Annotated in this window: 70 protein-coding genes, 1 rRNA gene and 2 other annotated features (1 of these 73 only partly in view); all 71 genes read right to left on the bottom strand. The window is 43.8% G+C overall.

The window, feature by feature from the left end:
- Positions 1–888, bottom strand: partial view of an Mrp/NBP35 family ATP-binding protein gene (locus tag LCL89_RS16325; RefSeq protein ID WP_224810927.1) — the 5' portion only. The gene continues 165 nt to the left of window position 1, outside the view; 888 of the gene's 1053 nt are visible here — the first part of the coding sequence; it begins with the start codon at positions 886–888; its stop codon lies beyond the left edge, outside the window.
- Between the two features lie 80 nt (positions 889–968).
- Positions 969–1697: an N-acetylmuramoyl-L-alanine amidase CwlD gene (cwlD, locus tag LCL89_RS16320; RefSeq protein WP_224810926.1), complete on the bottom strand. Its 729-nt coding sequence runs from the start codon at positions 1695–1697 to the stop codon at positions 969–971.
- Positions 1698–1888: 191 nt separating this feature from the next.
- Positions 1889–2281 (bottom strand): 30S ribosomal protein S9, encoded by a 393-nt coding sequence (rpsI, locus tag LCL89_RS16315; RefSeq protein WP_197318441.1) that lies wholly within the window; start codon positions 2279–2281, stop codon positions 1889–1891.
- Between the two features lie 19 nt (positions 2282–2300).
- Positions 2301–2738 (bottom strand): 50S ribosomal protein L13, encoded by a 438-nt coding sequence (rplM, locus tag LCL89_RS16310; RefSeq protein WP_197318440.1) that lies wholly within the window; start codon positions 2736–2738, stop codon positions 2301–2303.
- Positions 2739–2924: 186 nt separating this feature from the next.
- Positions 2925–3671: a tRNA pseudouridine(38-40) synthase TruA gene (truA, locus tag LCL89_RS16305; protein WP_224810925.1), complete on the bottom strand. Its 747-nt coding sequence runs from the start codon at positions 3669–3671 to the stop codon at positions 2925–2927.
- A gap of 15 nt (positions 3672–3686) precedes the next feature.
- Positions 3687–4484 carry an energy-coupling factor transporter transmembrane component T family protein gene (locus LCL89_RS16300; RefSeq protein ID WP_197318438.1) on the bottom strand — a complete coding sequence of 266 codons (798 nt, stop codon included), beginning with the start codon at positions 4482–4484 and terminating at the stop codon, positions 3687–3689.
- Complete coding sequence (locus tag LCL89_RS16295; protein ID WP_224810924.1) at positions 4477–5349, bottom strand: energy-coupling factor ABC transporter ATP-binding protein; 873 nt, start codon at positions 5347–5349, stop codon at positions 4477–4479. Before LCL89_RS16295 ends, LCL89_RS16300 begins: the two co-directional genes overlap by 8 nt.
- On the bottom strand, positions 5325–6164 hold the full coding sequence (locus LCL89_RS16290; protein ID WP_224810923.1) for an energy-coupling factor ABC transporter ATP-binding protein: 840 nt from the start codon (positions 6162–6164) through the stop codon (positions 5325–5327). Before LCL89_RS16290 ends, LCL89_RS16295 begins: the two co-directional genes overlap by 25 nt.
- Positions 6165–6416: 252 nt before the next feature.
- Positions 6417–6776, bottom strand: coding sequence for a 50S ribosomal protein L17 (rplQ, locus tag LCL89_RS16285; RefSeq protein ID WP_197318435.1), 360 nt, complete (start codon positions 6774–6776; stop codon positions 6417–6419).
- Positions 6777–6821: 45 nt separating this feature from the next.
- Entirely contained in the window at positions 6822–7766 is a 945-nt protein-coding gene (locus LCL89_RS16280; protein WP_197318434.1) for a DNA-directed RNA polymerase subunit alpha, read from the bottom strand.
- A gap of 155 nt (positions 7767–7921) precedes the next feature.
- Positions 7922–8317, bottom strand: coding sequence for a 30S ribosomal protein S11 (gene rpsK, locus LCL89_RS16275; protein WP_197318433.1), 396 nt, complete (start codon positions 8315–8317; stop codon positions 7922–7924).
- Between the two features lie 29 nt (positions 8318–8346).
- Entirely contained in the window at positions 8347–8712 is a 366-nt protein-coding gene (gene rpsM / locus LCL89_RS16270; protein WP_197318432.1) for a 30S ribosomal protein S13, read from the bottom strand.
- A gap of 23 nt (positions 8713–8735) precedes the next feature.
- Positions 8736–8849, bottom strand: a complete 114-nt coding sequence (gene rpmJ, locus LCL89_RS16265) for a 50S ribosomal protein L36 (protein WP_002509257.1) — start codon at positions 8847–8849, stop codon at positions 8736–8738.
- Between the two features lie 28 nt (positions 8850–8877).
- The gene (infA, locus tag LCL89_RS16260) at positions 8878–9096 is read right to left on the bottom strand and encodes a translation initiation factor IF-1 (RefSeq protein WP_027953399.1); all 219 of its coding nucleotides are present in this window, start codon (positions 9094–9096) and stop codon (positions 8878–8880) included.
- On the bottom strand, positions 9074–9409 hold the full coding sequence (locus tag LCL89_RS16255; protein ID WP_197318431.1) for a KOW domain-containing RNA-binding protein: 336 nt from the start codon (positions 9407–9409) through the stop codon (positions 9074–9076). The genes infA and LCL89_RS16255 overlap by 23 nt, the downstream gene beginning before the upstream one ends.
- A 16-nt stretch (positions 9410–9425) precedes the next feature.
- Positions 9426–10172 (bottom strand): type I methionyl aminopeptidase, encoded by a 747-nt coding sequence (gene map, locus LCL89_RS16250; RefSeq protein ID WP_197318430.1) that lies wholly within the window; start codon positions 10170–10172, stop codon positions 9426–9428.
- Entirely contained in the window at positions 10169–10822 is a 654-nt protein-coding gene (locus LCL89_RS16245) for an adenylate kinase (protein WP_224810922.1), read from the bottom strand. The genes map and LCL89_RS16245 overlap by 4 nt, the downstream gene beginning before the upstream one ends.
- A gap of 42 nt (positions 10823–10864) precedes the next feature.
- Complete coding sequence (gene secY / locus LCL89_RS16240) at positions 10865–12154, bottom strand: preprotein translocase subunit SecY (protein WP_197318428.1); 1290 nt, start codon at positions 12152–12154, stop codon at positions 10865–10867.
- Positions 12154–12594, bottom strand: a complete 441-nt coding sequence (gene rplO / locus LCL89_RS16235) for a 50S ribosomal protein L15 (RefSeq protein ID WP_197318427.1) — start codon at positions 12592–12594, stop codon at positions 12154–12156. The genes secY and rplO overlap by 1 nt, the downstream gene beginning before the upstream one ends.
- Before the next feature lie 30 nt (positions 12595–12624).
- On the bottom strand, positions 12625–12807 hold the full coding sequence (gene rpmD, locus LCL89_RS16230; protein WP_035543766.1) for a 50S ribosomal protein L30: 183 nt from the start codon (positions 12805–12807) through the stop codon (positions 12625–12627).
- An 18-nt stretch (positions 12808–12825) separates the two neighbouring features.
- Positions 12826–13323, bottom strand: coding sequence for a 30S ribosomal protein S5 (gene rpsE, locus LCL89_RS16225; RefSeq protein ID WP_197318426.1), 498 nt, complete (start codon positions 13321–13323; stop codon positions 12826–12828).
- 20 nt (positions 13324–13343) lie between these two features.
- Positions 13344–13706: a 50S ribosomal protein L18 gene (gene rplR / locus LCL89_RS16220; protein ID WP_197318425.1), complete on the bottom strand. Its 363-nt coding sequence runs from the start codon at positions 13704–13706 to the stop codon at positions 13344–13346.
- A 35-nt stretch (positions 13707–13741) separates the two neighbouring features.
- A complete protein-coding gene (gene rplF / locus LCL89_RS16215; RefSeq protein ID WP_197318424.1) occupies positions 13742–14278 on the bottom strand; it encodes a 50S ribosomal protein L6 in 537 nt (178 codons plus the stop codon).
- Positions 14279–14309: 31 nt separating this feature from the next.
- Positions 14310–14708, bottom strand: coding sequence for a 30S ribosomal protein S8 (gene rpsH / locus LCL89_RS16210; RefSeq protein ID WP_197318423.1), 399 nt, complete (start codon positions 14706–14708; stop codon positions 14310–14312).
- 30 nt (positions 14709–14738) lie between these two features.
- Positions 14739–14924 carry a type Z 30S ribosomal protein S14 gene (locus LCL89_RS16205; protein WP_008592548.1) on the bottom strand — a complete coding sequence of 62 codons (186 nt, stop codon included), beginning with the start codon at positions 14922–14924 and terminating at the stop codon, positions 14739–14741.
- 26 nt (positions 14925–14950) lie between these two features.
- Positions 14951–15490, bottom strand: a complete 540-nt coding sequence (rplE, locus tag LCL89_RS16200; protein ID WP_197318422.1) for a 50S ribosomal protein L5 — start codon at positions 15488–15490, stop codon at positions 14951–14953.
- Between the two features lie 26 nt (positions 15491–15516).
- Entirely contained in the window at positions 15517–15828 is a 312-nt protein-coding gene (rplX, locus tag LCL89_RS16195) for a 50S ribosomal protein L24 (protein ID WP_197318421.1), read from the bottom strand.
- A gap of 39 nt (positions 15829–15867) precedes the next feature.
- Complete coding sequence (gene rplN / locus LCL89_RS16190) at positions 15868–16236, bottom strand: 50S ribosomal protein L14 (RefSeq protein WP_035511677.1); 369 nt, start codon at positions 16234–16236, stop codon at positions 15868–15870.
- 42 nt (positions 16237–16278) lie between these two features.
- A complete protein-coding gene (gene rpsQ / locus LCL89_RS16185; protein WP_008636053.1) occupies positions 16279–16542 on the bottom strand; it encodes a 30S ribosomal protein S17 in 264 nt (87 codons plus the stop codon).
- A 24-nt stretch (positions 16543–16566) separates the two neighbouring features.
- Entirely contained in the window at positions 16567–16767 is a 201-nt protein-coding gene (gene rpmC, locus LCL89_RS16180; protein WP_027953415.1) for a 50S ribosomal protein L29, read from the bottom strand.
- A complete protein-coding gene (gene rplP, locus LCL89_RS16175; protein WP_027953416.1) occupies positions 16757–17191 on the bottom strand; it encodes a 50S ribosomal protein L16 in 435 nt (144 codons plus the stop codon). The genes rpmC and rplP overlap by 11 nt, the downstream gene beginning before the upstream one ends.
- Before the next feature lie 18 nt (positions 17192–17209).
- Positions 17210–17851 carry a 30S ribosomal protein S3 gene (rpsC, locus tag LCL89_RS16170; RefSeq protein WP_197318420.1) on the bottom strand — a complete coding sequence of 214 codons (642 nt, stop codon included), beginning with the start codon at positions 17849–17851 and terminating at the stop codon, positions 17210–17212.
- A gap of 3 nt (positions 17852–17854) precedes the next feature.
- A complete protein-coding gene (rplV, locus tag LCL89_RS16165; RefSeq protein ID WP_197318419.1) occupies positions 17855–18196 on the bottom strand; it encodes a 50S ribosomal protein L22 in 342 nt (113 codons plus the stop codon).
- A 19-nt stretch (positions 18197–18215) separates the two neighbouring features.
- Positions 18216–18494, bottom strand: coding sequence for a 30S ribosomal protein S19 (rpsS, locus tag LCL89_RS16160; protein ID WP_197318418.1), 279 nt, complete (start codon positions 18492–18494; stop codon positions 18216–18218).
- Positions 18495–18551: 57 nt separating this feature from the next.
- Complete coding sequence (gene rplB / locus LCL89_RS16155) at positions 18552–19385, bottom strand: 50S ribosomal protein L2 (RefSeq protein WP_224810921.1); 834 nt, start codon at positions 19383–19385, stop codon at positions 18552–18554.
- 34 nt (positions 19386–19419) lie between these two features.
- Positions 19420–19707, bottom strand: coding sequence for a 50S ribosomal protein L23 (gene rplW / locus LCL89_RS16150; protein WP_197318416.1), 288 nt, complete (start codon positions 19705–19707; stop codon positions 19420–19422).
- On the bottom strand, positions 19707–20330 hold the full coding sequence (rplD, locus tag LCL89_RS16145) for a 50S ribosomal protein L4 (RefSeq protein ID WP_197318415.1): 624 nt from the start codon (positions 20328–20330) through the stop codon (positions 19707–19709). The genes rplW and rplD overlap by 1 nt, the downstream gene beginning before the upstream one ends.
- A 22-nt stretch (positions 20331–20352) precedes the next feature.
- Entirely contained in the window at positions 20353–20988 is a 636-nt protein-coding gene (rplC, locus tag LCL89_RS16140; protein ID WP_197318414.1) for a 50S ribosomal protein L3, read from the bottom strand.
- Positions 20989–21019: 31 nt separating this feature from the next.
- Entirely contained in the window at positions 21020–21328 is a 309-nt protein-coding gene (rpsJ, locus tag LCL89_RS16135; RefSeq protein ID WP_035511694.1) for a 30S ribosomal protein S10, read from the bottom strand.
- 634 nt (positions 21329–21962) lie between these two features.
- On the bottom strand, positions 21963–23153 hold the full coding sequence (gene tuf / locus LCL89_RS16130; RefSeq protein WP_197318413.1) for an elongation factor Tu: 1191 nt from the start codon (positions 23151–23153) through the stop codon (positions 21963–21965).
- A gap of 125 nt (positions 23154–23278) precedes the next feature.
- Positions 23279–25357 (bottom strand): elongation factor G, encoded by a 2079-nt coding sequence (fusA, locus tag LCL89_RS16125; RefSeq protein WP_224810920.1) that lies wholly within the window; start codon positions 25355–25357, stop codon positions 23279–23281.
- A 42-nt stretch (positions 25358–25399) separates the two neighbouring features.
- Complete coding sequence (gene rpsG / locus LCL89_RS16120) at positions 25400–25870, bottom strand: 30S ribosomal protein S7 (RefSeq protein ID WP_197318411.1); 471 nt, start codon at positions 25868–25870, stop codon at positions 25400–25402.
- Positions 25871–25922: 52 nt separating this feature from the next.
- Positions 25923–26342 carry a 30S ribosomal protein S12 gene (gene rpsL / locus LCL89_RS16115; protein ID WP_197318410.1) on the bottom strand — a complete coding sequence of 140 codons (420 nt, stop codon included), beginning with the start codon at positions 26340–26342 and terminating at the stop codon, positions 25923–25925.
- Positions 26343–26439: 97 nt separating this feature from the next.
- Positions 26440–26691, bottom strand: a complete 252-nt coding sequence (locus LCL89_RS16110; protein WP_197318409.1) for a ribosomal L7Ae/L30e/S12e/Gadd45 family protein — start codon at positions 26689–26691, stop codon at positions 26440–26442.
- A 143-nt stretch (positions 26692–26834) separates the two neighbouring features.
- Positions 26835–30443 carry a DNA-directed RNA polymerase subunit beta' gene (rpoC, locus tag LCL89_RS16105; protein WP_224810919.1) on the bottom strand — a complete coding sequence of 1203 codons (3609 nt, stop codon included), beginning with the start codon at positions 30441–30443 and terminating at the stop codon, positions 26835–26837.
- A 74-nt stretch (positions 30444–30517) separates the two neighbouring features.
- Positions 30518–34045: a DNA-directed RNA polymerase subunit beta gene (gene rpoB / locus LCL89_RS16100; RefSeq protein ID WP_197318407.1), complete on the bottom strand. Its 3528-nt coding sequence runs from the start codon at positions 34043–34045 to the stop codon at positions 30518–30520.
- A gap of 316 nt (positions 34046–34361) precedes the next feature.
- Complete coding sequence (locus LCL89_RS16095) at positions 34362–34964, bottom strand: class I SAM-dependent methyltransferase (RefSeq protein WP_224810918.1); 603 nt, start codon at positions 34962–34964, stop codon at positions 34362–34364.
- An 80-nt stretch (positions 34965–35044) separates the two neighbouring features.
- Positions 35045–35410 carry a 50S ribosomal protein L7/L12 gene (rplL, locus tag LCL89_RS16090; RefSeq protein ID WP_197318405.1) on the bottom strand — a complete coding sequence of 122 codons (366 nt, stop codon included), beginning with the start codon at positions 35408–35410 and terminating at the stop codon, positions 35045–35047.
- Positions 35411–35462: 52 nt separating this feature from the next.
- Positions 35463–35963, bottom strand: a complete 501-nt coding sequence (gene rplJ / locus LCL89_RS16085; protein WP_224810917.1) for a 50S ribosomal protein L10 — start codon at positions 35961–35963, stop codon at positions 35463–35465.
- Between the two features lie 40 nt (positions 35964–36003).
- Positions 36004–36150, bottom strand: a sequence feature (ribosomal protein L10 leader region).
- Between the two features lie 52 nt (positions 36151–36202).
- A complete protein-coding gene (gene rplA / locus LCL89_RS16080) occupies positions 36203–36898 on the bottom strand; it encodes a 50S ribosomal protein L1 (protein ID WP_197318403.1) in 696 nt (231 codons plus the stop codon).
- Between the two features lie 116 nt (positions 36899–37014).
- The gene (gene rplK, locus LCL89_RS16075) at positions 37015–37440 is read right to left on the bottom strand and encodes a 50S ribosomal protein L11 (protein WP_197318402.1); all 426 of its coding nucleotides are present in this window, start codon (positions 37438–37440) and stop codon (positions 37015–37017) included.
- Between the two features lie 157 nt (positions 37441–37597).
- Positions 37598–38134 (bottom strand): transcription termination/antitermination protein NusG, encoded by a 537-nt coding sequence (nusG, locus tag LCL89_RS16070; protein WP_197318401.1) that lies wholly within the window; start codon positions 38132–38134, stop codon positions 37598–37600.
- A 116-nt stretch (positions 38135–38250) separates the two neighbouring features.
- Positions 38251–38427: a preprotein translocase subunit SecE gene (gene secE / locus LCL89_RS16065; RefSeq protein ID WP_197318400.1), complete on the bottom strand. Its 177-nt coding sequence runs from the start codon at positions 38425–38427 to the stop codon at positions 38251–38253.
- Positions 38428–38465: 38 nt separating this feature from the next.
- A complete protein-coding gene (rpmG, locus tag LCL89_RS16060) occupies positions 38466–38630 on the bottom strand; it encodes a 50S ribosomal protein L33 (protein WP_263620755.1) in 165 nt (54 codons plus the stop codon).
- 61 nt (positions 38631–38691) lie between these two features.
- Positions 38692–39348, bottom strand: a complete 657-nt coding sequence (sigH, locus tag LCL89_RS16055; protein WP_197318398.1) for an RNA polymerase sporulation sigma factor SigH — start codon at positions 39346–39348, stop codon at positions 38692–38694.
- An 81-nt stretch (positions 39349–39429) separates the two neighbouring features.
- A complete protein-coding gene (locus tag LCL89_RS16050) occupies positions 39430–39939 on the bottom strand; it encodes an NYN domain-containing protein (protein WP_197318397.1) in 510 nt (169 codons plus the stop codon).
- Positions 39940–39942: 3 nt separating this feature from the next.
- Entirely contained in the window at positions 39943–40686 is a 744-nt protein-coding gene (gene rlmB, locus LCL89_RS16045) for a 23S rRNA (guanosine(2251)-2'-O)-methyltransferase RlmB (protein ID WP_197318396.1), read from the bottom strand.
- A complete protein-coding gene (locus tag LCL89_RS16040) occupies positions 40676–41083 on the bottom strand; it encodes a Mini-ribonuclease 3 (RefSeq protein WP_197318395.1) in 408 nt (135 codons plus the stop codon). The genes rlmB and LCL89_RS16040 overlap by 11 nt, the downstream gene beginning before the upstream one ends.
- A gap of 3 nt (positions 41084–41086) precedes the next feature.
- Positions 41087–42487 carry a cysteine--tRNA ligase gene (gene cysS / locus LCL89_RS16035; protein ID WP_224810916.1) on the bottom strand — a complete coding sequence of 467 codons (1401 nt, stop codon included), beginning with the start codon at positions 42485–42487 and terminating at the stop codon, positions 41087–41089.
- On the bottom strand, positions 42477–43139 hold the full coding sequence (gene cysE, locus LCL89_RS16030) for a serine O-acetyltransferase (protein ID WP_224810915.1): 663 nt from the start codon (positions 43137–43139) through the stop codon (positions 42477–42479). Before cysE ends, cysS begins: the two co-directional genes overlap by 11 nt.
- Before the next feature lie 68 nt (positions 43140–43207).
- Positions 43208–43417 (bottom strand) — a binding site (T-box leader).
- 44 nt (positions 43418–43461) lie between these two features.
- Positions 43462–44931 (bottom strand): glutamate--tRNA ligase, encoded by a 1470-nt coding sequence (gene gltX / locus LCL89_RS16025; protein ID WP_197318392.1) that lies wholly within the window; start codon positions 44929–44931, stop codon positions 43462–43464.
- Positions 44932–44987: 56 nt separating this feature from the next.
- A complete protein-coding gene (locus LCL89_RS16020) occupies positions 44988–46175 on the bottom strand; it encodes a bifunctional 2-C-methyl-D-erythritol 4-phosphate cytidylyltransferase/2-C-methyl-D-erythritol 2,4-cyclodiphosphate synthase (protein WP_224810914.1) in 1188 nt (395 codons plus the stop codon).
- 118 nt (positions 46176–46293) lie between these two features.
- Complete coding sequence (locus LCL89_RS16015; RefSeq protein ID WP_224810913.1) at positions 46294–47391, bottom strand: PIN/TRAM domain-containing protein; 1098 nt, start codon at positions 47389–47391, stop codon at positions 46294–46296.
- A 151-nt stretch (positions 47392–47542) separates the two neighbouring features.
- On the bottom strand, positions 47543–48616 hold the full coding sequence (gene disA, locus LCL89_RS16010) for a DNA integrity scanning diadenylate cyclase DisA (RefSeq protein WP_197318389.1): 1074 nt from the start codon (positions 48614–48616) through the stop codon (positions 47543–47545).
- Positions 48617–49996: a DNA repair protein RadA gene (radA, locus tag LCL89_RS16005; RefSeq protein WP_197318388.1), complete on the bottom strand. Its 1380-nt coding sequence runs from the start codon at positions 49994–49996 to the stop codon at positions 48617–48619.
- Positions 49997–50179: 183 nt separating this feature from the next.
- Positions 50180–52639 (bottom strand): ATP-dependent protease ATP-binding subunit ClpC, encoded by a 2460-nt coding sequence (clpC, locus tag LCL89_RS16000; protein WP_224810912.1) that lies wholly within the window; start codon positions 52637–52639, stop codon positions 50180–50182.
- Between the two features lie 18 nt (positions 52640–52657).
- A complete protein-coding gene (locus LCL89_RS15995; protein ID WP_224810911.1) occupies positions 52658–53728 on the bottom strand; it encodes a protein arginine kinase in 1071 nt (356 codons plus the stop codon).
- Positions 53728–54273 carry a UvrB/UvrC motif-containing protein gene (locus tag LCL89_RS15990; protein ID WP_197318385.1) on the bottom strand — a complete coding sequence of 182 codons (546 nt, stop codon included), beginning with the start codon at positions 54271–54273 and terminating at the stop codon, positions 53728–53730. The genes LCL89_RS15995 and LCL89_RS15990 overlap by 1 nt, the downstream gene beginning before the upstream one ends.
- 21 nt (positions 54274–54294) lie before the next feature.
- On the bottom strand, positions 54295–54759 hold the full coding sequence (locus tag LCL89_RS15985) for a CtsR family transcriptional regulator (RefSeq protein ID WP_197318384.1): 465 nt from the start codon (positions 54757–54759) through the stop codon (positions 54295–54297).
- 166 nt (positions 54760–54925) lie between these two features.
- Complete coding sequence (locus tag LCL89_RS15980) at positions 54926–55618, bottom strand: MgtC/SapB family protein (protein ID WP_224810910.1); 693 nt, start codon at positions 55616–55618, stop codon at positions 54926–54928.
- A gap of 86 nt (positions 55619–55704) precedes the next feature.
- A 5S ribosomal RNA gene (gene rrf, locus LCL89_RS15975) occupies positions 55705–55818 on the bottom strand.
- Positions 55819–55821: the final 3 nt, after the last annotated feature.

The following is a 55821-nucleotide window of genomic DNA, read 5'->3' as shown; positions in this document are numbered from 1 at the left end:
GCCGCCGCGTCCAAAAACGAATTCCTTATTTCCTGTTTCTTTGCTTTCGAAATACGCCATATTTTCTACGACGCCAAGGATTTCATGATCGGTTTTCAACGCCATCTGCCCAGCCCTAGCTGCAACAAAAGCTGCGGTAGGGTGTGGAGTCGTAACGATGATTTCTTTAGAAGACGGAAGCATGGAATGAACATCCAATGCGACGTCACCCGTTCCTGGTGGTAAATCCAGGAGTAAGTAATCTAAGTCTCCCCACTCGACCTCTTTGAAGAAACTTGTCAGCATTTTACCAAGCATAGGTCCACGCCAAATGATCGGAGAGTTATCTTCTACAAAGAAGCCCATGGAAACCACTTTTACTCCAAACCGCTCAACTGGAATGATTTTTTCCCCGCGCACGACTGGGCGTTCTTCCACGCCCATCATGTCAGGAACACTGAAACCATAAATATCAGCATCGATAATGCCGACTTTTTTTCCTAAGCGGCTAAGTGCCACAGCAAGGTTGACGGTAACAGTTGATTTACCGACACCGCCTTTACCACTGGCGATAGATATGAATTTCGTCCCTGTGTTCCCATTCAACAAGGACGCTTCTTTTTGCTGATCGGCTGTAGATTGGAATTTTTGAAGCACATCATCAGGAAGCTGGTCAAAGCGAAGACCTACTGTCGCTGCCCCTCCACTTTTTAGCGCATTTACAATCGTTTGCTGTAGTTCCATCTGTTCTGCTGTATTTGTTTTACCTATCAGTAGTTTGACACTTACATGATTTTTTTCTTCTTTAATCTTTATCTCTTCAACCCCACCGGTTTCTTCGAGCGTTTTATGTAAAAACGGATCTTCGATTGGATGAAGAATTTCAAGTATTTGATCTTTTGTTAACAAACCGTTCCACCATCCTTAGAAATTTTTTCAGTATGCCTAGTATAACATACATGAAACGCTTTCTAAGCATTTTGCTTGTATCAGTTTGAATCTGCAGATGGATATTCCCGCTCCGTTACATATCGTAAGATTCCTTGATAAACCGAAGCTGCCATCTGTCTTTGATAATCCTCGGTTTTTAATAACTCCCTTTCATCAGGGTTCGATAAAAATCCTGCTTCAACCAAAGCGCCCGGAGCACCAGGGTGTTTGAGCATATAGATATTCGTTAAACCTAGAGCTTCACGGCTTGTGTTATTCAAATTGCTTTTAATTTCTGCCTGGATGAATTTTGCCAAGTGCTGACTTTCTGCATTTTGTGGGTTGAAAAATGTCTGGGCTCCCCTCCACTTCGAAGAAGGAATGGCATTCAAATGGATACTCAAATAAAAGTCAGCTTCTTTTTCTTCAATAAAGCGGACGCGGTTTCTTATGTCCTCTGATTTACGAGCGGACAAGCCTCCTGCGCTATCCGATGAAAGATCTTTATCTTCATACCTCGTCATATAAACCAGTGCTCCCGCTTCCTGGAGATAGTCACGCAAGTACTCACACATCTGCAGGGTGATTTCTTTTTCCTGCGTGCCATCCGCCCCTTCCGCTCCTCCATCCGGTCCTCCATGTCCCGGGTCGAGAACAATCACTTTTCCAGATAAAGGCGATGACCATACTGTCCATGCATCTTTCACTTCTTGGATCGGGTAGGAAACCAAACATACAAGAATGACGATGCCGATTAGAAATATCCATGTCTTCATTTGACGAATCATCCATCCCACACTCCCTTGTACTCCCTACACCCATTTATATGGGACAAGAATATAAAATATGAGACGAATTGGCAGATCTGAATATCAGTTTCCCCCACCCATAAGTGATTAAAAGGGATCAAAAGTTAGAAGAGCATATAAAAAAATCCCGACCAGAAAAGGTCGGGATCTTTGTAACGTTGAAGTAAAACTTAACGCTTGGAGAATTGTGGAGCACGACGTGCACCTTTAAGACCGTATTTCTTACGCTCTTTCATACGTGCGTCACGAGTTAGTAGACCTGCACGCTTAAGTGGTGTGCGGTATTCCGGATCTGCTTCTAGAAGCGCACGAGCGATTCCGTGACGGATTGCACCCGCTTGTCCAGTAAATCCTCCACCGTTTACGTTTACGTAAACATCATAGTTGCCTTCTGTTTCTGTTACAGCTAGAGGCTGCTTCAGAATCATGCGAAGAGTTTCATATGGGAAGAAATCTTCAGCATCACGTTTGTTCACTACTACACGGCCTGTTCCAGGAACTAGGCGTACACGAGCAGTAGATTTTTTACGACGTCCAGTACCAATGTATTGTACTTGTGCCACTCTTGATTACCTCCTTTTATTATCCGCGAAGTTCGTAAACTTCTGGTTGTTGTGCTTCATGCTTGTGTTCAGGTCCAGCGTAAACATGAAGTTTTTTGCCCATCTTACGACCAAGACTTCCTTTTGGAAGCATACCTTTTACAGCAAGTTCAAGCATTTGCTCTGGGTATTTCGTACGCATTTCGTTAGCGGTACGAGATTTCAAACCACCTGGGTGATTTGTGTGACGATAATAGATCTTATCGTTGATTTTGTTACCTGTAAGTTCGATTTCACCTGCATTGATGATGATTACGTGATCACCAGTGTCAACATGTGGTGTATACGTTGGTTTGTTTTTGCCGCGTAGGATCGTAGCAACTTCACTTGCTAGACGACCAAGTGTCTGTCCTGCAGCATCGACAACATACCATTTACGATCCACGTTGTTTTCATTCGCCATGAAAGTTGTGCGCATGTCAGTTTCCCTCCTGAGTAGTTGATTTTCACAAAACTTCGTTTATTTATCTCAATACGATTAGTTCCGGGGCTAATCGTGGTATAGAAATAAAATGCCATAGAATATAATATAACACTCTCAGCACCCATGTCAAGAGCATGTACACCAGGAATCGTTGTTTTTTATATTTTATTAGGAAATCCATCATTCCTCATAAAATACGCTCCATAGAAATAACCCTTGTGGAGGTGCCGTCTTGCCTGCTGCATCCCGGCTTTTGGCTTTCAGGATGTTCAGAATATCATCCGGTTCTCTTTCGTTTCTGCCTATCTCCAGTAATGTGCCAACGAGAATACGAACCATATTATACAAGAATCCAGATCCATTGAAAGTAAAAACCAGTTCAGACCCTTCTTTTTCAACAGACGCCTCATGAATCGTGCGGACTTTACTCCCCTTTATATCTGTTTTAGGAGAACAGAATGAAGTGAAGTCATGCTCCCCGAGAAGGTAACGGCAAGCGATTTTCATACGGCCGATATCGAGATCCGCTTTTACATGGTAACGATAATAGCGGTTGAATACATCCGGTTCTCTTTCGTTCCAGACGAAATACCGGTACTCTTTTCCCTTCGCATCATAACGGGCATGGAAGTCACGAGAAACCCCTTCTACGGAAGAGATATGGATATCGTCAGGCAGTAACGAGGTTAACGCCCGTTTCCAGTTCTGATACGGTATGGTCAAGTCAGAGTCAAAATGGATGACCTGCCCCATGGCATGCACCCCGGAATCCGTTCGTCCTGATGCGGTGACTTTCACTTTCTGCCCCTTATGCATTTTAGAAAGAGCCTTCTCAAGTTCTTCTTGTATGGTAATTCCGTTCGGCTGGATTTGGTAACCGGCATATTTCGTGCCGTCATATTGGATGACGCACCGCATACGTTCCATATTTTTATCCTCCCGTCAGCTTCTCGTTAGGAAAAGAGCTGTAACGATTCCTGCAAAAACAATGTAAGCAGCGATATCCCGCCTGCTGATGGTAAGTTCCCTGAGCTTCGTGCGACCTTCTCCGCCTTGGTATCCACGAGCTTCCATAGCCATTGCCAAGTCCTCAGCCCGTTTAAACGCACTTACAAACAGTGGAACCAATAAAGGGATTACGGCCCTTACGCGGTCTTTGAACGCTCCCGTACGGAAATCCACGCCTCTGGATGCTTGTGCTTTTGAAATCTTCTCCGTCTCCTGCATCAATGTCGGAATAAATCGCAGGGATATGGACATCATCAATGCCAGCTCATGAACCGGAAAACGGACCTTCTTTAATGGTCCCAGCAGTTCTTCAATGGCATCTGTGATCTCGATGGGGGTAGTCGTCAATGTTAAAAGGGAGGTCACAAGGATTAAAAGGAAAAACCTGAGTGAAATTGCCGCACCCTGGACGACCCCTTCACGATAGATTTCCCACCCCAATATGCTGATAAGAACATCCCCTTGCTTCGTCACAATCAAATGAAGGATGAATGTAAATAAAACTAAAAACCATACGGGCTTCAACCCTTTCATTAAATAAGGAAAGGGTACTTTTGAAATCAATGATGCGCCGATTGCGAATAACGCCAGCACACCATAGCTCATAACAGAGTTAGCAAAAAATACGATCACGACATAAAAGAATATGATGGCTATTTTCGACCTGGGATCAATCCTGTGAATAACTGAATTTCCAGGGACATACTGACCGATAATCAATGAACTACTCATGATCGCGGCCTCCTCTCACGAAATCAGCCATTTCTTTTGCTAAGTCTGCTATGCTTTGTCCAGTATATTCGATATCCGCACCCAGTTTTTCATTGGCTTTTGTAATGAACTCAATCACTTCAGGTACATCTAGCTGAACTTCTTCCAAGGCTTTCTGTTTTTTGAATAGTTCTAATGGTGAGCCTTGCATATAGACTTCACCTTTATTAAGAATGATGACCTGATCTGCATAAGCAAGAGCATCTTCCATGCTGTGAGTGACCAGCACGGTCGTAAGCTTCTTTTTTTGATGGAGATCATAGAACATCTCCATGATTTCCTTTTGGCCATGGGGATCTAATCCTGCAGTCGGCTCATCCAGCACAAGCACTTCCGGGTTCATTGCCAATACCCCCGAAATCGCTACTCTTCTCATTTGTCCACCGCTTAAATCAAATGGTGAGCGTTCCAGTAATTCTTCGTCCAAATGAGTGGCTTGTATTGCTTCATTTACCCTGCGGTCAATTTCCCCTTCATTCACACCGAAATTCCGAGGTCCGAACGCTATGTCTTTCGCGACCGTTTCCTCAAACAATTGGTGTTCAGGGTATTGGAACACGACTCCAACTTTCTCGCGTAATTCCCGCAGTTCTTTATTCTTCTCTTTTGCCTTCAATTGGTACTCACCCAGAGTAACGGTCCCTTTTGTAGGCTTTAATAACCCATTCAAGTGTTGAATCAAAGTGGACTTTCCTGATCCTGTGTGGCCGATGACCGCTACAAACGATCCTGATGGAATGGAAAATGACAAATCTTTAAGTGCCCGGTATTCAAACGGACTATTTGGTTGGTAAATGTAACTCACTTGATCGAACGTGATGTCCATAATTCCTCCAACAACTCCTGGTGATTTAATGGCTCGCGGGAAAGCTCAAGTCCAGCATCTTTCATATGATCTGCCAGCTTGCTGACAAAAGGAGTATCTAAGCCAATTTCAATTAATGAATCTTTTTTTGAAAAAATGTCCCGGGGCGTGCTTTCCATCCAAACTTCCCCTCCATTCATGACGATGACTCGTTCAGCCTGGGTCACTTCCTGGAGGTCGTGCGTGATTGTGATGAGAGAGAGTTCTCTCTCTTCCTGCACGGTTCGAATCGTTTTCAAAATTTCTTTCCGGCCTTTTGGATCAAGCATCGCAGTGGCCTCATCAAGGATAATATAACGGGGGGAAACGGCAAGCACACTAGCAATCGCAACACGTTGTTTCTGCCCACCTGATAACCGGTGTGGCTCATGACGTTCAAATTCGGTCATACCGACAGCATTCAAACTTTCTTTGATCCGCTTTATCATCACTTCACGGGGCATACCGTGGTTTTCCATGCCAAAAGCGACGTCATCCCTGACTGTTGTCCCTACAAATTGGTTATCGGGATTTTGAAACACCATTCCTACTCGCTTCCTTATCTCCCAAAGCGTATCCTGGGTCACTTCTTCCCCATCAACCAATATTTTTCCTTCCTGAGGAAACAGTAATCCATTCATCAGTTTAGCGATCGTTGATTTCCCCGATCCATTATGTCCGATGATGGCTACCCATTCGTCAGCTCCTATGGTGAAGCTTACATTTCTCAGTACCCATGGCATATCTTCTTGATACCGAAATGAAACATTTCTAAACTCAATCTGACTCTGGTCCATACTCTTCCTCCTCTGCTCAACTGACTATTTCCCAGGAAATACGACAATATTTTCCCGATAAATGAATGCATGTTTGTTACATAATCTTACTTAAACGGGCTATGGTAAGAATAGAACGAAAAGGAACCACCCCGATCAAACTCCAGGTCCTCTTTCATTAAGAACCTGCGCGGTATGATCGGGTAATAAAAAAAGGGCTGGATCCAACCTCTAAACGAGATTCATCCTGCCCTTTTACACTAATGGTATCCATTAAACTAATTCAATGATCGCCATTTTCGCTCCGTCACCTTTACGCTCGCCTAGCTTAAGCACACGAGTGTAACCACCTTGACGGTCTTGGTAGCGTGGGCCGATGTCAGAGAATAGCTTCTGTAGAGCTGTCTGCTCTCCTTCTTCATCAGCGTCAGCTTTGTAAAGGAATGATTCAGCTTGACGACGGGCATGTAGATCGCCGCGTTTACCTAGTGTAATCATTTTTTCTACTACAGAGCGAAGCTCTTTCGCTTTAGCTTCTGTTGTTTCCAAACGTTCGTGGATGATCAAGTCAGTCGCTAGGTTACGAAGTAGAGCCATGCGCTGATCTGTTGTACGTCCTAGTTTTCTAGCCATAGATATTCCCTCCCTTATCGGAAATTCCTTGTTGTAGTCTATCGATTAATCGTCTTTTCTCAAGCCTAATCCCAGTTCATCCAACTTATGCTTCACTTCTTCAAGTGACTTGCGACCAAGGTTACGGACCTTCATCATATCTTCTTCTGATTTATTCGCAAGTTCTTGTACGGTATTGATACCAGCACGCTTCAAGCAATTATAAGAACGAACAGAAAGGTCAAGCTCTTCGATCGTCATCTCTAGAACTTTCTCTTTTTGGTCCTCTTCCTTCTCGACCATGATCTCAGCTTTTTGAGCTTCATCTGTCATGCCGACAAAGATGTTGAGGTGTTCCATATAGATTTTAGCCCCAAGAGAAATCGCCTCTTCTGGACGAATGCTTCCGTCAGTCCATACGTCCAACGTCAGTTTATCGAAGTTCGAGGTTTGACCGATTCTCGTATTTTCTACTTGGTACGTCACCCTTGATACAGGTGTAAAGATTGAGTCAACTGGAATAACGCCAATTGGTAAATCTTCGTGGTTATTTCCTTCTGCTGGACGATATCCTCGTCCTCTTTCTGCTGTAATACGCATGCGCAGACTAGCTGTGCTGTCCAGCGTAGCAATATGAAGATCCGGGTTCAGAATCTCTACATCACTGTCGTGCGTAATATCAGCAGCTGTTACATTTCCTTCACCCTGAACATCAATTTCTAAAGTCTTTTCTTCGTCGGAATAAACCTTCAAAGCTAGTTTCTTCAAGTTAAGGATGACAGTTGTCACGTCCTCGACGACTCCATCGATGGTTGAGAACTCATGGAGTACCCCGTCAATTTGAACTGATGTTACAGCAGCGCCAGGAAGTGAGGATAATAGGATACGACGCAAGGAGTTACCTAGAGTTGTCCCATACCCACGTTCAAGCGGTTCTACGACGAACTTACCAAAAGTGGACTCATCACTGATCTCAACCGTTTCAATTTTTGGCTTTTCAATTTCGATCATTACACAAAACCCTCCTTCAAAACGTCGAAACCCCGGTTAGACAAAAGGTCTAACCGAAATTCCTCAGGTCTGCTTATATTCTCTGTCTAATGCGGTGCTGCTAAAAAGCTATCATAACCCATTATAGACAGGGTGACAAATTCTATTCAGAGCAATTATACGCGACGACGTTTTGGTGGACGGCAACCATTGTGTGGTACTGGAGTTACGTCACGGATTGCCGTGATTTCTAGACCAGCTGCTTGTAGGGAACGGATTGCTGCTTCACGACCAGCACCAGGGCCTTTAACTGTAACTTCAAGAGTTTTCATGCCGTTATCCATAGCATCTTTCGCTGCAGCTTCAGAAGCCATTTGAGCAGCGAATGGAGTGGATTTACGGGAGCCTTTGAAGCCTAAAGCACCAGCACTGCTCCAAGCGATTACGTTACCTTGAACATCAGTGATCGTTACGATTGTGTTGTTGAATGTAGAACGAATGTGAGCGACACCCGTCTCTATATTCTTTTTCACGCGACGTTTACGACTACGAGTATTTCCTTTACGTGCCATATAGTTAGCTTACCTCCTTTGTTACTCGATTATTTACGCTTGTTAGCCACTGTACGACGTGGGCCTTTACGTGTACGAGAGTTGTTTTTCGTTTTCTGACCACGAACTGGAAGTCCGCGACGGTGACGAATACCACGGTAAGAACCGATTTCGATCAAACGTTTAACGTTTAGAGAGTTCTCACGGCGAAGATCACCTTCTACGTTGTGTTGTTCCAAGACTTGACGGATCTTACCAAGTTCGTCTTCTGTAAGATCGCGTACACGAGTGTCTTCAGAAACGCCAGCTTCTGCTAGAACTTCTTTAGCTAGGGATTTACCAACACCATAGATATAAGTTAATGATACAGCAACGCGCTTATCGCGAGGAATATCTACACCTGATATACGTGCCATGTGCGACGTGCACCTCCTTCAAATTAACCTTGTTTTTGTTTATGCTTAGGGTTTTCACAGATTACCATGACTTTACCTTTACGTTTGATGACTTTGCATTTTTCGCAAATTGGTTTTACAGAAGGCCTTACCTTCATCATCCATACCTCCTTTAATATCGGAGTTTTATTTATATCGGTACGTAATACGTCCTTTAGTCAAATCATAAGGGGAAAGTTCTACCGTTACTTTATCTCCAGGCAAGATTCGGATGAAGTGCATACGAATTTTTCCTGAGACGTGAGCTAAAACGGTATGACCGTTCTCGAGTTCTACCTTGAACTGTGCGTTCGGTAAGGTTTCAACGACGGTCCCTTCTACTTCAATTACATCGTCTTTCGCCATCGAGTTGATCTCCCTTCTTCAAATCAGTCACTAGTTCATTGACATACTTAGACACAGCAAATCGGAGCTTGCCGTTTGTGACGCGACCCGTTTCTAGAAGGCTGTTCTGGACTTCCGGAGAGATGAAATCCATAAGCTCAATATGTTGCATATTCTTTTTCTTCGGTCGATCATACTTACGTTTCTCTCCGTCAGCAAGCAGCACAAAGCGGCCATCAAGTACACCGATAACAACCGCGTACTGTCCTGCCTCTCGCCCCTGCACAATACGAACAACTTGACCTATTCGCGGACTCGACTCAGATTCGTTCAAAAACGATCACCTTCATTTAGGATTTTGTTAATATTTCGTAACCCTCTTCCGTAATCGCGATCGTGTGTTCAAAATGAGCACACATTTTGCCGTCTTTTGTGACTACTGTCCAGCGGTCGCCAAGTGTCTTCACATATCGAGAACCTGCATTGACCATCGGCTCAATAGCCAGTACCATTCCTGGTTTTAGACGAGGACCTTTGTTAGGTGGACCATAATGAGGGATTTGTGGATCCTCATGAAGATCCTGCCCGACACCATGCCCTACATACTCACGCACAATCGAAAAGCCTTCCGACTCTGCGTAGGTTTGGATGGCATGAGATATATTTGAAAGGCGTACACCTGGTTTTGCTTCATCAAGTCCTTTGAACAACGCTGTTTCAGTAACTTTCAGCAACTCCATTGTGCTTTCATCAACGGTGCCGACCGGATACGTCCAAGCCGAGTCACCATGATATCCTTGATATTTCGCACCTACATCGATACTGATGATGTCTCCATCTTTTAAGAGACGGTCACCTGGGAGCCCATGGACGAGCTCTTCATTAACTGATGTGCAAATACTACCACGAAATCCATTATAACCTTTAAAAGATGGGATTGCATCCTTGCTGCGTATGAACCTATCAGCAATCTTATCCAATTCCCCGGTCGTTATACCCGGGCGGATGTGACGTTCCAACTCTTGGTGCGTTAAGGCAACGATTTTGCCTGCTTCACGCATAATATCTAATTCCCGTGGAGTCTTACAAATAATCATTTAGCTAATTCTCCAAGTTTTGCATCGATATCTAGGAATACATCATTGATATCTCTGTCACCTTCAAATGAAACCAAGTACCCTTTATCGCGATAGAAGTCTAGAAGCGGTTGAGTTTGCTCAACATTCACCTCAAGGCGCTTTTTAACGGTATCTGGCTGATCGTCTTCACGTTGAATCAACTCAGAGCCGTCATGATCACACTTCCCTGCTTCTTTAGGAGGGTTGAATGAAACATGATAAGTCGCTCCGCATGTTGGGCAGATGCGGCGTCCAGTCAGACGCTCGATGAGTTGGTCTTTTGGAACATCAATATGAAGAACGTGATCGATAGAATCGTTCATATCTTCAAGTAGATTCTCCAGGGCATCTGCTTGAGCAATCGTTCTAGGAAAGCCATCCAGCAGAAAACCGCTTTGAGCATCCGGCTTGCTTAGACGTTCGCGAACGATTCCGATTGTAACTTCATCCGGAACCAATTCACCTTTGTCCATATATGATTTAGCTTCTTTACCAAGTTCTGTTCCTTCTTTGATAGCTAAACGGAACATATCTCCAGTTGAGATATGAGGGATGTCATATTTTTCGACTATCTTCTCTGCCTGAGTGCCTTTGCCGGCACCAGGAAGACCCATCAGAATTAAATTCAACGTCTTCCCCTCGCTCTCATAGTTCATTAGTTTTCAAACTAACTATTTGATAAAACCTTGATAGTGGCGCTTTACAAGCTGGCTTTCAAGCTGTTTCATCATTTCAAGGGCTACCCCGACTACGATGAGCAAGCTTGTACCACCGATTTGTACGGTTGGAGGCAATTGTGCCAAGGAACCTAAAATAATCGGCAGGATGGATACAGCTGCAAGGAAGATCGATCCTACGAAAGTCAATCGGTACATCACGCGTGTCAAATACGTTTCAGTATTCGCACCAGGACGGATCCCCGGGATATACCCGCCTTGCTTCTTAAGGTTTTCTGCCATTTGTTCAGGGTTTACTTGAACAAATGTATAGAAATAAGTGAAGGCAATAATCAACGCAACATAGATGATCATTCCAGGCCAATTTTGATAATCAAAGATATATTGAATGACAGAAGCAACTTCGTTGTCGAAGAATCCAGCTACAGTTCTTGGAGCGATAATGAATGATATCGCAAAGATGACTGGAATAACTCCTGCAGCATTCACTTTTAATGGTAAGTGAGTTGAGTGCCCACCTACAGGCGAACGATTGACCAATCGTTTCGCATATTGAATCGGAATCTTACGCAGGGCTTGCTGGATGAAGATAACACCCACTACAACCGCCACGATGACTACAGCAATCAATGCGATGATAACTAAATTGATGAACAATTCTTCTCCTGCACCGGAGATGTACTGATCATACAACTGGTTAACACCGGTTGGGATTGCAGCTACGATTCCGGCGAAGATTAAAATGGAAATTCCATTTCCAACGCCGTGTGCGGTGATTTGCTCACCAAGCCACATTAGGAAAGCTGTTCCACCTGTCAATACAAGAGCAATGACTAGAAACTTTGCAACTCCAGGATCAGCAATCAATTGACCGCCGGCCAGAGCGTTAAAGCCGATAGACATTCCGATAGCTTGTATGAAAGCTAGAACAATCGTTCCATAGCGGGTAAACTGAGCTAATTTTCGACGGCCCACTTCACCTTGCTTTTTCCATTCCGCAAACTTTGGAACTACATCCATCTGCAATAACTGCATTATGATGGAGGCAGTAATGTAGGGCATGATTCCCATCGCAAAGATGGAGAAGTTCTGTAATGCCCCGCCTCCGAATGTGTTCAGAAACCCGAACGCATTCTGTTCATCCATAAAATTAATTGCATCTCTGTTTGTAAATGGAACTGGGATGAATGTTCCGATACGGAAAACGATAAGCATCAACAGAGTGAAGACGATTTTCCGTCGAATATCACCCACGCGCATAAAATTGGAGATTGTCCGGAACATTAAATCACCTCAGTTTGACCGCCCGCTGCTTCAATTGCTTCTTTCGCTGAAGCAGAGAACTTGTGAGCTTTCACTGTAAGCTTTTTCTCGATTGATCCTTTAGCTAGTACTTTGATTCCGGATTTTTGGTTGCTTACCACACCAGTTTCAAGTAGTAGCTCAGGTGTAACCTCTGTCCCCTCATCGAAACGATTTAGAGCATCAAGGTTGATAATCGCAAATTCCTTACGGTGAACGTTAGTGAAACCACGCTTCGGCAGGCGTTGGAATAGTGGCATTTGACCACCTTCGAAACCTGGGCGAGTCTTACTTCCAGAACGCTGTCCTTGACCTTTGTGACCGCGACCAGAAGTTTTACCATTACCAGAAGCCATTCCGCGACCTACACGGTTGCGTTCTTTACGGGAACCTTTAGCTGGTTTTAGTTCATGCAGTTTCATGCGAGCACCTCCTTAATTGTTATCTTTTAATTATACTTCTTTAACCGATACAAGGTGAGATACCTTATTAGCCATACCTCGGATCGCCGGGTTATCTTCAAGAACGACAGTTTGACGAATCTTATTCAGACCTAGCGCCTTGACAGTAGAACGTTGATCCTGCGGTCTACCGATAACACTGCGCGTGAGGGTAATTTCTAACTTTTTAGCCATTGTATTTCCCTCCTTATCCTACAGTTCTTCTACGGATTTCCCACGAAGTCGAGCAACGTCTTCTGCGCGCTTAAGCTCGCTAAGACCAGTGATTGTAGCACGCACCATGTTGATTGGTGTGTTAGAACCAAGAGACTTAGATAGGATGTCGTTGACACCTGCAAGCTCAAGGACCGCACGTACAGGACCACCAGCGATAACTCCAGTACCTTCTGCTGCTGGTTTCATAAGAATGTTACCTGCACCAAAACGTCCTGTGATTTCGTGTGGAATCGTCGTATCTTTAATTGGTACTGTGATTAAGTTTTTCTTAGCGTCATCAATAGCCTTTTTGATAGCTTCTGGTACTTCTTGGGCTTTCCCTGTACCGAAGCCGACATGACCATTTTTATCTCCAACTACAACTAGTGCAGCAAAACGGAAGCGGCGACCACCTTTTACTACTTTCGCTACACGATTGATCGTTACTACGCGTTCTTCAAGATCTAATTTGTTAGGGTCGATGTTTGTAACCATTTATGTCCCTCCTTTAACTATTAAAATTCTAGTCCGGCTTCACGTGCCGCATCTGCTAGTGCTTTAACACGTCCATGGTACAAGTAACCTCCGCGGTCGAAAACAACTACTTTATAGCCGTTGTCTTGCGCGCGTTTTGCAACCATTTCGCCGACTTTCTGAGCAGCTTCTACGTTTCCTGTAGCATCTTGGTTGAACTCTTTATCTACAGTGGAAGCGCTCGCTACAGTTACTTGGTCTTCATCGTTGATTAGTTGAGCGTAAATGTGATTATTAGAGCGATATACGTTCAAACGTGGGCGTTCAGCTGTACCGAATACATTTTTACGAACGCGTGCATGACGTTTTTTACGCACGACATTTTTATCTGCCTTCGTGATCATCTGGGTCACTCCTTTCTTTACATTACCTTAGAACCTTATTTAGCTGTCTTACCTTCTTTTCTGCGTACACGTTCGCCTTCGAAACGAATTCCTTTACCTTTATAAGGCTCTGGAGGACGGATTGCACGAATCTTCGCCGCAACAGCTCCAACTAGTTCTTTGTCGATTCCTTTAACCGTCAATTTGGTGTTGGCAGGGACATCGATTTCGATACCTTCACGTTTTTCAACCTCTACAGGGTGAGAGTAACCAGCGTTGATTACAACTGTTTCGCCCTGTTTCTGAGCACGGTAACCTACTCCGATGATTTCAAGGCTTTTTTCGAAGCCTTTAGATACACCTTCAACCATGTTAGCGATCAGGCTGCGTGTAGTACCGTGAAGTGCACGGTGGTCTTTGTGATCGCTCGGACGGGATACAGTAAGAACGTTATCTTCAATTGATACTGTAATGTCCGGGTGGAACGTACGAGTCAATTCACCTTTAGGACCTTTAACCGTGATAGTATTGTTATCTTGTTTGATTTCTACACCCTCAGGGATTTCTAAAGATTTTAAACCTACGCGAGACATAATTTTGCACCTCCTGACTTATCTGTTTTGATTACCAGACGTAAGCTAGAACTTCGCCACCGATGGCTTGTTCACGAGCTTCTTTATCTGTTAGTAGACCTTTTGAAGTAGAAACGACGGCTACACCAAGTCCGTTAAGAACTTTTGGAAGTTCTTCGGCTTTCGCGTAAACACGTAGTCCTGGCTTACTGATACGCTTAACACCAGTAATTACACGCTCGTTGTTTTGACCGTACTTAAGGAAAATGCGAAGAACACCTTGTTTGTTGTCTTCAACAAATTCGTAATCACGTACAAAACCTTCACGTTTAAGGATATCAGCGATTTCTTTTTTTACGTTGGAAGCTGGAAGTTCAAGCTTCTCGTGACGCACCATGTTAGCGTTACGAATACGCGTCAGCATATCTGCAATTGGATCTGTCATTGTCATAACTCATTTACCTCCTTCCCTGTTTCGGGTTTACCAGCTGGCTTTTTTGACACCAGGGATTTGTCCTTTATATGCAAGTTCACGGAAACAAATACGGCAAAGCTTGAATTTACGCAATACGGAGTGAGGACGTCCGCAGCGTTCGCAGCGCGTATATTCACGTACTTGGAACTTTTGTTTGCGCTGTTGCTTCGCTACCATTGATTTTTTAGCCACAATTTTCCCTCCTTATGGTTAGCTCGTTATTTTTGGAACGGCATACCGAATTGAGCTAATAGTTCACGGGCTTCTTCATCAGAGTCAGCAGTTGTGACAACTACGATGTCCATGCCTCGTACTTTATCTACTTTATCGTAATTAATTTCTGGGAAAATCAATTGTTCTTTAACACCAAGTGTATAGTTTCCACGACCGTCAAAAGCTTTCTTAGAGATTCCACGGAAGTCACGCACACGTGGAAGAGATACGTGAATAAGCTTTTGGAAGAATTCGTACATGCGCTCTCCACGAAGAGTTACCTTCGCACCGATTGGCATGCCTTCACGTAGACGGAAACCTGCAATTGATTTCTTCGCTTTAGTGATAACTGGTTTTTGACCAGTGATTTGAGTCAATTCTTCTACTGCAGTGTCCAACGCTTTCGCGTTTTGTACAGCATCACCGACACCCATGTTGATAACGATCTTTTCAACCTTTGGTGCTTGCATGATTGAATCGTAGTTAAATTTGTTCATCAGAGATGGAACAATTTCATCTTTATATTGTTTCTTTAGTTCGTTCATCGTGTGGCCCTCCTTTCATAACTGGGTTATTTATCTAATGCTTCACCAGATTTTTTCGCGATACGAACTTTCTTACCGTTTTCAACTTTATATCCAACACGAGTTGGTTCCCCGGATTTAGGGTCAATTGGCATTACGTTGGAAACGTGGATCGGTGCTTCCTGTGTCAGGATTCCACCTTGTGGGTTTTCTTGAGAAGGCTTCGCGTGTTTTTTCACTTCGTTAACACCTTCAACAAGAACACGTTCTTTTTTCGGATAAGCTTCAAGGATCGTTCCTTGCTTGCCTTTGTCCTTACCAGTAATAACCATTACTTTGTCACCTTTTTTTACGTGCATGCTTCGCGCACCTCCTTAACAAGGCATTTCGTCTATTCTTTAAAGTACTTCTGGAGCTAGAGATACGATCTTCATGAATTTAGCATCACGAAGTTCACGAGCTACCGGTCCGAAGATACGAGTACCGCGTGGCCCTTTGTCATCACGCACGATTACTGCTGCGTTTTCATCAAAACGGATGTAAGAACCATCTTTACGGCGCACTCCACTCTTAGAACGTACGATAACCGCTTTTACTACCTCACCTTTTTTAACAACGCCCCCTGGTGTTGCTTGTTTCACGGTAGCAGTGATGATATCACCGATGTTTGCGGTCTTACGGCCTGATCCACCCAATACTTTAATCGTTTGGATTTCACGAGCACCTGAGTTATCTGCAACTTTCAGACGAGATTCCTGTTGAATCATACCATGTAACCTCCCTTCGGAATGAATCCGAGCGATCTATAATTAGATAATAACTGATTCTTCAACAACATCTAGCAAACGGAAACGCTTGGATGCTGATAGTGGACGAGTTTCCATGATGCGAACGATGTCTCCATTTTTCGCTTGGTTGTTCTCGTCATGTGCTTTCAACTTCTTGGAATACTTAACACGTTTTCCATAAAGTTTGTGGAACTTATAAGTTTCTACTAAAACTGTAATCGTCTTATCCATTTTGTCAGATACGACACGTCCAGTATACACCTTACGATTATTACGTTCAGTCATGTGAGGGTGACCTCCTCTCATCTATTAATTGTTTACGCCTAGCTCACGTTCACGAGCAACAGTTTTCATACGTGCGATAGACTTGCGAACTTGACGGATACGTGCAGTGTTCTCAAGTTGACCTGTTGCCAGTTGGAAGCGTAGGTTGAAAAGTTCTTCTTTAAGAGACTTAACTTTTTGTTCAATTTCGGCAGTGGTTAATTCACGGATCTCATTAGCCTTCATTGATTTCACCACCAATTTCTTCACGTTTTACGAATTTAGTACGGATCGGCAGTTTGTGTGAAGCAAGGCGCAATGCTTCGCGAGCCACCTCTTCAGATACACCTGCGATCTCGAACATGATTTTCCCTGGTTTCACAACAGCTACGAAACCTTCTGGAGCACCTTTACCGGAACCCATACGTACTTCTAGGGGCTTAGCAGTATAAGGCTTATCAGGGAAGATTTTAATCCAGACTTTACCGCCACGTTTCATATAACGAGTCATCGCGATACGCGCTGCCTCAATCTGACGGGCTGTAATCCATGCTGGGTCAATTGCTTGCAAACCATACTCACCGAAAGCTACTTCAGTTCCGCCTTTAGCGCGGCCTTTTAAGCTTGTGCGGTGTTGACGACGATACTTAACACGTTTTGGCATTAACATAATGCTTTTCCCCCTTCCTTACTTATCTGTTTTAGTTGGAAGGACTTCTCCACGATAGATCCACACTTTGACACCAAGCTTACCGTAAGTTGTGTCAGCTTCTGCAGTTCCGTAATCGATGTCTGCACGAAGTGTGTGTAGTGGTACTGTTCCTTCACTGTAATATTCAGCACGAGCGATATCTGCGCCACCTAGACGACCAGATACTTGGGTACGAATACCTTTAGCTCCTGCACGCATAGCGCGTTGAATTGTTTGTTTTTGTGCACGACGGAAAGATACGCGGTTTTCCAGTTGACGTGCAATGTTGTCAGCTACAAGAGTAGCATCCAAATCAGGCTTTTTCACTTCAACGATGTTGATGTGAACGCGTTTGCCAGTTAGTTCGTTGAGCGCTTTACGAAGTGCTTCAACTTCAGAACCGCCTTTACCGATAACCATTCCTGGTTTAGCCGTGTGTACAGTGATGTTTACACGGTTAGCCGCACGTTCGATCTCAACTGTAGATAGCGCAGCATCTTTTAGACGATTTTCAACGTATTCACGAATTTTGATGTCTTCATGTAACAAGTCTGCGTAGTCTTTACCAGCGTACCACTTGGATTCCCAATCGCGGATGACGCCAATACGAAGACCTACCGGATTAATTTTTTGACCCACTGATTATCCCTCCTTTTTTTCTGATACAACCACTGTGATGTGGCTAGTGCGTTTGTTGATTTGGCTTGCGCGGCCCATTGCACGAGGGCGGAAACGTTTCAACGTTACTCCTTCGTTAACAAACGCTTCGGAAATATATAGATTTTCCGGGTCCATTTCATAATTGTGTTCTGCGTTAGCGATCGCAGAGTTCAATACTTTTTCTACTACAGGAGATGCGCCACGGTTTTTCAAACGAAGTGTCGCTAGCGCTTCACCTACTTCTTTTCCTCGAATTAAATCAATAACTAGACGAGCTTTACGAGGAGCGATACGAACGGTTTTAGCAACTGCTTTAGCTTGCATTAGAGTGCCTCCTCTCTACTTAGCGTTTTGTTTTCTTATCATCGCCAGAGTGTCCCTTGAACGTACGGGTTGGCGCGAATTCACCTAGTTTGTGACCTACCATGTCTTCTGTCACATAAACTGGTACATGTTTACGACCGTCATAAACGGCAATTGTGTGTCCCACAAAGTTTGGGAAGATTGTAGAACGACGAGACCATGTCTTCACCACTTGGTGTTTATTGTCTTCGTTCAACTTCTCAACTTTTTTCATTAAATGATCATCTATAAAAGGTCCTTTTTTCAGGCTGCGGCCCATGAATAAACCTCCCTTCGTGATTGAGAGACGGGTGTTATCGCCCGCCCGACAATCCCGTTATTTTTTACCGCGTCGACGTACGATATATTTATCAGACGGCTTGTTGCGTTTTCTTGTCTTGTATCCAAGTGTTGGTTTACCCCATGGAGATACTGGAGAAGGCATACCGATTGGTGCACGTCCTTCACCACCACCGTGAGGGTGATCGCTAGGGTTCATTACGGAACCACGTACTGTTGGGCGCTTACCTTTCCAACGAGAACGTCCAGCTTTACCAACGCTGATTAGTTCGTGCTCAAGGTTACCAACTTGACCGATTGTAGCACGGCAAGTGCTTAGTACCAGACGAACTTCACCAGAAGTCAGACGTACTAGAGTGTATTTTTCTTCACGACCTAGGATTTGAGCAGATGCGCCTGCAGAACGTACAAGCTGTCCACCGCGTCCAGGTTTAAGTTCTACGTTGTGTACGATTGTACCAACTGGAATGTTTTTCAGCTGAAGTGCGTTACCAGGTTTGATATCTGCACCTTCACCAGAAATGATTTCTGTGCCAACCTTCACTCCTTTTGGAGCCAGGATGTAACGTTTTTCACCATCAACATAGTTGATTAGTGCAATGTTAGCGGAGCGGTTCGGATCGTATTCGATCGTAGCAACGCGTCCAGGTATTCCATCTTTATCACGCTTAAAGTCGATGATACGGTATTGACGCTTGTGACCTCCGCCTTGATGACGAACTGTCAGCTTACCTTGGTTGTTACGTCCACCACGCTTGTGAAGTGGAGTGACAAGGGAGCGTTCAGGTTTATCAGTAGTGATCTCAGAGAAATCAGATACTGTCATGTGTCTGCGACCGTTTGTAATTGGTCGGAACTTTTTAATCGCCATCTTTTTTCCCTCCTTTTTGAGTTAGATTTATAGTTTATACTTCGAAGAATTCTAGTTCTTCACTGTCAGCAGTCAACTTAACGATTGCTTTCTTACGATCAGAACGGTAGCCGCCGTGACGACCCATACGCTTGAATTTACCTTTAAGGTTCATAGTGTTTACAGATTCAACACTAACACCAAAGATTTCTTCAACTGCATCTTTGATTTCAGTTTTGTTAGCTTTAGGGCTAACTTCAAACGTATATTTCTTTTCTCCCATAAGATCAGCAGAATGTTCAGTAATGACAGGGCGCTTGATAATATCGCGTGGTTCTTTCATTATGAGAGCACCTCCCCTGCTTTTTCAGCTGCTTCCTTCGTCAGGATCAGCTTGTCATGCGTTAGCAAATCTAACACACTTACTTCATCTACAGAAAGTGCTTTAACTGTAGGGATGTTGTTAGAAGAAAGAGTTACGTTTTCATCTTTCTCTGCTGTAACGATCAATGCTTTTTGGTTGACGTCAAGCGCGTTAAGCATGCTTACAACCTCTTTTGTTTTTGGAGCATCTAGAGATAGGCTCTCAACAACAACGACGTTGTCTTCTTTCACTTTAGAAGAATAAGCTGACTGTAGTGCTAGACGACGTACCTTTCTTGGCATTGTGTAGCTGTAGCTGCGTGGTGTAGGACCGAATACAGTTCCACCGCCTACCCATTGAGGTGAACGGATGGAGCCTTGACGTGCACGGCCTGTACCTTTTTGGCGCCATGGCTTACGTCCACCGCCACTAACTTCAGAACGTCCTTTGACTTTGTGTGTGCCTTGGCGAAGATTCGCGCGTTGCATCAACACAGTTTCATGTAATACGTGAGTATTAGGTTCAATACCAAAAACAGCGTCATTCAGTTCGATTTCTCCAACATTAGAGCCGCCTTGGTTTAGTAGTGCTACTTTAGGCATGACATATCCTCCCTTCCTTTAATTATTTGCTAGCCTTGATTGCACTCGTGATTTTAACGTACGATTTTTTCGCACCTGGTACGTTACCTTTTACTAGTAGCAAGTTACGCTCAGCGTCCACTTTTACTACTTCAAGGTTTTGAAGCGTTACTGTTTCGCCACCCATTTGTCCTGCAAGGTTTTTACCTTTGAAGACTTTAGATGGGTCAGCACCTTGTCCCATAGAACCGGAACGACGGTGGTAGCGGGAACCGTGAGTTTTTGGTCCAGTTGATTGGTTATGGCGCTTGATTGCACCCTGGAAACCTTTACCCTTAGAAGTTCCTGTAACGTCGATTGCTTCACCAGCTTCGAAAATATCTACTTTAACCTCTTGACCAAGTTCATAGTCATCAAGGTTTGTATTACGGAATTCACGAACGTAGCGCTTAGGTGTTGTGTTTGCTTTATCAGCGTGACCTTGAGCTGCCTTTTTCAAACGGTTTGACTTTTCATCAGCAAAACCTAGTTGGATTGCTTCATAGCCGTCGTTTTCTGCTGTCTTCTTCTGAAGAACAACGTTTGGTTCAGCTTGAACAACCGTTACTGGGATCAACTCGCCATCTTCAGAGAAGATTTGAGTCATGCCGACTTTGCGTCCTAAGATTCCTTTCGTCATCCGTTACACCTCCTATTATTGTACAAATATTTTATAGTTTGATTTCGATATCCACACCAGATGGTAGATCCAAACGCATTAATGAATCAACAGTCTGTGGTGTTGGATTAACGATGTCGATAAGACGTTTGTGTGTGCGCATTTCGAATTGCTCACGAGCATCTTTATACTTGTGAGTTGCACGAAGTACTGTGTAAACAGAACGTTCAGTCGGAAGCGGGATCGGACCTGATACGTTAGCTCCGGAGCGCTTCGCTGTGTCTACAATTTTCTCAGCGGACTGATCCAGTACTCTGTGATCATACGCCTTTAAACGAATACGAATTTTTTCTTTTGCCATTATTTTCCCTCCTTCTTCGCCCATTTTATAAATAGACATTCTCCGCGAAAAAAACCTGACTCACTAGCCATGGCAAAGGGGCCGGGTGTGTCAACAACCTTTCGCTTCATCGCCTTTTATGACCAACATTACTCATTATATAGAAGAAATGCGGTCATTGCAAGGATAAATCCATAAAATATTGTTTTATGAACACCTCAAAATATTATACTAACGATCACGTCTAATTTCAAGCATTTATGAGGTAATATTTGTTTTTTCTATTATTAAACCGTCGCTTTTCCCAAGCCATAACCATTAAAACAAATCATAGCTTTTTATTCAACAGCTAATATGGGAATTTAATGGATCGTCATATTACCGGCGTTCGTATGCTTGCTTTTGGTCACACTAGACCTTATGAATAAGTAAATCCCTTCACACCCGCCAATTCCCTCCCTCTTCTTTCTTAACCTCAAGAAGGAAATACGTATGTTAAGAGGTTTGTTTTTTGGGGAGACCTTGTTTTAAAAAGTAGGATGGATTCTTCCTAAACTTTTTGTCAAAAAAACTTTCACCTCAAAATATTAATAAAGACAAAAAAGAGGCAACAGCATAAGCTGTTACCTCTTCATGTTCTTCAATCGAACTACAATTACTTAGTAATAGTAGAAACGACACCAGAACCTACTGTACGTCCACCTTCACGGATGGAGAAGCGAGTTCCGTCTTCGATTGCGATTGGAGAAATAAGTTCTACAGTCATTTCAACGTTATCTCCAGGCATAACCATTTCTACGCCTTCTGGAAGTTGAATTACACCAGTTACGTCCGTAGTACGGAAGTAGAACTGTGGACGGTAGTTAGAGAAGAATGGAGTGTGACGTCCACCTTCATCTTTAGCTAGTACATAAACTTCAGCTTTGAAGTTTGTGTGTGGAGTGATAGAACCAGGCTTAGCTAGTACTTGACCACGGTTGATGTCTTCGCGGTTAACACCACGTAGAAGTGCACCAATGTTGTCACCAGCTTCAGCGTAGTCTAGAAGCTTACGGAACATTTCAACACCAGTTACTGTAGTCTTGAATGCTTCCTCAGCCATACCGATGATTTCTACTTCGTCACCGACTTTAACTTGTCCACGCTCAACACGACCAGTTGCAACTGTACCACGACCAGTGATGGAGAATACGTCCTCAACTGGCATCATGAATGGCTTGTCAGTGTCACGGTCTGGAGTTGGAATGTGCTCGTCAACAGCATCCATTAGGTCGAAGATTGCTTGCTCGTACTGCTCTTCGCCTTCAAGTGCTTTAAGAGCAGAACCAGAGATTACTGGTACATCGTCGCCAGGGAAGTCGTACTCAGAAAGAAGGTCACGTACTTCCATTTCAACTAGCTCAAGTAGCTCTTCGTCGTCTACCATGTCAACTTTGTTCAAGAATACAACGATAGCTGGTACACCTACGTTTTTAGAAAGTAGGATGTGCTCACGAGTTTGTGGCATTGGACCGTCAGCTGCAGATACAACTAGGATCGCGCCGTCCATTTGAGCAGCACCAGTGATCATGTTCTTAACGTAGTCAGCGTGACCTGGGCAGTCAACGTGTGCATAGTGACGAGTTTCTGTTTCGTACTCAACGTGTGCTGTGGAGATTGTGATTCCACGCTCACGCTCTTCTGGAGCACCATCGATCATGTCGTATGCCATTGCTGAACCAGAACCAGAACGCTTGTGAAGTACTGTAGTGATTGCTGCAGTTAGAGTTGTTTTACCATGGTCAACGTGTCCGATAGTACCAATGTTGACGTGGGACTTGGACCGGTCAAATTTTTCTTTACCCATTGTATATTTCCTCCTTTTAATAAGTAACAAAATTATAGTTTGAAAGTTTATGTGAAGCATAGGAGCAATCCAGTTACTCCCATGCTTACATTACAAGTTATACTTTAACTCGTAGAAAAAATCAATTATTCACCAGCATTTTTCTTGATGATTTCCTCAGAGATGCTCTTCGGAACTTCTTCATAGTGGTCAAAATGCATAGTGTAAGTTCCGCGGCCCTGAGTGTTGGAACGCAACGCTGTTGCGTAACCGAACATTTCAGATAGTGGAACGAATGCTTTAACAACTTGTGCGTTACCACGAGTTTCCATACCTTCAACACGTCCACGACGGGAAGTTACGTCACCCATGATATCTCCCATGTATTCTTCAGGAATAACGACTTCTACTTTCATCATTGGTTCAAGAAGAACTGGTTTACACTTGTTCTTAGCTTCTTTAAGTGCCATGGAAGCGGCAACTTTAAAGGCCATTTCGTTGGAGTCGACATCGTGGTAAGAACCATCGTATAGAGTGGCCTTGATGTCTACCATTGGATATCCAGCCAATACACCGTTTTCCATAGACTCTGCGATACCTTGTTCTACAGAAGGAATGTATTCACGTGGAACAACACCACCAACGATTTTGTTGACGAATTCGAAGCCAGCGCCTTCTTGGTTCGGTTCAAATTCGATCCAAACGTGACCGAATTGTCCACGACCACCGGACTGACGTACGAATTTACCTTCAACTTGTGCACTTCCGCGGAAAGTTTCACGGTAAGCAACTTGTGGAGCACCGATGTTCGCTTCCACTTTGAACTCACGCTTCAGACGGTCAACGATGATATCAAGGTGAAGCTCACCCATACCAGCGATGATTGTTTGGCCTGTCTCTACGTTCGTTTCAGTTTGGAAGGTCGGATCCTCTTCTGCAAGTTTACCAAGTGCAATAGACATTTTATCTTGGTCGGCTTTTGATTTCGGCTCGATTGCAACGGAGATAACCGGCTCAGGGAATTCCATAGATTCCAGGATAACAAGGTTCTTCTCATCACATAGAGTGTCACCCGTTCCTGTATCTTTAAGTCCTACTGCACCAGCGATGTCACCCGCATAGCAATCTGAAATCTCTTCACGAGAGTTGGCGTGCATTTGCAGGATACGTCCTACACGCTCACGCTTGTCTTTCGTGGAGTTCTTCACGTATGAACCAGCGCTTAGAACACCGGAGTATACGCGGAAGAATGTAAGCTTACCAACATATGGGTCTGTTGCAACTTTAAATGCCAATGCTGAGAATGGCTCTTTGTCGTCTGCTTTACGAACGACTTTTTCTTCCGTTTGAGGTACGTGACCTTCAATCGGAGGAACATCTAATGGAGATGGAAGGTAATCAATTACTCCATCGATTAGTAGTTGAACACCTTTGTTCTTGAAGGCAGAACCACAGAACACAGGGTAGAAATCTACGCTTAGAGTTGCTGTACGGATTGCCGCTTTCAGCTGATCGTTCGTAATTTCTTCCCCTTCAAGGTATTGCATCATCAAGTCTTCATCAAGCTCGGCTACAGCTTCAACCAGCTTAGCACGGTACTCTTCTGCTTGATCTTTATACTCATCAGGAATTGGGCGGGATTCTGCACGTGTGCCCAAATCATCCATGTAGTAGTATGCTTCCATTGTTACAAGGTCGATAATTCCTTCGAAATCGTCCTCTGCACCAATAGGAAGTTGCACTGCTGCTGCGTTAGCTCCAAGACGTTCTTGCAACGTCCCTAAGGAGTAAATGAAGTCAGCGCCCACTTTATCCATTTTGTTAATGAAAACGATACGCGGAACACCATACGTTGTCGCTTGGCGCCATACGGTTTCAGTCTGTGGTTCAACACCAGACTGAGCATCCAATACAGCTACAGAACCATCAAGTACACGCAGGGAACGTTCAACTTCTACTGTGAAGTCTACGTGTCCGGGTGTATCAATGATGTTGATACGGTGACCTTTCCATTGAGCAGTCGTCGCTGCGGAAGTGATTGTAATTCCGCGCTCCTGTTCCTGCTCCATCCAGTCCATTTGGGAAGCTCCTTCGTGAGTTTCACCAATTTTGTGGATACGTCCTGTGTAGAAAAGAATACGCTCGGTCGCTGTTGTTTTACCAGCATCGATGTGAGCCATAACGCCGATATTACGAGTCTTTTCCAAGGAGAACTCTCTAGGCATGATTCTTTCTCCTTCCTGAATGAAAGTTTATTTTGTTGATGATTACCAACGATAGTGAGCGAAAGCTTTGTTCGCTTCAGCCATTTTGTGCATTTCTTCACGGCGCTTAACAGCTGCACCCGTGTTGTTAGCTGCATCTAGAATTTCATTAGCTAGACGCTCTTCCATCGTTTTTTCACCGCGAAGACGCGCATAGTTAACGATGAAACGCAATCCAAGTGCCTGACGACGCTCTGGACGAACTTCAACAGGTACCTGATAGTTGGAACCACCTACACGACGAGCACGTACTTCCAATACAGGCATTACGTTTTTCATCGCTTGGTCAAAAGCTTCCATAGCTTCATTACCGCTACGCTCTTGAACTAGCTCGAAAGCTTTATATAGAATCTTTTGAGCTTTACCGCGCTGACCGTCAACCATGATTTGGTTGATCAAGCGAGTAACAAGCTTAGAGTTGTACATCGGATCTGGTAACACATCACGTTTAGCTACTGGACCTTTACGTGGCATATGTTCCCCTCCCTTCTCATTTTTTATGATTTAAGCGATATTAGAATATCGTTTATTTTTTCGCTTTAGGCTTCTTAGTTCCGTACTTGGAACGACCTTGCATACGACCGTCAACGCTTGCAGTGTCAAGGGCACCACGAACGATGTGATAACGGACACCTGGCAAGTCTTTAACTTTACCGCCACGGATTAGAACAACACTGTGCTCTTGCAGGTTGTGGCCGATACCAGGAATGTACGCGTTAACCTCAAGCTGGTTAGTAAGACGAACACGTGCATATTTACGTAGTGCAGAGTTCGGCTTCTTAGGTGTCATTGTACCAACACGTGTGCAAACACCACGTTTTTGTGGAGCAGACTGATCAGTCATACGCTTTTTGTAGCTGTTATAGCCTTTGTTCAAAGCTGGAGAGTTCGTCTGTTTTGTTTTGCTCACGCGTCCTTTACGTACTAATTGATTAATAGTAGGCATGTTTATATCCTCCCTTCCTTACTTTTCTTAATACCACACATCCAGGTGGTTCATAAAAGGGCAAAAAACAAAGCTTTCGCGACTAATCGCCAAAACTTTATTGCTTTATCGCCACTGTAGCAGCACCAACATCAATGCCACATGCTTCCCCCAGTTCCTTCTTGGAAGGAACAATTGTATGAGGAATGTTCAGCTGTTTGGCTAGTTTAGCTACTTTCATTGTCATCGACTGATCTGCATCGCCAGCCGTTATGACTTCGCTCACTTCGCCACTTTTCATGGCTTTGAGCGTTTGTTTGGTTCCAATTACTATATCGGATTTAGCCTGTGCTACTTTTTCATAAGACATCTTCATATCCTCCAAAGTAACAAGGATAAATGGAAGCACCTTGATTATATTATCACTACCCAAAATGCATGTCAACTGCATTTTGGGTAGTTTTTTGATGCTTCCTTAAATTTTACCCATTGTTAACATCAATCATATTTTGTTCAGGGTTGAGTAACTTCCTCAGGCTGCTCTACGGATTCCTGGCTGCCTTCGGATTGAGCCTGGATTTTACGATAACGTGTCATACCTGTACCAGCAGGAACCAGTTTACCGATAATGACGTTTTCTTTAAGTCCAAGCAACTCATCACGCTTCCCTTTGATTGCTGCATCCGTCAAGACACGAGTCGTCTCTTGGAAGGATGCTGCTGATAAGAAGCTATCCGTTTCAAGGGATGCTTTGGTGATACCAAGGATGACCGGACGACCAACAGCTGGCTGACCGCCTTCCATAAGTGCCTTCTGGTTCGCTTCTTTGAACTGATGGATCTCAAGAAGGGAACCTGGAAGAACGTCTGTATCCCCGGAATCAAGAACACGGATTTTACGAAGCATTTGGCGGACCATAACTTCAACGTGCTTATCAGAGATTTCAACACCCTGCATACGGTATACTTTTTGAACTTCTTTAAGAAGATACTCTTGTACACCATCAAGGCCTTGTACCGTCAACAATTCTTTCGGATCGATGGAACCTTCTGTCAACGGATCTCCGGCATTTACTTTGTCTCCAACAGTCACTTTCATACGTGCACCGTACGGAGCTGTGTAAGAACGGGTCTCTACAGCGCCTTGGACGACAATTTCTTGCTTTTCTTTCACTTCGTTAACCTCATAGACTGTACCAGCGATCTCAGTGATGACGGCTTGTCCTTTAGGGTTACGAGCTTCCACGATCTCTTGGATACGAGGAAGACCTTGAGTGATATCATCCCCGGCTACACCACCTGTGTGGAAGGTACGCATTGTAAGCTGTGTACCTGGTTCACCGATGGACTGTGCGGCAATGATTCCGACTGCTTCACCAACTTCGACCTCATCCCCTGTAGCAAGGTTACGGCCGTAACACTTCTTACAAACTCCGTGTTTCGTGTTACATGTGAAGGCAGAACGGATCGTGACCTCTTCGATACCAGAGTCGACGATTTTCTTCGCCGCATCTTCAAAGATGACTTCGTTTCTAGTAGCGAGAACCTCATCTGTTTCAGGATGCTTGATCGTTTGGAATGCCGTACGACCAATCAAACGATCGATTAAAGGTTCTATGACTTCTGTACCTTCTGTAAGAGATGCCACTTTCAACCCTCTATCTGTTCCACAATCATCTTCACGGACGATGACATCTTGTGCCACGTCTACAAGACGACGGGTCAAGTAACCAGAGTCGGCAGTCTTGAGTGCAGTATCGGCAAGACCTTTACGTGCACCGTGTGTAGATATGAAGTACTCAAGTACTGTAAGACCTTCACGGAAACTGGACTTGATCGGTAGTTCAATGATTCGTCCAGCCGGGTTGGCCATCAGACCACGCATACCTGCCAACTGAGTGAAGTTGGATGCGTTACCACGCGCTCCGGAATCACTCATCATGAAGATCGGGTTACGCGGATTCAAGGATTTCATCAGACGGTTTTGAATATCGTCTTTCGCAGCAGACCAAATTTCAATGACGCGATCATAACGTTCCTCTTCGGTGATTAAACCACGACGGAACTGCTTCATGACCTTGTCGACTTTCGTTTGTGCTTCTTCAAGGATTTCCTGCTTCTCAGGAAGTACCACAACGTCAGATACACCAACGGTGATACCTGCTTTCGTGGAGTATGCAAATCCTAGATCTTTCATGCGGTCAAGCATTTGTGACGTTTCACTGATAGAGAAACGCTTAAATACTTCAGCGATGATGTCTCCAAGAATGCCTTTCTTGAATGGAGATACTTCTTCACGCTTGGACAATTCCTCGCGGATATCTGTCCCCTTCTCCACAAAGCAATGGTCTGGTGTTTTAACCTCAAGGTTTTCTTGAGTCGGTTCGTTGATATATGGGAAGGAACTCGGCAGCATTTCATTGAAGATCAATTTACCTACTGTCGTAAGCAGAAGCTGCCCGTTTTGTTCCTCTGTAAACGTTTCGTTTTCAAGCGAGCTCGCTTGAACAGCTACACGTGTGTGTAAGTGGACATATCCATTTTGATATGCCATCAAAGCTTCGTTCAAGTCTTTGAAGAACATACCTTCACCGATCGCCCCAGGGCGTTCAAGTGTAAGGTAGTAGTTACCCAGAACCATATCCTGGGATGGTGTAACAACCGGCTTACCATCCTTAGGGTTAAGGATGTTTTGCGCGGCAAGCATCAAGATTCGAGCTTCTGCTTGTGCTTCAGAAGACAATGGAACGTGAACGGCCATTTGGTCTCCGTCAAAGTCAGCGTTATAGGCTGTACATACAAGCGGGTGAAGTCGAATCGCACGTCCTTCTACAAGTGTAGGCTCGAACGCTTGAATACCTAAACGGTGCAAGGTTGGTGCACGGTTCAATAGTACAGGGTGCTCTTTGATTACATCTTCAAGTACATCCCATACTTCATGGTGCACACGTTCGATTTTCCGTTTAGCAGACTTGATGTTGTGCGCCAAGCCACGAGACACCAATTCCTTCATGACGAAAGGCTTGAATAATTCCAAAGCCATTTCTTTCGGAAGTCCACACTGATACATTTTCAGAGATGGACCTACGACGATTACCGAACGACCAGAGTAGTCGACACGCTTACCAAGCAAGTTTTGACGGAAACGACCTTGCTTCCCTTTCAACATGTGAGAAAGGGATTTAAGCGGACGGTTACCCGGACCGGTAACAGGACGGCCACGTCGGCCGTTGTCGATCAACGCATCGACAGCTTCTTGAAGCATACGCTTCTCGTTTTGAACGATGATTGTCGGAGCACCTAAGTCTAACAAACGCTTCAAGCGGTTGTTACGGTTGATGACACGACGGTAAAGATCGTTCAAATCAGAAGTAGCGAAACGTCCTCCATCAAGCTGAACCATCGGACGCAGTTCAGGCGGGATGACAGGGAGAACATCTAAAATCATCCAAGATGGATTGTTTCCTGAATGACGGAATGACTCCAATACTTCCAGACGCTTGATTGCGCGGGTACGACGTTGACCTTGCGCTGTCTTCAATTCTTCTTTTAATGTATCGACTTCTCCATCGAGGTCGATATCAAATAGCAATTTACGGATTGCTTCAGCTCCCATTGCTGCTTGGAAGCCTTGACCGAACTTCTCTCTGTATGAACGATACTCTTTTTCAGAAAGCAGTTGTTTCTTCTCAAGTGCCGTTTCACCAGGGTCAGTTACGATATACGCAGCGAAGTAGATGACTTCCTCCAAAGCACGTGGAGACATATCAAGAACAAGTCCCATACGGCTAGGGATTCCTTTGAAGTACCAAATGTGAGAGACAGGGGCAGCTAATTCCAAGTGCCCCATACGCTCACGACGTACTTTCGCTTTTGTCACCTCTACACCACAACGGTCACAAACGACGCCCTTGTAACGGACACGCTTGTATTTACCACAGTGACACTCCCAGTCTTTTTGTGGCCCGAAAATTCGTTCACAGAACAAACCGTCTTTTTCAGGTTTTAAAGTACGATAGTTAATCGTTTCTGGTTTCTTGACCTCACCATATGACCAAGAGCGGATCTTGTCCGGTGAAGCCAAACCAATTTTCATATACTCAAAATTGTTTACATCTAGCAAGGGGCCTACCTCCCTTTCAGTATCCAGGTTCTACCCTAAGCTTAGAACACGAGCTTCTGGAAATGTTAAAGCTATTAGTCGTCTAGATTTAAATTCTCGGATTCTTTCGTTTGCTCTTCTTCTATATCACGCATTTCAATTTCTTCTTCATCACCAGATAGAATCTTCACATCCATCCCAAGACTCTGAAGTTCTTTGATCAGAACCTTGAAGGACTCAGGAATACCCGGCTCAGGTACGTTGTCACCTTTGACAATCGCTTCATAAGTCTTCACACGACCTACGACATCATCCGATTTCACGGTAAGGATTTCTTGAAGTGTATAAGCGGCACCATATGCTTCAAGTGCCCATACCTCCATCTCACCGAAACGCTGTCCACCGAATTGAGCCTTACCACCAAGTGGTTGCTGCGTAACGAGTGAATAAGGTCCTGTAGAACGGGCGTGCAGCTTATCGTCAACCATGTGAGCAAGTTTGATCATATACATGACTCCCACGGATACACGGTTGTCGAAAGGTTCACCTGAACGTCCATCATAAAGGATCGTTTTCGCATCACGGGACATTCCGGCTTCTTGAAGAGTTTCCCAAACGTCTTCCTCACGTGCACCGTCAAATACAGGCGTTGCTACTCTTTCACCCAGTAGACGTGCCGCCATACCTAAGTGGAGTTCAAGCACCTGCCCGATGTTCATACGGGACGGAACACCAAGAGGGTTCAACATGATGTCTACCGGAGTGCCATCAGGTAAGAATGGCATATCTTCTTCTGGTAGAATTTTTGAAATAACACCCTTGTTACCGTGACGACCTGCCATTTTGTCACCTTCAGAAATCTTACGCTTCTGAACGATGTAAACGCGGATCAGTTGGTTGACGCCTGGAGGCAGTTCATCGCCATCTTCACGGTTGAAGATTTTCACATCCAGAACAATACCACCTGCACCGTGCGGTACACGCAGGGATGTGTCACGGACTTCGCGGGCTTTTTCACCGAAGATTGCATGCAATAAGCGTTCCTCTGCAGAAAGTTCCGTTACCCCTTTAGGAGTGACTTTACCTACAAGAAGGTCGCCATCACTGACTTCGGCACCCACTCGGATAATACCACGATCATCAAGATCACGAAGGGCATCTTCTCCTACGTTCGGTATATCACGAGTGATTTCTTCAGGTCCAAGCTTCGTATCACGAGCTTCGGACTCATATTCTTCTATATGAATGGATGTGTAAACATCATCTTTCACAAGACGTTCGCTCATGATGATGGCATCCTCATAGTTATATCCATCCCATGTCATAAAGGCAACAAGCGGGTTTTGACCAAGTGCCAGTTCACCCATGTCCATGGATGGACCGTCAGCAAGAATTTCACCCTTCGTTACGCGGTCTCCTTTAGAAACGATTGGGCGCTGGTTGTAGCAGCTTCCTTGGTTGGAGCGGATGAACTTCTGAAGGCGGTAACGATCAAGGTCGCCTTCAACTTCTCTACCGTCGACTTCGGAAATACGACGTACGAGTACTTCTTTAGCCTCGACACGTTCTACAATTCCTTCGTGTCGGCAAATGACTGCTGCACCAGAGTCCTTACCAGACACGTACTCCATTCCTGTACCTACAAGAGGAGCATCCGGCTTAAGCAATGGTACGGCTTGTCGCTGCATGTTTGCACCCATCAGGGAACGGTTGGAGTCATCGTTTTCCAAGAATGGAATACATGCGGTCGCAGCAGACACGACCTGCTTCGGTGATACGTCCATGTAATCAAGACGATCACGTTGTACCACGGTGTTTTCACCACGGAAACGCGCAATGACTTCTTCATCCTGGAACGCACCATCTTCATCGAGTTTCGCGTTGGCCTGGGCCACGACATAGTTGTCTTCCTCATCGGCTGTCAAGTAGTCGATTTGAGACGTAACTTTGTTCGTGTCAGGATCCACACGACGATATGGTGTTTCGATAAATCCAAATTCATTCACCTTCGCATAGGAAGACAAGGAGTTGATCAAACCGATGTTCGGACCTTCCGGTGTTTCGATCGGACACATACGTCCGTAGTGGGAGTAGTGTACGTCACGAACTTCGAATCCGGCACGTTCACGAGTCAGACCACCTGGTCCTAAAGCAGAAAGACGGCGTTTGTGCGTCAACTCTGCGAGCGGGTTCGTTTGGTCCATGAACTGTGATAGCTGAGAGCTACCGAAGAATTCTTTAATGGACGCAATGACCGGACGAATGTTGATCAATTGCTGTGGTGTGATGGAAGAAGTGTCTTGAATAGACATACGTTCACGCACCACACGCTCCATACGAGACAACCCGATACGGAATTGGTTTTGCAGCAACTCTCCTACAGAACGAAGACGACGGTTACCTAAGTGGTCGATATCGTCCGTTCCACCTACGTTATGAAGCAGGTTGAAGAAATAGCTGATAGAAGAAAGGATATCTGCTGGTGTAATGTTCTTCACGTCACGGTCTATATTCGCATTACCAATGACATTGATAGAACGTTCACCTTCAGGATCTGTAGGATCGACAATCTTAACGGATTGTACTTGGATAGGCTCTTCTAGTACACCATCTACCGGATCAAGAGATTGTTCACTCAAGTTGCCTTCTTCATTATCAAAATGAGGAATAAGTTTATTCAGCAAACGACGGTCGATTTTATCGCCTTTTTCAGCGATAAGCTCACCAGTTTCCTCATCTACAAGATTCTCAGCTAACGTTTGATTGAACAAACGATCTTTAATATGAAGCTTTTTATTCATTTTATAACGACCGACACGCGCTAAATCATAACGCTTCGGATCGAAGAAACGGGAAACCAACAAGCTTTTCGCATTTTCAACCGTAGGTGGTTCACCAGGGCGTAAACGCTCATAAATTTCTAGTAAAGCTTTTTCGCTGTTTTCCGTGTTATCTTTTTCGAGCGTATTCTTAAGGTATTCGTTATCACCGATAAGATCGATGATCTCTTGATCGGTTCCGAATCCTAAGGCTCTTAACAATACCGTGATTGGCAGTTTACGAGTACGGTCGATACGGACGTGTACAACATCTTTCGCGTCAGTTTCGAACTCAAGCCAAGCTCCACGGTTCGGAATGACCGTAGCTGTATAGCCACGCTTACCATTCTTATCAATCTTTTTATTGAAATAGACACTTGGAGAGCGAACAAGCTGAGATACGATAACACGTTCAGCACCATTAATAATAAAGGTACCGGTGTCAGTCATAAGTGGGAAATCACCCATGAACACTTCTTGTTCTTTTACCTCACCTGTTTCATTATTTAATAGACGAACCTTCACACGAAGTGGCGCGTTATACGTTACGTCACGATCTTTTGACTCATCGACTGGATACTTTGGTTCACCGAGGCTGTAGTCTACAAATTCTAGTGAAAGATTACCTGTGAAATCTTCGATCGGAGAAATGTCCTGGAACATTTCTTTCAAACCTTCTTCCAAGAACCAATCATAGGAAGCCGTTTGAATTTCAATCAAATTCGGTAACTCTAATACTTCACTAATGCGTGCATAACTTCTGCGCTGGCGGTGTCGTCCATACTGAACTAGTTGACCTGTCAACTGATTCACCCCTCAAATCAAGCATTTTTTAACGAAAAAAGGGTCCGGCCAAGACATGCCGAACAGGCTTGCGGTTGATCTTGCCACAAGCATTATTTAAACATTCGCCACTATAGCAAATGGTATTTCTTCATTTCTCTCTAACGTTAGACAAAAAAGAAAAAGGGTTTCTCTCATGTAAAAACCTCATTTACTTTACGTGTTCGATTTTACCATTCTAACCTTCTACCATTTTTTTATACAAAGTACAAAAAAAGTCTTGACACACTATAGTCATATTGGCATTTTTCTATACTAGCACAATCTAATAGACGAGTCAAACTTTTTTAGCGCTGAGAATATAGTACCCTTTTTGCTTGGAAACCACACTTACGTGACCAAACAAATCCTCCAGCTTTTGCTTGGCGGAAGGAGCTCCTTGTTTCTTTTGAATGACAACCCACAATTCACCTTGATGTTCTAAAGCCTCAAAAGCCTCTTCAAACATCAGGTGTACGACTTTCTTACCTGCCCTGATAGGCGGATTCGTCAATATGGCTGCAAACTTCTTATCTGCAACACCCTGCAGTCGATCACTCTCTGAAATGGTCACATTAGATATTTGGTTTTGCTCTGCATTCTTTGCAGCTAAACTTAACGCTCTCTCGTTTACATCCACCATCATGATGTGACGACTTGAAAACTCCTTGGCCAAAGTCAATCCGATCGGGCCATAACCACACCCTAAGTCCAGCAAGTCTCCATCAATTTCCGGTTCGGTAAACGATTCAATTAAAAGCCGGGAACCATAATCTACTTCTCGCTTTGAAAAGACAGCGTGGTCTGTCGTAAATACCAGCGTATGTCCTTTCAGATTAAAAGACCAGGTTCTCTCATCACTTTTAGCGGATGTCTTTTTGGAATAATAATGTTCCGACATATTCCGAACACCTTCTTTTTTATCTAGTAAGAAAAAGAAAGCTCGCCGTTAGACAGCGAGCTTTACTTTGAAAAGTACAATTACTTAAGTTCGATAGTTGCGCCAGCTTCTTCAAGCTGAGACTTGATTTCTTCTGCTTCTTCTTTAGAAACGCCTTCTTTGACAGCGCCAGGAGCGTTGTCAACAAGGTCTTTCGCGTCTTTAAGACCAAGACCAGTGATTTCGCGAACCGCTTTAACAACCTTGATCTTAGAGCTTCCAGCAGATTCTAGTACTACGTCGAATTCTGTTTGCTCTTCAGCAGCTTCGCCACCTGCAGCAGGAGCACCGGCAGCAACTGGAGCTGCAGCAGATACACCAAATTCTTCTTCGATTGCTTTTACTAGGTCGTTAAGCTCAAGAACAGACATTTCTTTAATCGCTTCAATGATTTGTTCGTTAGACATGAGAAATTTCCTCCTTATTAATTTTAAATTTATAGGTTAAACGAACGCTAACTTACGCGCTTTCTTCTTCTTTTTGATCCGCAATAGCTTTTGTCGCATACGCGAAGTTGCGGACAGGGGCTTGTAGTACGCTTAGGAACATAGATACAAGACCTTCGTAGTTTGGAAGGTTGGCAAGTTCCTTGATTTGCTCAAGAGAAGCCACTTGTCCTTCAACCACTCCACCTTTGATTTCAAGGTTTTCATGATCTTTAGCAAAGTTGTTTAGAACTTTAGCTGGTGCTACAGCGTCGTCTGCATGGAAAGCAAGCGCTGTTGGACCTTGTAGCACTTCGTGAAGTTCAGTAAGCTCTACTTCTTCAGTCGCACGGCGAGCCATCGTGTTTTTATACACTTTGAAGTCTACGCCAGCTTCACGAAGTTGAGAGCGAAGTTCTGTAACTTCCGCTACATCAAGACCGCGGTAATCTACAACTACTGCAGATTTACTGTTGCGGAACTTGTCAGCTAGATCAGAAACAATCTGCTTTTTCTGTTCAATAATACTGCTCATCGTTCCACCTCCTATTGACTTATCATCATACCGTTCGGAAGGCTTACATAAAAAAGTACCCCCATGTAGACATGGAGGTACGTATGAAAGGGCAGGGCAAAAGCGCTGCACCTTTTATTCACACACCTCGGCAGGAAATTAAGCGGATGGCCGCACCTGCTGTCTACGGTATAACGTATTCTTTTATACAACATCACCAATTATAATTAATCAGTAATGGAAAGTCAACAATAAATTAATTACTTTGTGAAATTAGAAACATCAACTTTGATTCCAGGTCCCATCGTTGATGAAACAGCAGCATTACGCATATAAGTTCCCTTAGATGCTTGAGGCTTCGCTTTAACAAGTGTTTCAGTAATCGCCGCGAAGTTTTCAGCCAACTTCTCTTCGTCGAAAGAAGCTTTTCCGATTGGAACGTGGATGTTAGCAGCTTTATCAACGCGGTATTCAACTTTACCAGCTTTGATTTCGTTTACTGCTTTTTCAACTTCAAACGTTACTGTACCTGTTTTAGGGTTAGGCATAAGACCTTTTGGTCCTAGTACTCGACCAAGCTTACCTACTTCAGCCATCATATCAGGAGTAGCTACAACTACGTCGAATTCGAACCAGCCTTGGTTGATCTTTGCGATCAGGTCTTGTTCGCCTACGTAGTCAGCACCTGCTGCTTCAGCTTCTTTCGCTTTATCACCTTTAGCGAAAACTAGTACACGCTGAGATTTACCTGTACCGTGTGGAAGCACCATCGCGCCACGGATTTGCTGGTCCGCTTTCTTAGGGTCAACACCCAGACGGAATGCCGCTTCAACAGTTTCGTCAAAGTTTGCTTTTGCAGTTTCTTTTACAAGCTTGATGGCTTCATTCACATCATAAGCTTTTGTACGATCAACAAGCTTTTGCAGCTCTTGTTGCTTTTTCGTTTTTTTAGCCATTATTATTTCCTCCTCGTTGTGGTTTTAACGGATTTTCCTCCCACGAATAAAGGTTGCGACGGAGGCCATAGCTCCAGTTCCGCAACCTTTTCCTATCTCCAGATGACGTTGTGGGATTATTCTTCGATCGTGATTCCCATACTGCGCGCTGTACCTTCAACCATGCGCATTGCAGCTTCAACGTCAGCAGCGTTCAAATCAGGCATTTTCGTTTCTGCGATTTCGCGTACTTGGTCGCGTTTAACAGAAGCTACTTTGTTACGGTTTGGCTCACCGGAACCTGATTCGATACCAGCCGCTTTCTTAAGAAGAACAGCAGCGGGTGGAGTTTTCGTAACGAATGTAAAGGAACGGTCTTCATAAACCGTGATTTCAACTGGAATGATCGTACCCGCTTGATCCTGAGTACGAGCGTTAAACTCCTTACAGAAACCCATGATGTTAATACCTGCTTGACCTAGTGCCGGTCCAACTGGCGGTGCTGGGTTCGCTTTACCTGCAGGAATTTGAAGCTTTACTACATTAATAACTTTTTTAGCCACGAGACACACCTCCTTAAAGTCCGTGATGTGGTAATAGGGTCATAACCCTCCCACTCATTCGCAATATGCTTAACGCCTCTTTCCTTCGAGGCACATATAGAACATAAAAATTCTAGCATCTTTGAAAGCATAATGCAAGAGGGGGATTGATTATGATTTATAATTTTTCAATTTGAGAAAAGTCTAGTTCCACCGGAGTTTCCCGGCCGAACATGTTTACATGGACTTTCACTTTTTGTTTATCGGTATCGATGTACTCAATCGTACCTGTGAAATTAGCAAAAGGTCCATCTGTTACTTTAACACTTTCTTTAACCTCAAAGTCAACCTCGGTTTTTGGTTGTTCGTTCATACCCATACGTTTCAGAACGGTTTCTACTTCTTCTGGAAGGAGAGGGATCGGTTTAGAACCAGAACCTGTCGAGCCGACAAATCCTGTAACGCCTGGTGTATTTCGAACGACATACCATGAATCATCCGTCATGACCATTTCAGCCAATACGTAGCCAGGGAAAACTTTTTTCTTAGCTACTTTGCGCTTGCCGTTTTTTATTTCAGCTTCCTCGTCTTCAGGGACAAGTACGCGGAAGATTTTATCTTCCATACCCATAGATTCAACACGCTTTTCAAGGTTCGTCTTCACTTTGTTTTCATAACCTGAATAGGTGTGAACTACATACCATCTTTTTTCCATTTGATCAGGACAAATGCTTGCCCTTCCCTCCCTTGTAATCAATTTTTATCCAACATAAAAAACCCGTTGAACGGGTTTTTTCGTCTATCACCTATTATAGCATAAAAATTACTCTACTATTCTTTAGTAATCATATCAAGCAAACCGGAAATACCCAAGTCCACGATCCCAAAGAATACAGCTACAAAAGCAACTGTTGCTAAAACAGTGATTGTATATCGGGAAAGTTCACGTCCTTTAGGCCAGCTTACCTTGCGCATTTCTCTAGTTACGTTCTTCAAGAATTTAAACATTGATGCCATCCCCCCAACTTCTGCCAAAGCTTCATTCTCTATTTGGTCTCGCGATGCAGCGTGTGCTTTCCGCACCTCTTGCAAAACTTACGGACTTCTAAGCGTTCCGCTTGATTGGTCTGATTTTTATATGAACTATAGTTCCTGCTCGAACATTCTTCACAGGCCAGGCTAACTTTTTTTCTCATATCACTCCACCTCATTACTAGAGGTTTTTGCACTCAATTAATGTAGCACTCTTGTCACAGACTGTCAATCTTACAATCATAGAGTGATTTCGCTGATTTCCAAGTATTTTTCCAGCTTTCTTTTCACCCGCTGTAAGGCATTATCAATCGACTTGACGTGCCTCTTTAATTCTACCGAGATTTCTTGATACGACCGCCCGTCCAAGTAAAGGGTCAAAACTTTTCTCTCCAGCTCACTCAACAGCTCAGCAATCTTTTCTTCCATATCAGAGAATTTTTCTTTATTCACAATCAGCTCTTGCGGGTCGATCGCTTTTGAACCTGCGATCACATCTAACAACGTACGATCAGATTCTTCATCATAGATAGGTTTGTCTAAGGAAACATAGGAATTTAACGGAATGTGTTTTTGTCTGGTGGCAGTTTTTATAGCGGTGATAATCTGACGGGTAACACATAGTTCTGCGAACGCTTTGAAGGAAGATAGTTTACCTTCCTGGTAATCGCGAATCGCTTTGTATAAACCGATCATGCCTTCTTGTACAATATCTTCCCGATCTGCGCCAATAAGAAAATAAGTCCGAGCTTTCGCGCGAACAAAATTTTTATACTTATTGATCAAATAATCGAGAGCTTGAACTTGTCCTTGATTGATCCGTTCGACAATTTCTTCGTCATCTAATTTACTAAGATCCAACTCATTGGTGTCTGTCTCCGTTTGAATGATGCTCACACAGGATCCCCCCGACCGTGCTACCTCAATATAGCAATATTATACAGTAAGGCGTTTGAAAGCGTCAACAAGTTGTCAGAATTATTTATCTCCTCGCCGCCATTTCTCAAATAATTCCCTTACTTCTTCTTTCATCGGTATTTTCGGCTGATGTTTAACCTGATTGTGAGTTTCTACGTCACTTTCGATTTGTCTTTCTATGTTTTTCACTTCAATATACAATTCTCTGGCAGACTTACGGAAAGCCCCCTGTCCGAAAATCGTCCGTTGTTCTGCGTAATCGGAAGTGGCAACATACACCTGCGTCCGGACATCGTTCAATTCACCTGCTAATTTTTCAATTCGTTCATCAGCGGTTTCATTTTCTTTAGTAAACAAGACTTCCACTTTATAATCTTTTTGGACTTTTTCAATGCCACGGACGTGGTAGGCATCAAAAACAACGATGATCCGATCACCGGTATAGGATTGATATTCCGCCATCATTTCAATCAAAAGGTCTCTGGCCTGACCTAAATCTTTTTCCCGGAGCCTTTTCAATTCCGGCCATGCGCCGATCATGTTATACCCGTCCACTATTAAAACAATCATACATTAATCACCCAGGGGGTGACGCTTTCTATAAACTTCATACATCAATAAAGAAGCTGCAACAGATGCATTCAAAGACGTCACTTCCCCTGCCATTGGAAGGCTGACCGTCCAATCACACTTTTCCTTCGTAAGCCGGCTCATGCCGCGCCCTTCACTTCCAATGACTAAAGCAATCGGCATCGAACCATCCAGTTGACGGTAGTCCTCTGTTCCATCCGCATCTGTACCTACCACCCAGACAAACCGCTCTTTCAGCTCTTCGATTGTCCGTGCCAGGTTCGTCACCCGGGCTACCGGGATGTATTCAATAGCTCCAGTGGAGGTTTTCGCTACGGTACTTGTCAAAGAAACGGACCTCCGCTTCGGAATGATGACACCATGGGCACCACTGGCATCCGCCGTTCTTAAAATAGATCCCAGGTTGTGCGGATCTTCAATTTCATCGCAGATTATGAAAAATGGAGCCTCTCCTTTTTCCTCTGCTTTAGCAAACAGATCTTCCAAATCGCTATATTCGTAGGCAGCAACGGACGCGGCTACACCCTGGTGATTCCCTTCAACCAATTGGTCAATTTTTTTCTTCGGCACTTTTTGCGCGATTACCCCGCTTTGCTTCGCAAGCTGCTCAATTTTCTTTGATGCCTGTGGTTGAAGCTGATCGGACAAAAACACTTTATTGATCGCTCGTCCTGATCTTAAGGCTTCCTGTACAGAGTTTTTTCCTATGATCCATTCATCTTTCATTGTTTCCACTCCCTTCCTCAACAATTTGAATTGCGTCTTTGATTAAAGTGTCGAGACGTTCTGTCTTACCCGATAAATAAAGGTAGCCTAAAACAGCTTCAAAAGCCGTTGAATATCTGTATGTTTGTACATCCGTACTCTTAGGGACTGACCCAGACTTGGCATTACGGCCTCGTCTGAGCACCCCTTCCTCCTCCTGTGTCAAAACCTCTCGTTCTTTCCACTTTTTCACCACTTCAGCCTGAGAAACAGCAGAAACGAATTGAATGGCTGCCTGGTGAAGGTTTTGAGGTTTGATTTTTCCGGAGTTCAATAAATGATGCCTTACGTGCAGCTCATATACAGCGTCCCCCATATAAGCTAAGGCGAGGCTTTTCATTTGTTTAACGTTTTCCATGATTTAACCCCGCTTCCATCGTGTCCCTTGAGAGGTATCCTCGAGAATGATGTTGCGAGCTTTCAACTCATCCCGAATTTGATCGGCACGTTCAAAATTGCGTTGTTTTCTCGCCAACACGCGTTCTTCAAGAAGGGCCTCGATTTCCTCATCCAGCAGTTCTTCCTGCGTTTCAAGTTCAATCCCAAGGACGTTCATCAGCTCTTTGAACGTTTGCTCATAGGATTCGAGGACTTCTGTATGCGTTTGTTCCCCTTGAAGATAAAGGTTTGCTGATTTCGTCAGGTCAAAGATCACAGATATGGCATTCGCCGTATTGAAATCATCGTCCATCTCTTGAATGAACTTTTCTTTGTAGCTGTCGATTTCTTCGATCCACTCTTTGTGATTTTCCTGGAGGTTCAAGCTGGTCTTTTTGCGGTGTTTCACATTTTCGAAACCATTTTTAATTCGATCAAAACTGTTTTTTGCACCTCTTAGAAGTTCATCACTGAAGTTGATCGGATGGCGATATTGCACACTCAGCATGAAGAAACGTATGACTTGCGGGTCATGCTTCTTCACCAAGTCATGTGCGAGCACGAAATTCCCAAGTGACTTCGACATTTTTTCATTCTCGATATTAATATACCCATTATGCATCCAATAACGGGCAAAAGAAGATCCATTGTATGCCTCAGACTGTGCGATTTCATTTTCGTGGTGAGGAAAAGTCAGGTCCTGCCCTCCCGCATGAATATCGATGGTATCTCCTAAATACTTTTTAGCCATTGCTGAACATTCAATATGCCAGCCCGGACGTCCAGTTCCCCAAGGGCTCTCCCAGGAGATTTCACCTGGTTTTGCATCTTTCCATAGCGTGAAGTCAAGCGGATCTTCTTTTTTGTCGCCAACTTCAATTCGTGCTCCCGAGCGCAGCTCATCTATGGATTGATGGGAAAGCTTTCCGTAATTATCGAACGAACGAGTGCGGAAATAAACGTCCCCTCCCGCTTCGTATGCGAAACCTTTTTCAATCAATCCTTCGATGAACTCGATGATTTCATTCATGTTTTCTGTCACTCTCGGGTGGTCCACAGCTTCTTGTACCCCAAGAGCTCCGACGTCTTCTTTATAAGCTTTGATGAAACGGTTGGCGATATCCGGCACTTCTTCTCCCATTTCATTCGCTGCTTTGATCAACTTGTCATCCACATCAGTGAAATTCAAAACGTAGTGAACGTCATAGCCCCGATATTCGAAATAACGTCTTACGGTATCAAAAACGATCGCCGGCCGCGCGTTCCCGATATGAATGTAGTTATACACCGTGGGACCGCAGACATACATTTTCACTTTGCCTTCTTCCAGTGGCTGGAAAGGCTCTTTTTTACGAGTCAGGGTGTTATAAATATTAATACTCATTTTGATTCACTCCTTTAGCTTCTTTTAATTCTTCCTGTAATCGCGCAATATCTTTTTCCAGTTGATTCAGGCGGTCATATACGGGATCCGGGAGTTTATGGTGTTCCAAATCTTTTTGCTGCACCTTTTTACCATCCTGAATGACGACATGGCCGGGAATACCAACGACTGTAGAATTATCCGGCACATCTTTCAAAACGACTGAACCTGCACCAACCTTGGAATTTTCACCAATCGTGATGGAGCCGAGCACCTTGGCGCCTGTAGCCACTAGTGAGTTATCGAGCAGGGTGGGGTGACGTTTCCCTTTTTCTTTCCCTGTGCCTCCTAATGTGACTCCTTGAAAAATCGTGACGTTATCTCCTATTTCACATGTTTCTCCAATGACAACACCCATTCCGTGATCAATGAAAAAGCGACGTCCTATTTTCGCACCAGGGTGGATTTCTATGCCGGTTAAAAAGCGGCTGATTTGGGAAATCACTCTCGCTAAAAAGAAGAACTTGCGCTTGTAACAAGCGTGCGCCACCCGGTGGGCCCAGATTGCATGTAGACCGGAATAGGTCAGAATAACTTCAAAATAAGCACGAGCAGCAGGATCTTGATCAAAGACAACTTCGACATCTTCTTTAAACATCTTAAAAAGTCCCATACTTGCTCCTCCTTTTGATGTACTAAGCACAATACGGTGGAATAAAAAAGCGCCCCTGTGCACATAGGCACAGAGACGCGTCAGCGTGGTTCCACTCTGTTTGGGAAACGATTCCCCACTCAGCCTCGATAACGGAAGGGACCCGCTCCATCCTACTTAATTTCGGAAGAAGACTCCGAGGTGCATTTCAAAGAGTTTCCAAAAAACCACTTTCAGCCGAGGGTGGTTCTCTCTGGGTAAGGATCTACTCTTTTACTTCTCCTCATCAACGTTACTTATAGGTATCTTTACTATATGACATCGTCACCGATTTGTGAACAATTCAGCCTTGAAGTTTGCTCAATACATCGTCGAGACGCACAGTAACCGTTTCAAGTCCTAACAAATGAATGGCATTTGGCAGTTCAGGTCCATGCATCTGGCCTGTAGTCGCGACACGAACAGGCATAAACAGCTTCTTGCCCTTGTGTCCTGTTTCTTTTTGCACTGCTTTGATTTGAGCTTTGATATTGTCAGGAGTAAATTCATCCAGCTCCTGCAAATTCTTTTTGAACGTCTCAAGAACTTCAGGAACTTGTTCCCCTTCCAATACTGCCATCGCTTCTTCATCATATTGAATTTCTTGCTTGAAGAATAAATCCGTCAATTCTACGATTTCCGCGCCATAGTTCAACTGCTCTTGATAAAGGGCGATCAATTCATGAGCCCATTTGCGATCTTCATCAGACATATCTTCAGGCAGTCGCCCGGCTTCGACCAGGTATGGAAGAGTCAGATCTACTACACGGTTGAAGTCTGCAGCTTTAATATATTGGTTGTTCATCCACTTCAGCTTCGCTTGATCGAAGACCGCTGGAGATGTAGACAAACGATCGGCATCAAAGATATCAATCAATTCGTCCTGGGTGAAAATCTCCTCTTCTCCTACTGGAGACCATCCAAGCAACGTAATGAAGTTGAACAACGCCTCTGGTAAATATCCCAGATTCTTATACTGTTCAATAAACTGAAGTATATGTTCATCACGTTTACTCAATTTTTTACGGTTTTCATTCAAGATCAATGTCATGTGTCCGAATTTCGGAGGCTCCCACCCGAATGCTTCATAAACCATCATCTGCTTCGGTGTGTTGGAGATGTGTTCTTCTCCGCGAAGCACATGGGAAATAGCCATCAGGTGATCATCAATTGCTACTGCAAAGTTATACGTTGGTGTTCCGTTCTTCTTAACAATCACCCAGTCTCCGAAGTCACTGGATTCAAATGTAATATCCCCACGGACAATGTCATTGAATGTATACGTTGTGTTTTCAGGGACACGAATGCGGATACTCGGCTGACGGCCTTCTTCTTCGAATTGTTCCCGTTGTTCTTGAGTCAAATCGCTATGAGCACCGGAATACTTTGGAGCTTCTCCGCGAGCGATTTGAGCTTCACGTTCCGCTTCAAGCTCTTCTTCGGTCATATAACATTTATAAGCAAGACCGCGTTCCAATAAATCATCAACATACTTCTGATAGATATCCAGACGCTCCATTTGACGATATGGGCCGTATTCTCCACCCTTCTCCGGGCTCTCTTCCCACTCGATACCCAGCCACTTCAAATAATTCAGCTGGCTTTCTTCGCCGCCTTCTACATTTCGTTTTGCATCGGTATCTTCAATACGAATGATCATCTTTCCGCCGGCATGCTTCGCATAAAGATAATTGAATAATGCCGTCCTCGCATTTCCGATATGGAGATGACCTGTTGGACTTGGTGCATAGCGCACGCGTACTTCGTTTGACATAGTTGTTCTCCTTTCGACTTCACCGTTCTGTATCTTTGTACTATTTTATCATTTTTTTATTTAGTTTGTTGATTGTTTTGCAAAAGGACTACGGCTTGAGAGGCAATCCCCTCTTTGCGTCCAGTGAACCCCAGCTTTTCGGTAGTGGTCGCTTTGACATTGATCCGGCCGATATCCGTGTCTAGTAATGAAGCGATATTGCTGCGGATTTCTTCTATATACGGAGCCATTTTAGGTGCTTGAGCAATAACCGTACAATCGAGGTTGCCTAACTCATATCCTTTTTGTGTCACAATGCCCCAAACATGCTGTAAAAGCTTGCCCGAATCCGCATCCTTGAATTCATCGGACGTATCAGGAAAGTGTTTACCGATGTCCCCTTCTCCAACTGCACCCAGGCAGGCATCAGCAATCGTATGAAGGAGCACATCCGCATCTGAATGTCCTAACAGCCCTTTCTCGTAAGGAATCTCTATTCCTCCGATGATGCATTTCCGCCCATCTGTCAGTTGATGGACATCAAATCCTTGACCAATACGAAACATTGAAGATCCCTCCATCTGTTGTTGTTTTTTCACAAAAGCCTCTGCCTTATGTAAATCTTCCGGTGTCGTCAATTTAATATTGTCATAACTACCTTCGACGATAGCGACATCTCTACCGGAACGTTCAACTAATGAGGCATCATCTGTTCCGTAGTATCCACTTTCCTTGGCTTCTTGATGCGCACGATAAATGAGTGCGTATGCAAAAGCCTGCGGGGTCTGCGCTGCCCATAAATGGTTACGGTCTAATGTGGTCAAACCGTCGTTTCTCTTTTGTTTTATTGTATCTGTAACCCTTACGGCTAAAAGAGCCGCTTCTTTTTCATCTGCTTGCCTGGCAAGTTCGTGCAGGGACTGTTGTTTAATGAATGGACGCGCACCATCATGGATAAGTACAGGTATTTCTGTATTTTCTATCGCTTGCAAACCTGCAAATACGCTGTCTTGTCTTTCCTTTCCACCATCGACGAGTCGAATGCTCTTATGGAAAGAGTTCATACGAAGCAGCTCTTCCATTTCTGCTCGCTCCTTGGAATTGGTGACAAGTACGATTTCTTCACACCACTCGTCTTTTTCAAAAGCGGAAAGTGTGTGGATGATCAAAGGTTGTCGATTGATCATCATAAATTGTTTATTGCGCCCGGCTTTCATCCGCTTCCCTTGTCCGGCTGCAAGAACAATCGCCGTGTATTTTATCATAATATCCATCCTAATAAGAGGTATACGGTAATTTTTAATGGTTGACCTTACTCTAAAATAACAAAAGCGATAACACATGGTTATCACTTTTGTTATTCTCTATTTGTTTATACCGTTTTTAAAGGGCTTTTTCAAGTGATTTCGGCTTTGCGAAGATCATTCGGCCGGCAGACGTTTGTAATACACTAGTTACTACGACGTCGATATTCTTACCGATATAATCTTTTCCTTCCTCGACGACGATCATAGTACCATCATCAAGGTAAGCGACGCCTTGATTCTGTTCTTTTCCATCTTTGATCACTTGAATCTTCATTTCTTCTCCTGGGAGAACGACCGGCTTGACTGCATTTGCCAGATCATTGATATTCAAGACTTGAACATTTTGAAACTCACAAACTTTATTCAGGTTGAAATCATTGGTCACAACAATCCCATCCATTACTTTAGCCAGCTTCACGAGTTTACTGTCCACTTCATGAATATCTTCAAAGTCACCCTCGTAAATCTCAACATTAACTGGCAGATCCTTTTGCAGTCGATTCAAAATATCCAATCCTCTACGACCTCTGTTCCTCTTCAATCCATCTGAGGAATCCGCAATATGCTGAAGCTCCTCAAGAACGAATTGAGGAATGACAATGGTGCCCTCCAGAAAATGCGTTTCACAAATATCAGCAATACGACCATCGATGATGACACTCGTATCCAATATTTTTTCTTTCGGAATCAAGGATTCATCTACAGCTGAAGCCCCGGCCTCTTCCAGCTCTTCTGCTTTCTTGTCCTTTTTAGAAACCATATGCAGGAATTCGTCTTTCCTCTTAAAGCCTACCTGGAACCCTAAATAAGCAAGCAAAACCGTCAAAAAGATCGGAATAACCTGATTAATGACTTGAATCTGGATATCCTGTACAGGAATATTGATCAAATAAGCTACGATCAATCCTGCGACTAGTCCCAGCGTACCAAACAACAAGTCAGCCACCGGCGCCCGGACTAAACTGTCTTCCACCCAACGAATGAAATTGACAATAAAATCCACAATCCAAAAAGTTAATAAAAATAATATAAGTGCTCCTAGTACGGCTCCTAAAACAGATTGCATCCAATTCTGCCAAGTGAGCCCCATGGTTGTAAATAGCTCTGGAAAATAGAGGTAACCGATTGTTCCACCGGTTATAACAATAAACAACTGTACAATTCGTTTAAGCACTTGTATTCACCTCCTTGATTACAGTATGACCAAACGTTACAACCATTAATCTATAATCCCTATGATGGTTCTTAAATTAGCATAATTCCCAAAATAAGTCAATTAACAAAACAAATAGCATACCATATATGTTATATATAAGTCAATTGCATTAAATATGACGGTCTACAAACAATTGTTCTTGAATTCTTTCCAAACCATCCCTGATCTTTGTCGCACGTATCTCTCCCACACCGTCCACTTCTACTAAATCTTTCGTGGAAGCCTGGATCATGTCATCCAAAGTTCCAAACTTCTCAACTAAGTGTTCAATGATCAATGGAGGTAACCGAGGAATACGGCTGAGGATACGATAGCCTCGTGGGTGAATCGCATCAGCTAATTTCACATTTGGGGAATACCCTAGTAATTTCAATACTTGTTCATCAGACAACAACTCTGTATTCGTAACTTCCTGCATTTTTCTCAAAAGGTAATAAGGTTCATAGTCGGGGCGCTTGCTATAATCCTTCAAGAGCAGCTCCGCTTCTTCTTCAATATTGGATACCAGTTCGGTCATTTGAAGTTGAATCAGTCGACCTTCCGTCCCTAATTCGTTCACGTAATTGATGATTTCTGTTTTCGTACGCAGTACCATCTCAATCCGGTGAATCACTTGGATGACTTCTGAAAAAGAAACCATATTCTCAAATTCCATAGCACCCAGATTAGTGATACTTTGATCCAAGACATTTTTATACTTTTCCAGAGTCTGAATCGCTTGGTTGGCCTTCGTCAAAATGACACCTATATCTTTTAAAGAGTACCGCAGAGAAGATTTATACAAAGTGATGACGTTCCTACGCTGGGAAATGGCGATTACTAAAGACCCTGTCTGTTTTGCCACTCTTTCTGCCGTGCGGTGCCTCATCCCTGTTTCTGTAGAGATGATTTGTGGGTCCGGCATCAACTGGGCGTTCGCATACAATATCTTAGTCCCTTCATCATTCAGAATGAGAGCCCCGTCCATTTTCGCCAATTCGTACAAATGGGCAGGTGTAAAGTCGGATTGGATATGGAATCCACCATCAACCAGTTCCCTGACGTTTTCTCCATACCCAAGCACAATCAATCCCCCTGTTTTGGCACGAAGAACATTATCTATGCCGTCACGAAGAGGAGTGCCGGGAGCAACAAGTTTTAGAATATCTCCAATTTCGTTGTCATTCATTTCATGCCATTCCATTTATGCTTCCCCCAATGTCACCTTCATAGCTTCCTGCACAGTACTGACTCCAATCACTTGAATCTGTGTAGGCGGTGTCCAACCGTCCAGGTTCTTCTTAGGTATGATTACCCGTTTGAAACCAAGCTTGGCCGCTTCCTGCACCCGTTGTTCTATTCGGGCCACTCTTCGTATTTCACCAGTCAGACCGACTTCCCCTACTACGACATCATCAGGATTTGAGGACTGATTTCTGAAGCTTGAGGCAATACTGATCGCAACCGCCAAGTCGATAGCTGGCTCGTCAAGTTTTACGCCACCTGCCACTTTTACATAAGCATCCTGGTTTTGTAAAAGCAGCCCGGCTCTTTTTTCCAAAACAGCCATCAATAAAGGAACCCGGCTGTTGTCCAACCCTGTAGCCATCCTTCTTGGATTTCCATAGGCGGTTGGAGAAATGAGCGCTTGAATCTCTACCAGAACCGGGCGTGTACCTTCCATAGAAGCAACCACAATGGATCCCGCTGCACCTTGAGAACGCTCCTCAAGAAAGATTTCAGATGGGTTCAACACTTCCTTTAACCCTTCCTCTTTCATTTCAAAAATGCCCATTTCATGTGTACTCCCAAAACGGTTCTTCACGCTTCGCAAAATCCTGAACGTATGGTGTCTTTCCCCTTCAAAATAAAGAACAGCATCGACCATATGCTCAAGCAGACGCGGACCTGCAATGGAACCTTCTTTAGTAACATGCCCAACTATGAAAATGGGGATACCTTTACTTTTAGCGATCCTCATCAATTGACTTGTACACTCCCTCACCTGCGAAACACTTCCAGGCGCTGAAGTAACATCTTCTTTGAAAATCGTTTGTATCGAATCAATGACCACAAATTTAGGGTCTAATACTTCAATCTGATTGATGACATCCTGCAGATTCGTTTCTGAAAGAACATAAAGCTCATCAGAGGTAATGTCCAGGCGTTCAGCCCGCAGTTTTGTCTGGCGGGAAGATTCTTCTCCCGAAATATATAAGACAGGAAAATCTTTGTTTGCGATTTGAGCCGATACCTGAAGCAGGAGTGTCGATTTTCCAATTCCCGGATCCCCTCCAATCAAAACCAGTGACCCAGCTACGATCCCCCCACCTAAAACACGGTTGAATTCCGGCATATCTGTAGGGAGTCGTGGTTCTTTTTGTGACTTTATCGCATTGATTTTTTCTGGTTTCGCCGATGCAGATGTTGAGCTGGTTTGGAAAACGTGACGTGAATTGGTACTCGCTGCATTGACCTCTTCCACGAGCGTATTCCATTGATGACACGCAGGGCATTTGCCCATCCACTTCGGTGTCTCATATCCACATTCCTGGCAGACGAACTTCGTCTTTCTTTTTGCCAAGACTATCTCTCCTTCTCTTATCATTCTATACGATAGCTCTTGTGAAAAAGTTTCATGAGCTTATCAATTACATTAAGTTTATCTTACTTCCTATTGTTAGGACAGGGAAGTGGCCGGCACTTGAGGAATTTGAAAAAACCGGAAGGCAGTCTGCCTTCCGGTTTCTGTAAAACTTATACTTCCCTACTTAGTCGATTCCTGTGTCGTATGGACGACAAACTTTTTGTTTTCATCCAAATCGATTTTAACCGTCTGACCTTTCGAGATGTTCTCTTTCAACAACTCTTCAGACAACAGGTCCTCGACGTTTTTCTGGATCGAACGGCGCAATGGACGCGCTCCATATTCTGGATCGAACCCTGATTCCGCAATATGCTCAATCGCTTTTTCTGATAGTGTAAAATCAATCTCCTGCTCCTGCAGACGTTTTCTAAGTTGTTCAGCCATAAGTGTAACGATATCTTTCATGTGCTTCCGTTCAAGAGAATGGAACACAATTGTTTCATCGATACGGTTCAGGAACTCTGGACGGAATGCTTTCTTCAGCTCATTTGTCACTTTAGACTTCATGTCTTTGTAGTCTGCAGCCTCGTCGCCCATGGAGAAACCGACGTATTTGTTTTGTTTCAATTCCTGCGCTCCGACATTGGAAGTCATGATCAACACCGTGTTACGGAAATCGACCAGACGTCCTTTCGAGTCTGTTAAACGCCCATCTTCAAGGACTTGCAGCAAGATATTGAAGACTTCCGGGTGTGCTTTTTCAATTTCATCCAGAAGGACGACGGAATATGGTTTGTTACGGACTTTTTCAGTTAACTGACCGCCTTCATCATAACCGACATATCCAGGTGGTGATCCAACAAGACGTGATGTGCTGTGTTTCTCCATGTACTCGGACATATCGATTCGGATCATCGAATCTTCATCGCCGAACATGCTTTCAGCTAACGCACGTGCAAGCTCTGTCTTACCTACCCCTGTAGGTCCTAAGAAGATAAAGGAACCGATAGGACGTTTCGGATCTTTCAACCCGGCACGAGCCCGGCGAATCGCTTTAGAAATTGATTTGACTGCTTCATCCTGTCCGATGACTCGATTGTGAAGTGTTTCTTCTAAAGCAAGAAGACGTTCACTTTCATCTTTGGTCATCTTAGATACAGGCACTCCCGTCCAAGTGGAAACAACGGATGCGATATCTTCTACAGTAACTTCTGAGTCTTCCTGGCCTTGTTTTTCTTTCCACTCATCCTTCGTTTGTTCCAGCTCATCTCTCAAGCGTTGTTCACTGTCACGCAGGGATGCAGCTTTTTCAAATTCTTGACTTTGGACAGCCGCATCTTTTTCTTTGCGGACTTCTTCCAGTTTCTGCTCCAGCTCCTTCAAATTCGGTGGAGCTGTATAAGAACGCAGGCGGACTTTTGAAGCTGCCTCGTCAATCAGGTCAATAGCCTTATCCGGAAGGAAACGGTCTGTAATATAACGGTCGGAGAAACGAACAGCCGAATCGATTGAATCATCTGTAATCGTTACTCGGTGGTGTGCTTCGTAACGGTCTCTCAACCCTTTCAAAATTTGAATAGATTCATCAAGTGTAGGCTCATCAACTTTGATAGGCTGGAAACGACGTTCTAATGCAGCATCTTTTTCAATGTATTTACGATATTCATCCAGTGTCGTCGCTCCGATACATTGCAGTTCTCCGCGTGCCAATGATGGCTTAAGGATGTTGGATGCATCAATCGCACCTTCCGCGCCACCAGCACCGATCAATGTATGCAATTCATCGATGAACAAGATGATGTTTCCGGCTTGACGGATTTCTTCCATCACTTTCTTCAAGCGGTCTTCAAATTCGCCACGGTATTTAGTACCAGCAACAACCGTCCCCATATCAAGGGTCATTACTCGTTTGTCGCGTAAGATTTCAGGTACTTCGTTGTTCATGATCTGCTGAGCCAGTCCTTCAGCGATTGCAGTTTTACCTACTCCTGGCTCACCCACCAGTACAGGGTTGTTCTTCGTACGACGACTTAAAACCTGAATCACACGTTCGATTTCTTTGCTTCGACCTATGACAGGGTCGATATTTCCTTCTTTTGCAATCGCGGTCAAATCACGTGCAAGAGAGTCAAGGGTCGGTGTGTTCGCACTAGCTGCCTGCCCTCCAGAGCCGCCGCCTCTGCGATTTTGGCCACCAGTAGACTCATTGTTGCCTAATAGCTGTAAAACCTGTTGACGGGCTTTATTCAAGCTTACACCTAAGTTGTTCAGTACACGCGCGGCTACTCCTTCGCCTTCACGAATCAACCCAAGGAGAATATGTTCGGTGCCTACGTATGAATGACCAAGCTTGCGAGCTTCATCCATAGACAACTCTATAACTTTCTTCGCTCTTGGAGTGTAGTGAATGGTCTGTGAAACTTTGTCGCCTTTACCAATCAATTTTTCAACTTCCTGCTGGATTTTAGTAGATTCTAAACCTAGTGCCGTGAGTGCTTTAGCAGCAATGCCTTCACCTTCACTCACCAAACCAAGCAGAATATGTTCTGTACCAATATTGTTATGGCCTAAACGGACAGCTTCCTCTTGTGCTAATGCAAGTACTTTCTGAGCTCTTTCTGTAAAACGCCCAAACATCATGGACAATCCCTCCTAGCATTAATCTTCATTTTCTAACTGAAGCCTTTCACGAATTAAGGATGCTCTTCGTATATCTCTTTCATCTGGACCTAGGGTGGCTTTTGCATATTGTTGCAAAAAACCCGGCTGAGTTAAAATCATCAGCTCATTCAAAATTGTTCTTGGTATATGATCAATAAAACCTAGATCAATTCCTAAACGTAAATCAGAAAGGCATTTAGCTGCTTCTTTGGATTCAATGACCCGGCTGTGCTTCAATACACCATAAGAACGAAAGATTCGGTCTTCTAATTGAATCCCTGACCTTTGCAGTAAGGCCTCTCTAGCTCTTCGTTCTTGATCAATCAACTGTTTAACTACACTATGCAAGTCTTCTACAATATCTTCCTCTGATTTCCCAAGTGTAATTTGATTAGAGATTTGATAAATATTACCGACAGCTTCACTGCCTTCTCCATAAATTCCACGGACTACAAGCCCCAACTGGTTGATGGCCGGCGTCATCCGGTTGATCTGCTGGGTAATGGAAAGAGCCGGGAGGTGCATCATGACCGACGCTCTCATCCCTGTCCCTACATTTGTGGGACATGTGGTTAAATATCCACGCTTTTCATCAAAAGCATAATCAATTCTCTCTTCCAGCCAATCATCAAGTTGTGACGCCTGCTCCAGCGCTTTGTCTAATTGGAATCCAGGGAAGTAAAGCTGGATACGAATATGATCTTCCTCATTGACCATCACAGAGACTTGTTCGTTTTGTGAAATCAACGTTGCAGACTGTTGTGATTTTTCTGCCAAGTGAGGACTGATTAAATGCTTTTCAACCAATACACGCTTTTCAATGGACTGGAGGTCACTCATTTCTAGAAGTTCAAAGTTCTCGTAGTTTTTGAAAGATTGACCTTTAAAGTTTTCTCGGAAGAAATTCAGGATCTTATTTAACTTTTCCTCAGATGCGATCAGCGGAAACGGGGAATTTGAAAAATTCCTCGCAAGACGGATTCGACTGCTTAATACAATGTCACTATCAGGTCCATCTTGTTTCATCCAAGGGCTGATTGCTTCATTCATGAATTGTTGCAATGACATTATTGTTCACCGTCCTCCCCCTGATGAAGTTGCTGCTCTAAATTTTTGATCCTATCTCTAACTTTCGCTGCCTGTTCGAATTCTTCCTGCTCAATTAATTGTCGAAGCTTGGATTTATGTTCATCGATTTCTCGTTTTAAATGTAAGTTGCCTCCCTCACGCTTAGGTATTTTACCATCGTGACGGGTATTGCCACTATGAACGCGGCGGAAAATAGGATTCAAACGCTCATCAAAGGTTTTATAACAAGTCGCACAACCGAATTTCCCAATTCGCGCAAATTCCTGATAGGTCAGACCGCATGTAGGACATTTAAGTTGATTGTGCTGCTGGTAAGGCTGGGCTTTTTTATTATAAGGAGATGGGCCTTCAGAATGGAAAAGACCTGAAAGTAAATCATTCAAAGTGAAGTTTTCCTCTCCATAACTCATATAACCCTTATCTTTGGCGCAATGCTCACACACATGTATTTCTGTTTTCTGCCCATTGATCACCTGAGTCAAGTGCACGGTTGCCTGCCTTTGATGACACTCTTGACATTCCATTTCATCCTCCCCCTTTTATCCTCAGCTTTTGTATTTTAATGTAAACAGCATCGCTGTCATAATTCTTGAACGGACTTCATCACGGAGTGGTAATGGAAATGCCAGTACTTCACGGTCAATGATTCTGGACATAATTCTCATTTCTCTTTCGGTGATGACATCTTCATTAAGTAATCGTTCTAACACATCCGTAGCAGCATTTTGAGACACCTCGGGCTGGGTCATCTCCATGATCTCTTCGAACATTTCAGAGTCCTTCTGATGCTGGACTTTGCTGATACGAATGTATCCACCCCCACCACGTTTGCTCTCTACAATATATCCTTTTTCTACTGTAAAACGAGTTTTGATTACATAATTGATTTGAGAAGGGACACATTGGAATTGATCAGCAATTTCACTTCTTTTAATTTCGATCGTGTTGTGCTTATTTTCATCCAATATTTTTTTCAGATATTGTTCTATGATGTCCGATATATTTTGCATGTTCCCTCCCCCTCTTTTGACTTTGACTATCTTTGACTTTAATTTTATTATACTCATTTTCATTAAGGAATCAACTAAAAAGTTTTTCCGGTACATCCCCCATCATTCCCTGTTTATATTTAAATTAAAACAAAAAAGCTGAGTAGAAATATCTACTCAGCAAAAGTTACGTTCGATGGCTCACTCGTATCACTGATTCCAGACGGGAAAGCTGTTCAATGATTTGAGTCGGCTCTTCTTTTTTATTATTTTCAATTCCAATCACAAGCTTCTGATACTCATTTTCCTGATTTTTTATTTCTACTCTTTTGACCTTTAGTTCCATTTCATCAAAAACAGAAAACACGTTTTGAAGCTGAATGTCTGGTTCCACTTTAATGTAGTATAAGTTCTTCCCATTTTCTTTGAATTTTCTCTTTTCAATTTTGTTTAAGAAAATCAAACTTAACAATACTAGAGAAGTTGATATGATAGCAATATCATACATTCCTGCTCCAACCACTAAGCCGATACCAGCAACAGTCCATATCGATGCAGCCGTGGTCAACCCTCTGATCGTCATGCCATTTACAATAATGGTACCTGCCCCAAGAAAGCCGATACCACTAATTACATAAGAAGGGATACGAGCGGGGTCAAAGCGGATGTTTTCATGACCTCCCATATACACTTCAAATCCGTATAAAGAAAGGAGCATCATTAAACATGCGCCTATACCAACCAAGATATGTGTACGAAAGCCTGCAGAATGATTTTTTAATTCCCTTTCAAAACCGATCAGCCCTGCTAATAATAAGGCCATCAAAAGACGAAAAATGAATAACATCGTATTGTCATTGTAGAATCCAGACCACTCCATACACACCCCTCCTTTTCTTTATTATATGTGAAAATCGTAAAATATAGAAAAAAACCAGAAGTCTAAACTCCTGGTTTTTTTAAATGATGTGGCAGCGTCCTACTCTCACGGGGATCGACCCGACTACCATCGGCGCTGAAGAGCTTAACTTCTGTGTTCGGCATGGGAACAGGTGTGACCTCTTCGCCTTCACCACCACATCG

The organism is Halobacillus yeomjeoni, assembly GCF_020171525.1.
Classification (GTDB): Bacteria; Bacillota; Bacilli; order Bacillales; family Halobacillaceae; genus Halobacillus; species Halobacillus yeomjeoni.
The sequence above is the reverse complement of the archived record's forward strand: the minus strand, read 5'-3'. Positions and strand labels throughout refer to the sequence as shown.

Excerpts from the sequence above, each read along its gene's own strand:
- cwlD (WP_224810926.1), bottom strand. The coding sequence starts at position 1,697 with ATGATTCGTCAAATGAAGACATGGATATTTCTAATCGGCATCGTCATT.
- rplM (WP_197318440.1), bottom strand. The coding sequence starts at position 2,738 with ATGCGCACAACTTTCATGGCGAATGAAAACAACGTGGATCGTAAATGG.
- truA (WP_224810925.1), bottom strand. The coding sequence starts at position 3,671 with ATGGAACGTATGCGGTGCGTCATCCAATATGACGGCACGAAATATGCC.
- LCL89_RS16300 (WP_197318438.1), bottom strand. The coding sequence starts at position 4,484 with ATGAGTAGTTCATTGATTATCGGTCAGTATGTCCCTGGAAATTCAGTT.
- LCL89_RS16295 (WP_224810924.1), bottom strand. The coding sequence starts at position 5,349 with ATGGACATCACGTTCGATCAAGTGAGTTACATTTACCAACCAAATAGT.
- LCL89_RS16290 (WP_224810923.1), bottom strand. The coding sequence starts at position 6,164 with ATGGACCAGAGTCAGATTGAGTTTAGAAATGTTTCATTTCGGTATCAA.
- rplQ (WP_197318435.1), bottom strand. The coding sequence starts at position 6,776 with ATGGCTAGAAAACTAGGACGTACAACAGATCAGCGCATGGCTCTACTT.
- LCL89_RS16280 (WP_197318434.1), bottom strand. The coding sequence starts at position 7,766 with ATGATCGAAATTGAAAAGCCAAAAATTGAAACGGTTGAGATCAGTGAT.
- rpsK (WP_197318433.1), bottom strand. The coding sequence starts at position 8,317 with ATGGCACGTAAAGGAAATACTCGTAGTCGTAAACGTCGCGTGAAAAAG.
- rpsM (WP_197318432.1), bottom strand. The coding sequence starts at position 8,712 with ATGGCACGTATATCAGGTGTAGATATTCCTCGCGATAAGCGCGTTGCT.
- rpmJ (WP_002509257.1), bottom strand. The coding sequence starts at position 8,849 with ATGAAGGTAAGGCCTTCTGTAAAACCAATTTGCGAAAAATGCAAAGTC.
- infA (WP_027953399.1), bottom strand. The coding sequence starts at position 9,096 with ATGGCGAAAGACGATGTAATTGAAGTAGAAGGGACCGTCGTTGAAACC.
- map (WP_197318430.1), bottom strand. The coding sequence starts at position 10,172 with ATGATTATTTGTAAGACTCCACGGGAATTAGATATTATGCGTGAAGCA.
- secY (WP_197318428.1), bottom strand. The coding sequence starts at position 12,154 with ATGTTCCGGACAATCTCCAATTTTATGCGCGTGGGTGATATTCGACGG.
- rplO (WP_197318427.1), bottom strand. The coding sequence starts at position 12,594 with ATGAAACTGCATGAACTAAAACCAGCTAAAGGTTCCCGTAAAGAACGC.
- rpmD (WP_035543766.1), bottom strand. The coding sequence starts at position 12,807 with ATGGCTAAAAAGTTAGAAATTACCCTCACGCGCAGTGTTATCGGTAGA.
- rpsE (WP_197318426.1), bottom strand. The coding sequence starts at position 13,323 with ATGGTTACAAACATCGACCCTAACAAATTAGATCTTGAAGAACGCGTA.
- rplR (WP_197318425.1), bottom strand. The coding sequence starts at position 13,706 with ATGATCACGAAGGCAGATAAAAATGTCGTGCGTAAAAAACGTCATGCA.
- rplF (WP_197318424.1), bottom strand. The coding sequence starts at position 14,278 with ATGTCTCGCGTAGGTTTAAAATCTTTAGAAATCCCTGAGGGTGTAGAA.
- rpsH (WP_197318423.1), bottom strand. The coding sequence starts at position 14,708 with ATGACAATGACAGATCCAATTGCAGATATGCTGACGCGTATTCGTAAC.
- rplE (WP_197318422.1), bottom strand. The coding sequence starts at position 15,490 with ATGAACGAACTAAAGAAACAATATAAAGATGAAATTGTTCCATCTCTG.
- rplX (WP_197318421.1), bottom strand. The coding sequence starts at position 15,828 with ATGCACGTAAAAAAAGGTGACAAAGTAATGGTTATTACTGGTAAGGAC.
- rplN (WP_035511677.1), bottom strand. The coding sequence starts at position 16,236 with ATGATTCAACAGGAATCTCGTCTGAAAGTTGCAGATAACTCAGGTGCT.
- rpsQ (WP_008636053.1), bottom strand. The coding sequence starts at position 16,542 with ATGACTGAACGTAATAATCGTAAGGTGTATACTGGACGTGTCGTATCT.
- rpmC (WP_027953415.1), bottom strand. The coding sequence starts at position 16,767 with ATGAAGGCTAATGAGATCCGTGAATTAACCACTGCCGAAATTGAACAA.
- rplP (WP_027953416.1), bottom strand. The coding sequence starts at position 17,191 with ATGTTAATGCCAAAACGTGTTAAGTATCGTCGTCAACACCGCACAAGC.
- rplV (WP_197318419.1), bottom strand. The coding sequence starts at position 18,196 with ATGCAAGCTAAAGCAGTTGCTAAAACCGTTCGTATCGCTCCTCGTAAA.
- rpsS (WP_197318418.1), bottom strand. The coding sequence starts at position 18,494 with ATGGGCCGCAGCCTGAAAAAAGGACCTTTTATAGATGATCATTTAATG.
- rplB (WP_224810921.1), bottom strand. The coding sequence starts at position 19,385 with ATGGCGATTAAAAAGTTCCGACCAATTACAAACGGTCGCAGACACATG.
- rplW (WP_197318416.1), bottom strand. The coding sequence starts at position 19,707 with ATGAAAGAACCACGCGATATTATCAAGCGCCCTGTCATTACTGAACAT.
- rplD (WP_197318415.1), bottom strand. The coding sequence starts at position 20,330 with ATGCCTAAAGTAGCACTACTAAACCAAGGCGGCTCTAATGTTGGAGAA.
- rplC (WP_197318414.1), bottom strand. The coding sequence starts at position 20,988 with ATGACGAAAGGAATCTTAGGACGCAAAGTCGGCATGACTCAAATCTTC.
- rpsJ (WP_035511694.1), bottom strand. The coding sequence starts at position 21,328 with ATGGCAAAAGAAAAAATTCGTATTCGTTTAAAGGCGTATGATCACAGA.
- tuf (WP_197318413.1), bottom strand. The coding sequence starts at position 23,153 with ATGGGTAAAGAAAAATTTGACCGGTCCAAGTCCCACGTCAACATTGGT.
- fusA (WP_224810920.1), bottom strand. The coding sequence starts at position 25,357 with ATGCCTAGAGAGTTCTCCTTGGAAAAGACTCGTAATATCGGCGTTATG.
- rpsG (WP_197318411.1), bottom strand. The coding sequence starts at position 25,870 with ATGCCACGTAAAGGTCCAGTAGCTAAACGTGATGTGTTACCAGATCCG.
- rpsL (WP_197318410.1), bottom strand. The coding sequence starts at position 26,342 with ATGCCTACTATTAATCAATTAGTACGTAAAGGACGCGTGAGCAAAACA.
- LCL89_RS16110 (WP_197318409.1), bottom strand. The coding sequence starts at position 26,691 with ATGTCTTATGAAAAAGTAGCACAGGCTAAATCCGATATAGTAATTGGA.
- LCL89_RS16095 (WP_224810918.1), bottom strand. The coding sequence starts at position 34,964 with ATGTCGGAACATTATTATTCCAAAAAGACATCCGCTAAAAGTGATGAG.
- rplL (WP_197318405.1), bottom strand. The coding sequence starts at position 35,410 with ATGTCTAACGAACAAATCATTGAAGCGATTAAAGAAATGTCTGTTCTT.
- rplJ (WP_224810917.1), bottom strand. The coding sequence starts at position 35,963 with ATGAGCAGTATTATTGAACAGAAAAAGCAGATTGTTTCTGATCTAGCT.
- rplA (WP_197318403.1), bottom strand. The coding sequence starts at position 36,898 with ATGGCTAAAAAAACGAAAAAGCAACAAGAGCTGCAAAAGCTTGTTGAT.
- nusG (WP_197318401.1), bottom strand. The coding sequence starts at position 38,134 with ATGGAAAAAAGATGGTATGTAGTTCACACCTATTCAGGTTATGAAAAC.
- secE (WP_197318400.1), bottom strand. The coding sequence starts at position 38,427 with ATGTTTAAATTCTTGAAGAACGTAACTAGAGAAATGCGCAAGGTAAGC.
- rpmG (WP_263620755.1), bottom strand. The coding sequence starts at position 38,630 with ATGAGGTGGAGTGATATGAGAAAAAAAGTTAGCCTGGCCTGTGAAGAA.
- LCL89_RS16050 (WP_197318397.1), bottom strand. The coding sequence starts at position 39,939 with ATGATTGTTTTAATAGTGGACGGGTATAACATGATCGGCGCATGGCCG.
- rlmB (WP_197318396.1), bottom strand. The coding sequence starts at position 40,686 with ATGAAAGATGAATGGATCATAGGAAAAAACTCTGTACAGGAAGCCTTA.
- LCL89_RS16040 (WP_197318395.1), bottom strand. The coding sequence starts at position 41,083 with ATGGAAAACGTTAAACAAATGAAAAGCCTCGCCTTAGCTTATATGGGG.
- cysS (WP_224810916.1), bottom strand. The coding sequence starts at position 42,487 with ATGAGTATTAATATTTATAACACCCTGACTCGTAAAAAAGAGCCTTTC.
- cysE (WP_224810915.1), bottom strand. The coding sequence starts at position 43,139 with ATGGGACTTTTTAAGATGTTTAAAGAAGATGTCGAAGTTGTCTTTGAT.
- gltX (WP_197318392.1), bottom strand. The coding sequence starts at position 44,931 with ATGTCAAACGAAGTACGCGTGCGCTATGCACCAAGTCCAACAGGTCAT.
- LCL89_RS16020 (WP_224810914.1), bottom strand. The coding sequence starts at position 46,175 with ATGATAAAATACACGGCGATTGTTCTTGCAGCCGGACAAGGGAAGCGG.
- disA (WP_197318389.1), bottom strand. The coding sequence starts at position 48,616 with ATGGAATGGCATGAAATGAATGACAACGAAATTGGAGATATTCTAAAA.
- clpC (WP_224810912.1), bottom strand. The coding sequence starts at position 52,639 with ATGATGTTTGGGCGTTTTACAGAAAGAGCTCAGAAAGTACTTGCATTA.
- LCL89_RS15995 (WP_224810911.1), bottom strand. The coding sequence starts at position 53,728 with ATGTCATTGCAACAATTCATGAATGAAGCAATCAGCCCTTGGATGAAA.
- LCL89_RS15990 (WP_197318385.1), bottom strand. The coding sequence starts at position 54,273 with ATGGAATGTCAAGAGTGTCATCAAAGGCAGGCAACCGTGCACTTGACT.
- LCL89_RS15985 (WP_197318384.1), bottom strand. The coding sequence starts at position 54,759 with ATGCAAAATATATCGGACATCATAGAACAATATCTGAAAAAAATATTG.
- LCL89_RS15980 (WP_224810910.1), bottom strand. The coding sequence starts at position 55,618 with ATGGAGTGGTCTGGATTCTACAATGACAATACGATGTTATTCATTTTT.